We start from the raw sequence: 41669 nt of genomic DNA, 5'->3' as shown, positions 1-41669 counted from the left end.
CGACTATCTCCGATGCCAGCCTATTCACCAGGAGTGATGAACCGGCATGCCCTCCTGGTAGCCGGCGGCGGACTGGACGCCGACCTGGGCGCGCTCGGCGAACTCCGTGAGTGTTCGCGCACCCGCGTACGTACATGAGGAGCGGACTCCCGAGGTGATCTCATCGAGCAGGTCCTCGACACCCGGCCGGGCTGGGTCGACGAACATCTTGCCTGAGGAGATGCCCTCTTCGAACAGGCCCTTGCGGGCGCGGTCGAAGGCCGAGTCGCTCTGCGTGCGGGCAGCCACGGCGCGGGCCGAGGCCATCCCGAAGCTCTCCTTGTACTGGCGGCCATCGGGGTCGACGAGCAGATCGCCGGGGCTCTCAAGGGTGCCGGCGAACCACGAGCCGATCATCACCTGGGAGGCACCGGCGACCAGCGCCAGGGCGACATCGCGCGGATGCTTGACCCCGCCGTCTGCCCACACGTGGGCGCCGAGCTCGCGGGCGGCGGCTGCACATTCGGCCACCGCGGAGAACTGCGGCCGGCCGACGGCGGTCATCATGCGGGTGGTGCACATCGCGCCCGGGCCCACACCGACCTTGACGATGGTGGCACCGGCCTCGACGAGGTCGCGGGTGCCGTCAGCGGTGACGGTGTTGCCGGCGACGATCGGCACGCCGAGCTCCAGACCGCTGATGGTGGCCAGCACCTCGAGCATCTTCTCCTGGTGTCCGTGGGCGGTATCGACGACGAGGACGTCGGCGCCGGCCTCGACGAGCGCATGGGCGCGGGAGGCGACATCGCCGTTGACGCCGACGGCGGCGGCCACGCGCAGATGGCCCTGCTCGTCGAGGGCCGGGGTGTAGATCGAGCAGCGCAGAATCGACTGCGCGGTCACCGCGCCGACGAGGGTCTGACCGTCGACGACGGGCACGAAGTCCCGCCGCTGGGAGGTGAGCTCCTCGTAGACGCCGGCGAGCACCTCGCGGGTGGGGTCGTCGAGGCGGGAGGCCTGCACCGGTTCCTCGATCGGCTCCATCACTCGGTGCACGGAGGTGAACTGGTCGACGCCGGTGAGAGAGGAGTGGGAGACGGTGCCGAGCACGCGGCTGTCATCGTCGACCACGACGGCGTGGCCGTGGGCGCGCTTGGGCAGCAGGTGCAGGGCTGAGAGCACCGTGTCGTCGACCGACACGCGCACCGGGGTCTCGTAGACGGTGTGGCGCTCCTTGATCCACCGGATCGTGGCGGCGGCCACCGGCAGCGGGATGTCCTGCGGCAGCACGGCCATGCCGCCGCGCCGGGCAATGGTCTCAGCCATCCGGCGGCCGGACACGGCCGTCATATTGCTCGCGATCAGCGGGATCGTCGTGCCGGTGCCGTCCGAGGTGGAGAGATCCACTTCGAAACGCGATGCCACCGACGACCGGCGCGGGACGAGGAAGACATCGGAGTACGTCAGGTCATGTGGAGGATGTTCCGTGAGAAAACGCATAACACCAGTGTCCCTTTCAGACGCGAGATTGTCGCGCGGAAGCGCTAGTATTGTGGCAAACCGTCTAATATCCAGATGAGGAAGAGGGCGATTCCCGCCGTGTCGGAACAGACCAGCACCCGCAGCGTCGAAGACTTCGGGTCAAACGAATGGCTTGTCGAAGAGCTGTATGAGCAGTACCAGGCGGACAAGAGCTCAGTGGACAAGTCATGGTGGCCGTTCTTCGAGAAGTTCGAGAACGGCGACGGATCGGCCGACTCCGGCTCCGGCGGCGGTTCCAAGCCCTCTGCGCAGAAGCCATCTGAGAAGAAGAGCCAGAAGACGTCCGCCGACGACGTCAGCGCCCACCAGGACACCGGTGCCGCGAAGGACGCCCCAGCCAAGGAGAAGCAGACCAGCTCCACAGAGCAGAAGGGTGTCACGCCCTCGGTGACGGAGTCGGAGACCCAGAAGGCGGAGTCGAAGTCGGCAGCTGCGGCCCGCAAGCGCTCGACGACGTCGGCAGCGAAGCCGGCGAACAACGAGACCAGTGAAGACGAGATCGTCAAACTGCGCGGACCGGCCAAGCTCATCGCCCAGAACATGGACGAGTCGCTGTCGGTCCCGACTGCCACCTCAGTGCGGTCGCTGCCGGCCAAGGCGCTCATCGACAACCGCATCGTCATCAACTCCCACCTCAAGCGCACGCGCGGCGGCAAGGTGTCGTTCACGCACCTCATCGGCTACGCCGTCATCCGCGCCCTCAAGGCAAACCCGAACCAGAACGTCTACTACGACATCCAGGACGACAAGCCGGTGATGGTCAAGCCCGGCCACATCAACTTCGGCCTGGCCATCGACGTGCCCAAGAAGGACGGCACCCGCTCGCTGCTTGTGCCCAACGTCAAGAAGGCCGAATCCCTGTCGTTCAAGGAGTTCGTCGACGCCTACGACGACCTCGTCGACCGTGCCCGCCAGGGCAAGCTCACCGCCGATGACTTCGCCGGCACCACCGTGTCGCTGACGAACCCCGGCGGCATCGGCACTGTCCACTCGGTTCCGCGCCTGACGAAGGGACAGGGCTGCATCATCGGTGTCGGCGCACTCACGTACCCGGCCGAGTACCAGGGCGCCAGCCAGGAGACGATCAACCGACTGGCGATCTCGAAGGTCCTGACGCTGACCTCGACCTATGATCACCGCGTCATCCAGGGTGCCGGCTCCGGAGAGTTCCTGCGCACCGTGCATGAGTACCTGCTGGGCAAGGACGGCTTCTACGACGACGTCTTCGCCTCCCTGCGCCTGCCCTACGAGCCGGTGCGCTGGGTGCCCGATGTCGACACCGGTGACCAGGACGACGTCAATAAGACCGCCCGGGTCATCGAGCTCATCGATGCCTACCGCAACCGCGGGCATCTCATGGCCAACACCGATCCGCTCGTCTACCGGCAGCGCTCCCACCCGGATCTCGACATCAACCAGCACGGTCTGACGCTGTGGGATCTGGAGCGGATGTTCCCGACCGGCGGATTCGGCGGCAAGCCGATCATGCCGCTGCGCGACATCCTCGGTCTGCTGCGTGACTCGTACTGCCGCACCACCGGCATTGAGTACATGTACATCTCCGACCCGGCGCAGCGCCGCTGGTTCCAGGAGCGCCTGGAGGTTCCGCATGAGGAGCTGACCCGCGCTGAGCAGGGTCACATCCTCGGGCGTCTCAACGCCGCAGAGGCCTTCGAGACCTTCCTGCAGACGAAGTACATCGGCCAGAAGCGCTTCTCGCTCGAAGGCGGCGAATCGGCGATCGTACTGCTCGACGAGGTCCTCAACCAGGCCGCTGACGTCGGCATGGACGAGGTCACCATCGGCATGGCCCATCGCGGCCGCCTCAACGTGCTGGCCAATATTGCCGGCAAGAGCTACACGCAGATCTTCCGCGAGTTCGACGGCACGATGGCCCCGGACAGCTTCCAGGGCTCCGGCGACGTGAAGTACCACCTCGGTGCCGAAGGCTCCTTCACCTCCCCGTCGGGCAACTCGACGAAGGTGCAGGTCGCCGCCAACCCGAGCCACCTGGAGACTGTCAACCCCGTGCTCGAGGGCATCACGCGCGCCAAGCAGGACGTCATCGACCAGGGTGAGCGCGGCTTCACGGTGCTGCCGGTCCTCGTGCACGGCGATGCCGCCTTCGCCGGCCAGGGCGTCGTCGCTGAGACGCTACACCTGTCCGAGTTGCGCGGCTACCGCACCGGCGGCACGATCCACGTCGTCATCAACAACCAGGTCGGCTTCACCACCCCGCCGGCTTCGGCCCGCTCGTCGTACTACTGCACCGATGTCGCCAAGATCATCAGCGCCCCGGTGCTGCACGTCAACGGCGACGACCCGGAGGCTATCTACCGTGCCGCCCAGCTGGCGTTCGCATACCGGCAGGAGTTCAACCGCGACATCGTCATCGACCTCGTGTGCTACCGCCTCCGCGGTCACAACGAGGGTGACGATCCGTCGATGACCCAGCCGGTGATGTACTCCCTCATCGAGAAGAAGGGCTCGGTGCGCAAGCTCTACACCGAGTCGCTGGTCGGCCGGGGATGCATCACCGAGGACGAGGCGAAGGAGGCGCTCAAGGACTACCAGTCCAAGCTGGAATCCGCCTTCGCCGAGACGAAGGAAGCTGAGAAGGACAGCTCGGAGAAGGACACCACCTTCACCAAGGACTACCAGCGCCCCGACGACCTCGAGACCGACAACACCGTCAAGACGGCTGTGTCGAAGGAAGTCGTCGAACGGATCGGCTCGGCTCACACCGAGGTTCCCGAGGACTTCGAGGTGCACAAGAAGCTCAAGAGCCTGCTGGAGAAGCGCGAGGAGATGTCGCGCTCCGGCGGCATCGACTGGGGCTTTGCCGAACTGCTGGCCTTCGGCTCGCTGCTCATGGAGGGTGTGCCGGTCCGGCTCGCCGGTCAGGACTCGCGCCGCGGCACCTTCACGCAGCGCCACTCGGTCATCATCGACCACCAGAACAGCAACGAATGGACGCCGCTGTCGAACCTCAGCGACGACCAGGCGAAGTTCTGGGTCTACGACTCGCTGCTGAGCGAATACGCTGCGATGGGCTTCGAGTACGGGTACTCCGTCGAGCGCAAGGATGCCCTGGTGTGCTGGGAGGCGCAGTTCGGCGACTTCGCCCAGGGCGCCCAGTCGGTCATCGACGAGTACATCTCGTCCTCAGAGCAGAAGTGGGCGCAGACCGGCGGTATCGTGCTGCTGCTCCCCCACGGCTTCGAAGGCCAGGGACCGGATCACTCCTCAGCCCGTATCGAGCGCTACCTGCAGCTGTGCGCGGAGAACAACATGACGGTGGCGATGCCCTCGAACGGCGCATCGTACTTCCACCTCATCCGCCGCCACGCACTGACAGACAACAAGCGCCCGCTCATTGTCTTCACCCCGAAGTCGATGCTGCGCCTCAAGGCCGCCGCCACGCAGGTCGAGCAGTTCACCTCGGGCCGGTTCGAGCCGGTCATCGCCGATGATTCCGTCGACGCCGAGCAGGTCGACCGCGTCATCATGGTCTCCGGCAAGCTCTACTGGGACCTGGTCGCCAAGCGCAAGAAGGCCGGTGACGACAAGACCGCGATCGTGCGCGTCGAGCAGCTCTACCCGCTCGGGGCCGACGCCATCGCCGAGGTGCTCGATCAGTACGGCGACGCCGAGCTCATCTGGGCGCAGGAGGAGCCGGAGAACCAGGGAGCCTGGCCGTTCATGGCGCTCAACCTCGTGCCGGTGCTCGGCCGGGACGTCCGCGTCGTCGCCCGGGCCTCCTCCGCGTCGCCTGCGACGGGCCTCAAACTCGTCCACGATGCCGAGCAAGCGGAGCTCATCGAGCGCGTCTTCGAGCGCTGAAGCGTGAGCACCCCGAAGTCCACTTCGATCGTCGTGGCCGGCAGCGAACTCGTTGCCGGCCACGGTGATGGTCGCGGTCTCGGATGGGTCGGCCGTGTCGCCGTCCGCACGCATCCCGCGCTGCCGGGCGCGAACTTCTACACCCTGGCAGCGCCGGATGAGACCTCAGCTGACCTGCACGATCGGTGCATCGCAGAGGCGATGCGCCGGTTCTCCTCCGAGACCGACAACCGCCTCGTCATCGCCCCGGGCATCGCAGACATCGAAGCGGGGCTCTCAACCGCCCGGTCGCGGCTCAACCTCGCCAATATCCTCGACGCGGCACTGGCTGCCGAGGTCTCGACGTTCGTCGTCGGCCCGCCTCCGGCTATCGGGGAGCTGACGAACCGGTCGATCGCCGATCTCAACGCAGGCTTTTCCGATGTCGCTCATCGCCGAGGTGTGCCCTACGTCGACACCTTCACTCCCCTGCGCGGCCATGCCGTGTGGCAGCGGGAGATCGCGTCGTCGTCGACGGGACTGCCGAGCCAGGAGGGCTACGGTCTGCTCGCCTGGCTCGTCATCCACCGCGGATGGTTCGACTGGCTCGGCGTGCCCGACGTGCTCGCCGGGCGCTGAGCACCCGCACCGCCCGTCTGACGGCATGGACTGTTTTGCTCAGCTGGCACGGGTGTGGAAAAATGGACTGGATTCAAAAGAAGGAGTGAACCGAGATGGCAAGCAAGCGCGCTCGCAAGCGTAAGGATCGCAAGAAGCGTGGGGCCAACCACGGCAAGCGTCCCAACACCTGATCTATTCAGACATTGGCAAAGGCGGGGCGGAGATCACATCTCCGCCCCGCCTTTCGCATGCGGTCTCTCTCAGCCGAATGTGCGTCGCACGTAGGCGCGGCGCTCGACGACGATCCGTGCCCGGATCCGCTCGGCCAGCCCGGCTGGAGCCTGGTCCTGGCAGCAGGAGCGTCGCACGAGCTCCTTGAGCAGCGCCTCGACGGTGTAATCGTCCTGACACTGTGAGCAGTTGGCCAGGTGGTCTTTGATGACGCCGATCTCCTCGCGCGTCAGTTCTCCGTCGAGGTAGTTGTAGATCCGCATGAGGCTCTTCTGGCGGTTCTGCTCATCGCAGCAGCCGATGTGGCTGAGGGGCTCTTCGCTCATGAGGACACCTCCTCGGTCGTCTTCTTCGCAGTCGTGGCCTGTTGCGCAGTCGTGGCCTGCTTCGCGGCCTTCTTATCAGCTGCTGCCGTGCCGCCGTTCTTCTCGACGCCGAAGCCGCGCTCGCGTGCGTAGTCGGAGAGCATCTCACGCAACTGGCGCCGGCCGCGGTGCAGACGCGACATCACGGTGCCGATCGGCGTGTCCATGATCTCGGCGATCTCTTTGTACGGCAGCCCCTCGACGTCGGCGTAGTACACGACCATCCGGAAGTCGTCGGGCAGCTGCGAAAGCGCTTCCTTGATGTCGGAATCCGGCAGGTGATCAAGGGCTTCGAGCTCGGCTGAGCGGCCACCGGATGAGGTGTGGCTGGCCGCTCGCGCGATCTGCCAGTCCTCGATCCCCTCACCGCTGGACTCCTGCGGCTGGCGCTGCTTCTTGCGGTAGGAGTTGATGAAGGTGTTCGTCAGGATCCGGTACAGCCAGGCCTTGAGGTTCGTGCCCTTCTTGTACTGGTGGAATGCCGCGTAGGCCTTGACATAGGTTTCCTGCACGAGGTCCTCGGCATCAGCCGGGTTGCGCGTCATGCGCAGGGCAGCCGCATACAGCTGGTTGACGTACTCGAGCGCATCGCGCTCGAAACGCGCATGCTGCTCTTCGGGCGTCTCGGTGTTCTCGCTGCCGTGGGCGGCGTCGAGATTCTCGTCCGGCGGTGAGGACTCGGGTGCATCTGGAGCAAGAGGTTTCGTCATCACCGTCCATGGTACGCGCTTATGCGTCTGCGCTTCTATGACTGGCATCGCATCGCCCCTTCCTGCCTGGTCGTAACGGCTGTGTGCGGCTGGCTGTTCATGAGTCACAACGCATGAGGGCCTGCGATCATTCCGAGCCCCAGGCGGTGGCCGCGTTCCATTCCTCGCGTCGCCTCAGCACAGCAAGTCCCAGGACTGCGCCCGAGACTGCTCCCAGGACTGGTCTCGACCCTGGCCCCGGACCCTGGTCAGATGTGCATCGTTCATCCCGATTTCACGCCCACCTCAACGAGCGAATTCGCGTGAGCCGAAATTGCTGATACAGTTGAATGTGTCCAAGGCGGATGACTCCCGGAATTCGGGATATTCGCTGCGGCACATCCGATTTCGTCAAGGATTATGAATCGGTTTGCTGTTGTTCATCTCGGCACCTGCGATCAGCTCGCAGAGGTGCCACTGACGATTCGGTTGGTTTATCTCAGTCTCCCCCATTCTCCGCGCGGCACCTTCGCCGCATTCTCATGCCGCACACCTGCACGCGCTCGCATCCATGCTGACAGTTGAGAGTCTCTGACTCGCGGAAGCCGGACAGCATCACTCTCAGTTCATCTCATTTGCATCCACCCGGGCAGAACTCTGCCGTGTTGTGCAATCCACAGATTTCCATGTCACATCTATCGGCATGGAGCAAGAGGTCATGAATATGGCCATATCTACACAAAGAGGAAAAACAATGGCTACAGGCAACGTCAAGTGGTTCAACGCTGAAAAGGGCTTCGGTTTCATCGAGCCTTCCGACGGCTCGGCTGACGTGTTCGCGCACTTCAGCGCCATCGAAGGCTCGGGTTACCGCAGCCTCGAGGAGAACCAGACGGTGGAGTACACCTCCGAGAGCACCCCGAAGGGCCCGCAGGCCACCTCGGTGCGCGTCCTCTGAGACTCCTGACATCAGCGGGGCAGCGGTCTGACGACCCTGCCCCGCTGATGCATATTCACCTGCCATCACCGCATTGACCGCATGCTGCGGGCACCCCTCTCCCGCCGGCTGCCCTGTGCACTGATGGATCCCCGCATCCCTGACGGCAGGATTCATTCTGCTCGGCGCGTCATGGTTCCAGCTGCTCATCGCTGTCGGCCTGGCCGTCGTCTTCGTCCAGATGGCCGTTCTCTCCCATGAGGCCGCCCACCGCCGGATCCCCTCGTCCGGCCCAGCCAACGACCGGCTCGCCCGCCATCCCGCTGCACACCTTCGAGGGCATCGACCTGCACTTCCAGGGACTCAAACACGTGAGCAACCGCGGACCGGTCAAGCAGCGTTGGACCGAACTCTGCCTCATCACCGTCCGGTTCTGCCTCCTGCTCACCGCCGTCTACGCCCTCCTGCCGATCGGCATGGCCTTGGCCTTCTTCGGCGTGCAGCTGGCGGTCTTCGGCGTCTGCATGGACGCTTCCTTCGTTCGACTGCCCGCTCATGAGCCAGCTGGGCCGCAGCTGAGCCTTCTGCGCAGGAACAAGGCGCCTTGACTCTGACTGTCTGCCGGAGCGCTCGCGGCAGCAGCGGTCACCGGCCGGCCGCTCATGTTCATGCCCGCGCATGGCATGGCCCTGATCTTCGACTATGCTTGAGCCAGGCTCGACTCAACGACGTCAATCGGAAGGAAGCCACCGTGTCCCTGGTTCGCCTCATCGCCCGTCCTATGCTCGCTTCGGCCTACATCGCCAACGGCGTCTCGCGGATCAAGCATCCGCAGGCCGCAACCGATTCGATCACCCCGGTCGTCAACGCCGTGAAGAAGCAGGTCGACATCCCGATCGACGCCGAGCTCGCCGCCCGCGCGACCGGTGTCGCCCAGGTCGCCGCTGGCTCCCTGCTGGCGATCGGCAAGTTCCCGCGCTTCTCCGCCACGGTGCTCGTCGGCACCTACCTCATCGACGTCATCGGCGAGCAGCTGCTGACCCCCAAGGAGGAGCGTTCGCAGGTCTCGCTGCTGACGAAGACCTCGATGATCGGCGGCGCACTCATCGCCGCTGTCGACACCGCCGGAAAGCCGGGCCTGGCCTGGCGCGTCCAGCACGCGGCGCAGGACCTGCGCAAGAACGTCGAGAAGACCTCCGCCAAGGCGATGGACGCCGTCAACTTCGGCTGACCTCGATGACCCAGCGCGACGTCTCGCTGTGGCCCGCCCCGCGTGCAACCGCACCGGTGCGGGCCACAGTCGCAGTACCCGGTTCCAAGTCCCTGACCAACCGCTACATTGCCTTAGCCGCGGTCGCAGCCGAGCCCTCGACGATCATCAACCCGCTCATCAGCCGCGACACCGAGCTCATGTTCGCAGCGATCACCGCACTCGGCGCTGAGGTCGACCGCTCAACCGACGGCCAGGTGACGATCACCCCGCTGCCGACCACCGCCTCGGGCGCGGACGCCGCCACCGTCGACTGCGGGCTGGCCGGCACCGTCATGCGCTTCATCCCGCCGCTGGCCGCTGCCACCGGCCGCAGCGTGCGCATCGACGGCGACGCACAGGCCTACGTGCGGCCGATGGACACGATGATCGAGGCGCTGCGCGACCTCGGCGTCGAGATCACAGCTGGCGCCACCTCCCTGCCGTTCGATCTGCGTTCTCCCGGCGGGGTGCCCGGCGGGCGGGTCGCGATCGACGCCTCTGCCTCCAGCCAATTCGTCTCCGGGCTGCTGCTGGCCGGCTGCCTGTTCGACGACGGGCTCACCCTCGTGCACACCGGTCAGTCCGTGCCCTCGCGCCCGCACATCGAGATGACGCTGGAGACGATGCGCCTGGCCGGGATCGATGCCCGCGCCACCGGAGCGGACGAGTGGACGGTCGCTCCCGGCCGGCCGCGCGGCTTCACCGTCACCGTCGAACCGGACCTGTCGAACGCCGCGACCTTCCTCGCCGCGGCGATCGTCACCGGCGGGCAGGTGTGCGTACCGCACTGGCCTGCCGAGACGACGCAGGCCGGTGACGCCTTCCGCGGCCTGGCAGCGGAGTTCGGCGCCCAGGTCGCGTTCGCTGACGGCACCCTGTGCGTCACCGGGCCCGAGGCGGTGGCTGCGATCGATGTCGATCTCTCAGCGGTCGGCGAGCTCACCCCGGTCACTGCCGCTGTCGCGGCGTGTGCACCTGGTGAGAGCCGGCTGCGCGGCATCGGGCATCTGCGCGGTCACGAGACCGACCGGTTGGCCGCCCTGGCCGCTGAGCTCGGCAGACTCGGCGCTGAGGTGACCGAACATGCCGATGCGCTCACGATCCACGCCCCGGCAGGCACCGGCGGGCGGTTCGAGACCTATCACGACCACCGAATGGTGATGGCCGCAGCCGTGCTCGGCCTGCGCGTCGACGGAGTCGAGATCCTCGATGTGGGCACCGTGGCCAAGACGATGCCCGACTTCACGCAGCTGTGGTCAGGCATGCTGGCAGGCGAGCGCTGAGCATGGGCAGACGGTTCGACAACTTCACCGAAGACGACTACCGGCCCAGGCCCAACCGCAAGGGCTCGCGGCCGCGGACCAAGGAGCGCCCGGAGTACTCGGATGCCCCGACGGCGATGGTCACGGCCGTCGACCGCGGCCGCTACCGCGTCGTCGTCCACGGCGATGACGGGCAGGCACCGGTCGACGGGCCGACCGTCACCTGCGTGCGCTCCTCTCGGCTGCGCCGCCGCTCCATCGTCCCCGGTGACCGCGTCCGGGTCGTCGGCGACACCTCGGGAGCGGACGGCACGATGGCCCGGATCGTCGAGATCCTCGACCGCCGGACGCTTCTGCGCCGCAGCGCAGATGACACCGATCCGACCGAACGGGTGCTGGTGGCCAACGCCGACCAGCTCGTCATCGTCACAGCCGCCGCCGACCCCGAACCGTCGTGGGGGCTCATCGATCGGGCGCTCGTCGCCGCCTTCGATGCTGACATGGAGCCGCTCATCGCGGTCACCAAGCTCGACCTGGCACGGATCGACGCGATCCGCGACTACTATGCCGCAGCCGGTGTGCGGGTGGTGGCCAGCGGCTTCGACGCCACCGGCCGCCCGCAGATCGGGCAGCTGCTGCCGGAGCTGACCGGACGGCTGTCGGTGCTCGTCGGGCACTCCGGGGTGGGCAAGTCGACGCTCATGAACGCGATCATCCCGGCAGCCGACCGGGCGATCGGCGACGTCAACGCCGTCACCGGCCGCGGACGCCACACCTCGTCCTCAGCGCTGTGCCTGCCGCTGCCGGACTCCGGCTGGCTCATCGACACACCCGGAGTGCGCAGCTTCGGGCTCGCCCACGTCGACATCGACAGCGTGCTCACCGCCTTCGACGAACTCGTCGAGGCCACCGCCGCCTGCCCGCGCGGATGCACACACCTCGACGACGCCCCCGACTGCGCACTCGACGCATGGGTCGCCGAGGGGAAGGCCGGGGAAGCCGGGCCGCAGCGGCTGGCCTCCCTGCGCCGGCTGCTCAGCGGCCTGCAGCCGCTCATCAGCTGACGCGCGTCTGCTCACATCGGCGGCTTCCACATGCCGACCAAACCGCAGGCACACCCAGCGGCACCGCTACAGTGTCACCATGGACGATCTCGCACTCGCACTGCGCCTGGCCGATGAGGCCGACGCCATCAGCCTCCCGCGCTTCCGGACCCATGACTTCCACGTCTCGACGAAGCCGGACCTGACACCGGTCACCGATGCCGATCAGGCAGTCGAGGAGATGCTGCGCAAAGCGATCGGCGACGAACGTCCAGAGGACGCGTTCTACGGCGAGGAGTTCGGCAGCCGCGGGCAGGCATCGCGGCGCTGGATCGTCGACCCGATCGACGGGACGAAGAACTTCGTGCGCGGCGTGCCCGTCTACTCCACCCTCATCGCCCTCTACGACAGTGCGCAGCCGGTGGTCGGCGTTGTGAGCGCCCCCGCGCTCGGGATGCGCTGGTATGCCGCAGCAGGCAGCGGTGCATTCCGCACTCTGGCGCCGGAACTCGGCGGCGGTGAGCCCGAGCGGCTGCGGGTCTCGACCGTCGGCACGCTCGGTGATGCGTCGCTGTCGTACTCGTCGCTGACCGGCTGGGCGTCCCACCGGGATCGGGAGCGGTTCATCGCGCTGACCGATCAGGTCTGGCGCACACGGGCCTACGGCGACTTCTGGTCGTACATGATGGTCGCCGAAGGAACCGTCGACATCGCCTGCGAACCCGAGCTCGAGCTCTACGATATGGCCGCGCTCGTGCCGATCATCACCGAAGCCGGCGGCAGCTTCACCGATCTCGACGGCCAGCCCGGGCCCTTCGGCGCCAACGGCCTGGCCACCAACGGACGACTGCACACGGAGGTTCTCACCTATGTCTGATACCACCCGATCCGGCAGCCGCAGCGCTGTCCACCCCGACCTGCACGCGGCCCCGACATGGCACCAGATGGCCACCGCGGCCGGGCTGGTGAATGCCGATGGGTCGATCGGTGAGACGATCTTCGGGCAGATGACCGCCCTGGCCGGCCGTCACGACGCGATCAACCTCGGGCAGGGATCACCGGGCGATCCGACACCGGACTTCCTCATCGACGCCGCGACCGAGGCGATGCGCGCCGGGGTGAACCAGTACGCCCCCGGCCAGGGCCACCGCGTCCTCATCGACGCTGTCGCCGAGCAGCGACGCCGCTGCTACGGACAGGAGGTCTCGGCTGACGAGGTGCTCATCACCATCGGAGCCACCGAGGGGCTCAGCGCTGCCATCGTCGCCCTCGTCCCCCGCGGCGGCGAGGTCATCGTCTTCGAGCCGTTCTACGACTCCTATGCCGCAGCCACCGCCCTGGCCGGTGGGAAGCTGCGCACCGTCGGTCTCATCGAGGACGGCGCGGGCGGCTTCGCACCTGACTGGGAGGCTTTCGAAAGCACCCTCGGCCCGCAGACGGCAGCGATCATCGTCAACACGCCGCACAACCCCACCGGCCTCGTGTTCACCGCCGAGATGCTCACCCGCATCTACGAGGCAGCCGTCGACAGCGACGCTTGGATTCTCACCGACGAGGTCTACGAGTACCTCGTCTTCGGCGACCGGCAGCATGTGGCACTGGCCAGCATCGTCGACGATCCCTCTCGCGTCGTGTCGATCTCGTCTGCGGGCAAGAGCTTCAACATCACCGGCTGGAAGATCGGCTGGACGGTCGCCGCTCCCCCGGTGCGCGAGGCCATCCAGGCGGTCAAGCAGTACTTCTGCTTCACCGGCGGAGCGCCCTTCCAGCCGGCGGTCGCCGCGGCACTTTACGAGCATGAGGACTTCGCCCACACCTCAGCGCGCAGCCTCGCTGCCCGTTCGGAGATCCTCGTTCCGGCCTTCGAGCAGCTGCCCGGCGTGCGTGTCTCCCAGCCGCAGGGCGGCTACTTCACTCTCGTCGACTTCGCCGGTGCCACCGATGAGGACGCCTATGCGCTCAACGAGCGGCTGACCCGCGAGTTCGGATTCACCGGAATCCCCGGCCCGTCGCTGTGCGCAGCCGGCACCCCGGTCAGTGAGGCCTTCGCACAGACGATCCGCTACTCCTTCTGCAAGAGCGAGGACGAAACGGCTGAGGCTGCACGCCGCGTGCGAAAGGCTGCCGAGAAGCTCAGCTGATCGCACCGGGCTGGCAGGCCCGTGCAGCGACGAATGCCTTGACCACGACCGAACCGAGGACGAGCGCGAAGGCCGGCCAGATGGTTGTGGACTGGACGAGGAATCCGAAGATGAGCGGGCCGGTGGCGGCCAAGCAGTAGCCGAGGCCCTGGACGAATCCGGACAGGGCCGCAGCTGACTCAGTGCTCGAGGAGCGCAGGCTGATGAGGGTCAGGGCCAGCGGGAACGTCGAGATGCCCAACCCCAGCAGCACCGTCCACAGCACCGGCGCGGCTGCCGGTGCCAGCCACAGCCCGAGGTAGCCGGCAGCCAGACAGGCGGAGAAGGCCAGCACCACGGCCACCGGGCTGCGCACGCGTTCGGCGAACATCGGCAGCACGAGCCCGAGGACGAACGGGATCGCGGTGACCAGTGAGAGCATCGCCCCGCCGAAGCTCTCGGACTGGCCGGCGCGCACGAAGATCAGCGGCAGCCACGTGAAGAGGATGAAGTTGTTGAACGAGGTGATGCCGGTCATGAGCATTAGCGCCCACGCCCGGCTGCTGCGGAAGAGCTCCAGGTAGCGGCCAGAGGACACCACAGTTGTGCTCGGGGCGGCTTCCGGGCTCACGCGCCTGATCCACAGCAGCAGCCAGATTGCGGCGGGGACGGCAGCGGCGAGCGACCACACGGCCAGTGAGCCCCGCCATCCCAGTCCCTGCGCCAGCGGAACCGCCAGAACCGGTGGGATGAACGTCCCGAACTGCAGGGCTGCGACGTGGATGGTCGAGAACAGGCCGATCCGGGTGGGGAAGAATCCCTTCACCAGCGGTGGGATGACGACGTTGCCGATGCCCATGCCGATGAGCGCGAACGCTGAGAGCAGCAGGAAGACCACCGGTGAGCCGGTGGCGCTCCGGATGGCCAGACCGGCAGCGATGACGATCATCGCCAGGCTGATGACGCTCACAGCACCCCATCGGATCGTCAGGCGCGGAGTGAGGAATCCTGCGATGCCGAAGATGAGCGGTGGCAGCATCCCGATCACGGCGAGGAATGCGGCGGTCACGCCCAGCGGCTGCGCCATCATGTCAAGCAGCGGCGAGAGCCCGGTGACGCCGGGCCGCAGGTTGAAACCGGCGGCGACGATGCCGATGACGACGAGTACGTAGGCGGCGGAGGATTTCACCACGTCATTCTTGCATCCAGGGGCCAGCGGTGTGCAATCGGTTCGCCCTGAGAGCCGATGCGCACAGCACACCCCGTGATGTCCGTCCCTTGCCTGACGGTCGAGGTACGGCACCGCTGCTGTGCCGGAACCATCCACACTTTATGAGCGGACCGCGTTGCGACTATCAACCCGCAAGCAGTGACGGTTCAGCGTTCGGCCACCGATGGATGACTGACGGGTGAAAAGACCCAGACCACCGCAGTCGGTCTTCTTCTGAGGTGAGCAGAAAGCCCGCTGACCAGCATTTCTGCTGGCCAGCGGGCCTATTCTCGTGGCGGGGGGAGGATTTGAACCTCCGACCTCCGGGTTATGAGCCCGGCGAGCTACCGAACTGCTCCACCCCGCGGCGCACGTTCTACTATACGGCAGTCCTGACGTGCGTCCAAATCCCTGACGGTGACCTTGTTAACACTGCCTGAATCGCCGAGGCGGCGGTCACCGCAGTGGGGGCCCCCCCCCCGGGGGGGGGGGGCCACTGCCGGGGGCGGGTCCCCTCGGGCCCCCGGGCCGCTGTCGCTGTCACCGCTGGTCCGGCCAGCCGGGCGGCTGCTGACCTGGCTGCTGGCCACGATGCTGACCTGTCTGCCCGGGGGCGGGCTGGCTGGGTCCGGGCTGGCCGGCGTTCCCGTCCTGCCAGCCGGTGCCGAAGTGCTGTGGCGGCGCCGCCTCGGGAGCGGGCGGCTGTCCGGCATCGGCCAGCGCGTAGTGATCGTACGGCAGCGGGGCTGGCGCCTCGGCACCCCACTGCTGCACCGGAGCTCCGGTGGTCGCGGCGCCGCGGCGCGGAATCTCCTCGGCCACACCGTACATCTGGACGCTGCGCACTCGGGCGAGGATGATCGCTGCGGCGGAGACGACGAGGATCGCAGCGACCGGGATGAGCATGAACGGCCCGCCGGCACCGGCCGAGCGGTCGATCTCCTGGGCGATCTCACCGCTGAAGGTCGCGGTGACGAACAGGGCGACGTTGTTGATCGCGTGGATGACGATCGGTGCCTCCAGACCGCCGCTGTAGTGGGCGAGGAGGGAGAGGAAGACGCCGAAGAGCCAGTAGTACAGGATCAGCCACGGGTCGCCGGCCATGTGGGCTGCGGCGAAGAGCACGGAGCTGACGGCGGTGCCGAGGATGAGCGAGGGGATGGGCCCGCGCACCCAGGAGCCGGCGATGCGCTGGATGACGCCGCGGAAGACGTACTCCTCAGCTGCAGCCTGGAACGGGGTGGTGAGCAGGACGACGACGAGGTAGAAGATCGTCATGCCGGCCGGCAGCGGGGCGTAGGCATCCCAGTCGCTGCTGACGACGAGCAGTGTGATGTAGATGGCGAAGCCGATGCCGATGGGGATGAGGCTCCACAGAAGCCACGTCCAGCGGAACCGTCCGACCACCGAGTTGAGGAAGCCGATGCGCTGCCGGAACAGGAAGCGGTGGAAGATGAGCGCGACGACGGCGAGTGCGATGAGTGAGAGGTTGGTGGCCAGCAGCATGAGCGGCGACATACCGATCTCGCCCTCCATTGCCGCTTCGATATCGAGCTGACCGGTGGCCAGGTCGATGATGCCGGCGATGAGGGTGAAGACGAAAGAGGCGACCAGCATCGTGATGAGCAGCGCGATGATCGTGATGACGCCCTTCCACCAGCGGTTGCTCGGCAAACGGTAGAACTCCGAATGCGTCTGACCGCGCTCCGCGGCGGAGGGAGCGGTCGAGGGGTCAGCTGCGGGCAGATCCGCTGCGGCGTACGGAGCGCTGGCTGGCGTGGGCTGGCCGACCGAAGCTGCCGGTGCCATGGGCGCCGCGTGGTGGTCTGGGCTGCGGCCGGTCTCAGGGCCGGGGGCAGTGTGCGGCTGGGGATGTGGGGAACGCGTGGGGTCCGGGTGTCCCGGCTGGTCATCATGCATGGCATCAAAACTACCAGCGCGAGACCACCTGCGGCGCGCGTTCGAGGCGGCTGCGGCGCTTAAGAGATGAAGAATCGCCGCAGCGCGGCGAGGAACTCCTGGGGCTTCTCCGAGTGGATCCAGTGCCCGGCTCCCTTGATGGTGATCTTGAGCATGCGCGGGAACAGGGCGCGCATCGCCGGGGTGTACTCGGGCTTGATGTAGTCGGACTTCTCTCCGGCGGCCCAGAGGACGAGCCGGTCGTAGGTCCTGCCGTCTGTGTCGGGGAAGTCGCCGATTCTCGACAGGGAGCGGCACAGCAGGTCGAGATTCGGTTCCCAGTAGTAACCGTCGTCGCCGGGTCGCAGGTTCTGCAGCAGGAAGCCGCGCACTCGGTCATCGGGGATGTCTTTGGCGAGTTTCTCATCAGCCTCACTGCGGGAGTCGACGGTGGAGAGGTCGAGGGCGCGCAGGGTGTTGAGCAGGTGGGAGAAGCCGCTGCCGGCATCGTGTGAGGAGTCTGCGCTGCTGACCGGCGAGATGTCCTCGACGACGAGGCGGTCGACCAGCTGGGGGTGACGTAGGGCGAGCATCATCGCGACTTTGCCGCCCATCGAATGCCCGACCACACCGACAGGCGACTCCTCGGCACCGAAGGCGACGAGCTCCTCGGCGACGGCATCGGCCATCTCGACGTAGTCGAACTCCTCGGTCCACGGGGACTGCCCGTGGTTGGGCAGGTCGACGAGCAGGCTCGTGCATTCAGGCTCGAGGCCCTTGGCGATCGAGGTGAAGTTCTTGCCGCGGCCGAACAGGCCGTGGAGGAAGACGATCTTCTCGGTGTCACCGCTGCCGCTGCCGATCTGCGTGGTGTGCAGCTTCGTCTGCGCTCGGGTCTCACCGGTGCCGGTCGTCTGGGTCTGTGAACTCATGGCGTACAGTCTAGTGACGAGCCAGCCCCCACGCGCACACAGACATTATTCAGAGAAAGCGGCGTCTCTGTGATTGACCTGACAGTGACATTTATATAACGTGAACCATGTCTCGTATGAATATATACCTAACTGAGTGAGAGAACATGACACCACCCACCCGTTCACGTGGCTTCCGCAGCCTCTTTGCCGCAACCGCGGCTGGATCCCTGGTCGCCGCCACGGCGTTCATCGGGGCTTCCCCTGCTGCTGCGCAGTCCATCGAACCAGCTCCGAACCCATCCCTGCCTGATCGCTGCGGCCTCAACCTCGGCATCGTGCTCGACCTGTCCAACTCCCTGACCGATGCCGATGTCGAAAAGTCCAAGGAAGCCGCCAAGGGCGTCGTCGACACCCTCACCGGCACTCCGAGCTCCGTGGGCGTGCAGACCTTCGCCACCTTCGCCCCGGCCGGCGACAACGCCGATATCCCGGTCACGAGCATCGCCGAATCCGGCAATGCCGCCGGCGTCAAGGACGGCATCGACGGACTCACACGCCCTGCCAGCAGCGACGGCGGCACCAACTGGGACCGCGGCATCGCCCAGGCCCAGGGCAAGAGCTACGACGCCGTGCTCTTCGTCACCGACGGCAAGCCGACCGCCTACGGCACCCCCGGTGAGGGTGACAACACCGACCGCGGAACCCGGTTCGACCAGATCGACCTCGACACCGCCATCACCTCGGCCAACGGCGTTAAGGGCGAAGGCACGAAGATGGTCGGCATCGCCGTGGGCAGCGAGCCGACGATCGAGAACATCGTGCAGATCTCAGGCCCGAATGAGAACTCCGACTACTTCTCCGCCGATGACTACAACCAGCTCGGCGAGCGTCTGCGGCAGATCGCTGCCGCCACCTGCGAAGGCAGCGTGACGGTGCTGAAGAAGACGCAGATCGGCGAGGCTGAGCCGGAGCCGGCCGAAGGCTGGGACTTCACAGCCACCAACGCCGACCCCGCGCAGGCCACCACCGATGAGAACGGCGTGGCGAACTTCTCCTATGAGGATCTCGTCTCCAACCCGACAGTGGACACGACGATCACCGAAACGCTCAAGGACGACTTCACGCTGCTGCAGCAGGACGGCAAGAACGCTGTGTGCCGGGAGACCAGCGGTGAGGAGCCGGTCGATGTGCCGGTTGAGAACGCCGGTGAGACCGGCTTCAGCCTGACAGTCGAGCGCGAACAGGTCGTCACCTGCACCGTCGTCAACTGGAAGGCTGGTGACGATCCCACCGAGGAGCCGACCGAGGATCCCACGGATGATCCGACGGAGACCCCGACCGATGACCCGACGGACGACCCGAGCGATGATCCGACGGACACGCCTTCGGATGATCCGACCGATCAGCCCAGCGACCAGCCCTCGGACGAGCCCTCGGACGAGCCATCTGACAAGCCCTCTGACAAGCCCGGTGACGACGACGGCAAGGATGACGACGGCCGCGATGACGATGGCTCGGGCCGCGACGACGACCGCGACCTGCCGCGCACCGGCGCCGAGGTCGGTATGTCCGTCGGATTCGGACTCGCACTGCTCGCAACGGGTGCCGCAGCTGTCGCGCTTACCCGCCGCAATCGGGCCTGATGACACGCGTGATCACGTGCCGGTGAGCAGGTGATCCATTGGACCCGCTGAGAGGGCGGAGCAGCAGACGATGCTGCTCCGCCCTTGTGCTGCCCGGGTTCAGTCGACCGGAACCTGCTTCGGAGTTCTCCTGCGTAGACTGGGATGGTGGAGAACCGCACTGTCGCCGTCGTCCTGTTCGAGGGGTTCGAACTGCTCGATGTCTTCGGGCCCGTCGAGCTGCTCAGCGTGCTGCCCGATCACTTCACCATCGTCATGCTCGGGCCCACCGGTGAGCCGGTCGTCAGCCATCAGGGCACCCGGATCGTGCCCGACACCGCCTGCACCGCAGCCCCGGCAGCCGATATCGTGCTTGTCCCCGGCGGCTTCGGCACGCGCCGGCTCGTCACCGAGGACGGGTTCCTCACTTGGCTGCGGGAGTACTGTGCCGGCGCCGCGGTGGTGGCATCATTGTGCACCGGATCAGCGCTGCTGGCAGCGGCCGGGCTGCTCGACGGGCACCGGGCGACGACGAACAAGCGCGCCTACGCGTGGGCGACAGGCTTCGGAAGCGATGTCGACTGGCAGCCGGTCGCCCGCTGGGTCGAAGACGGCAGCCGCTGGACATCCTCGGGTGTGGCTGCCGGGATGGACATGACCGCTGCCCTCATCGCATCGCTTACGAGCCCGGAGCAGGCCCGTGAGGCCTGCGACTTCGTCGAACTCGACGTCCATGCCGACCCGGGCTGGGACCCCTTCGCTGCACGCAACGGACTCGTCCCCGGCACCGGTGCCCACCGCCTCGGCGACGGCAGCTGACAGAACAGGGAGTGAGGACACCGACGTGGACATTGATCTCCTTCCCGCCGACCTGGGCACCCAGGCCGTGCTGCTGGTGGCCGCCTTCGTGCTCTCGGCGATCATCGGCGTCGAACGCGAGCTGCGGCACAAGAGCGCCGGGGCACGCACGCACATCCTCGTCGGCCTGGGCGCTGCCCTCTTCACACTCGTGTCGGTCTACGGCTTCGCCTCAGCTGAGGACGTCACCCGCGATCCCGCCCGGATCGCCGCGCAGATCGTCACCGGCATCGGCTTCCTCGGTGCTGGTGTCATCTTCGTGCGCCAGAACATCGTCTCCGGGCTCACGACGGCGGCCAGCATCTGGGTGACCGCTTCGGTCGGGATGGCCTGCGGTGCGGGCATGCCGACTGTTGCGGCGCTGACGGTCGGACTGTACCTGCTGACCGTGTTCGTCGTGACCTTCGCAGTCAAGCGGATGCGGGATCCGCGCCATTCGCGCTACATCACGATCCGCTACGCTGACGGCCACGGTGTGCTGCGCGACATCCTCGCCACCGCCTCGGAGCTGGGATACGAGGCGGCGCTGACCCACACGCAGCGCCTGCACGGCCGGAAGGGCGAGATCATCCAGGCCTCGCTGCGCTTCACTCCGGGCAAGGACATCCGCAACGGCGGGCTCGTCGAAGCGCTCACCGCACTGCCCGGCGTCTACCGGGTCTCTGCCGCGACAGAGGAGAACGACTGAGGGTCAGCTGCCCTGGGCGGCCGGTGGCCTGCCGGTGCGCTCGCGGTGCTTGCAGCCGGGCCAGCAGCACGGACGGCGCATCCCATCCTCAAGCTCCTCGCGGGTCCGCCGGATGCGGCGCTCGCGGGTCTTGGCCTGTTTGGCGTCTTCGACCCAGCAGATGAACTCGTTGCGCGCCAGTGTGGTGATGTCCAGCCACGCCTCACCGGCCTTCGCGTGAGCGATGAGCTCAGCGCGCAGGTCCTCGGGCAGCGGGTGGACGGCTCCGCCGGGCAGTTGTGCGGTCATGGCGTGATTGTACTCCCGGCCGGCACGACCTGGGTGCCGGCGAGCATGTCACCGAGATGCCGGCCGTCGGCGCGCAGCAGCCCCATGCCGAGCAGCAGGAAAAGCAGCGCCATGCCCGCCCACATGAAGATGTGGGAGACCGGCCGGTTGAACTCGGTGTAGACGCCGTCGATGACCCCGATGTGGGCCAGCTGCCAGGGCGTGAACTTCACAGCATTGCGCACGAGTGCCCGCCACGGTTCGCGGGTGCGGTAGGCGACCTGCAGACCGACGCGCCGCTTGCCGACCGTCCCGCAGGGCCGGTGGTAGTCCAGGGCTGAGAAGATCAGCACAATCGGCACGACGGAGGTCAGTGTGGCGATGAGCTGGGCGTGGACGGGGCTGAACTCGGGCACTCCGCCGAGCACACCGGCATAGAACCCGGCGAAGACCAGGGTGAGGACGGCGAGGTAGCCGAGGATGACGACGTAGTCGGTGAACAGCTCCTTGATCCGCTGCGCTGGCCGGACCACCTGACTGGCCATCCCCGGCTCCTCTCAGGAGTCCTCGCGCTGGGAGGCGGCGTGGGCGCCGTCCTCGCCGTCCGCCTCGGCCGCGGTGTCGTCGGTGGTCTCCCCCGCCTCGGCGTCAGGCTCGTCATCGGGGTACGGGTCGCCGTTGTGGTCTTTGCCGTCGAGGTAGCGGCCGGTGGCGTAGTCATAGGGCACCGGGTTGCCGTCCTCATCGGTGCGGGCGTACCAGTTCGTCAGCTCCTCAGCGTGGGAGTCGACGCCGGCGCCGGTGGCGTATTCGCTGCGCGGATCGGTCGGCTCGATGGTGATGGTGAAGTCATCGCCGTAGGTGTCGATGCCGCGCCGGATCGCCTTCTGCAGCGCCCACCGCTCATAGCTCTTGCGGATCGTCTGCGGATCGCTGCGCAGCTCCTTGACCAGGGCTATGCACATGAGCACGAGCACCACGGAGAACGGCAGCGCAGTGACGGTGATGAGGTTCTGCAGGCCGGTGAGCGCGTCCTCACCGCCGACGAGCAGCATGACGACGGCGATGCCGGCCATGCAGACCGCCCAGAACGCGGTGATGAGCTTGTTCGGTTCGGGTTTGCCGCCCTGGGACAGCTGCGAGTTGACCAGGGAGGCCGAGTCCGCGGTGGTGATGAAGAAGACGGCGAGCATGACGATGACGATCGGGGCCATGATGTGCGCGCCGGGCAGCTGGTCGAGGACGACGAAGAAGATCTCCTCGGGTGCCGGCAGCGACGCTGCCGTGCCGTCGGCGGCAATCGAGCCGCGGGTGCGCTGCAGCCAGATCGCGGTGCCGCCGAGGATCGTGAACGCCAGCACGATGATCGTCGAGGGAATGAGCAGCACGCCGAGGATGAACTGGCGGATGGTGCGCCCGCGGGAGATCTTGGCGGTGAACACGCCGACGAACGGCGACCAGCTGACCCACCATGCCCAGTAGAACGTCGTCCACGACGACAGGAACTCCTGCATCTCAGGGCTGTCGGCCATTGAGGCTGAGAGCATCTGGGGCATCGTGTCGAAGTACTGCACGATCATGCCGGGGATGATGTTGATGAGGAAGATCGTCGGTCCGACGACGAAGAAGAACAGCGCCAAGCCTATAGCGAGGAACATGTTGAAGTTCGACAGCCGGCGGATGCCCTTGGCGATGCCGGCGACGGCGGAGATGATCGTGCCGATGGTGAGCACGACGATGATGATGAGCGCCATCCGATTGCCCGTCGGGCCCCAGCCGGTGACGACCTCGACGCCGCGGGCGATCTGCAGGGCGCCGATGCCGAGGCTGGCAGCAGTGCCGAAGAGGGTGGCGATGATCGCCAGGCCGTCGATGATGCGGGCCGGCGCGCTGCGCGAGTCGCCGCCGATGAGCGGCATGAGGATCGAGGACATCAGCGGCACCCGGCCGCGCCGGTAGGACACATAGCCCACGGCCAGGCCGACGATCGCATAGATCGCCCAGGCGCTCACACCCCAGTGCAGGGCGGCCTGGGCCATCGCGCCCTTGATCGCCTCGACGGTGGCCGGGTCATAGGCGCCGGGCCGCGGTGAGAGGTAGTAGGTCATCGGCTCGTAGGGGCCGAAGAAGATGATGCCGATGCCGATGCCGGCGCCGAACAGCATCGCCGCCCACGAGGCGGTCGAGTATTCCGGCTTCTCACCGTCGAGCCCGAGCGGGATGCGCCCGTATGAGGAGAACGCGATGACGAGCAGGAACAGGATCATGCCCACGGCCAGGGTGTTGAAGATCCAGCCGAGGTTGAGCATCGTCCAGTTCAGTGCCGCGGTCGAGACCGCGGTGACCTGTCCGGGGTTGATCATGCCCCAGATGATGAACCCGACGATGAGCGCGCCGACGACGGTGAGGATGACCTTGTCGACCCGGTAGCGGATGCGCTGGTCTTCGACCGACACACCGGGCACCAGCGCCGGGTGGATGTTATGCGGATACGTCAACTCGTGGAAGAACCGCTGGGCGGCCTTGCGCCGCCCAGTGAGGAAGGAGTCATCGGGCTGATGGGCCAGGTCCGGCCTGTGGGAGGTGACTGCGGGCTTGTGCCGATCGGGCCGGGTGCTGCTGCCGGTTCGCTGTTCGTGGTGTTGGTCGTCCATCGGATCTCCTCTCCACGCAGCGTCACTGCGCCCTCATCTGCAGTTGGTCAATGTCCTCCAGCCTAGCCCACCGGTGACGCCGGTCACCTGGCCGGCATCCGGTGTTCCCGGTGTGCTCAGCGGTCCGCGCCCGAGGCGGTGGCCGCTGCGGGACGGGCAGCACCCGTAGGCTGATGGTATGGACACGGCGGCGATCATCCTCACCGGTGGGCGTTCGAGCCGCTTCGGCGGCCGGCACACCCCGGGCATCGAGATCGCCGGGAGTCCGGTCATTGCCTCGCTTCTCACCACTGTCGAAGCCGTCGGGGCGGGCGAGATCGTCGTGTGCGGATCGTCTGCCGGGATCGATGCCGGGACGCTCACCCGACTGCTCCTCGTCGACGAGGAGCCGGCTTTCGGCGGACCGCTGCACGGCATCAGCTGCGCCCTTGCCGCACTGCCGACAGGTGAGAGAATCATCCTGGTGCTGGCCGGTGATATGCCGGCGATCACCGCGTCTCTGCTCGCCCGGCTGCGCGAGTCTTCCGCGGCCGGGTCTCCGGCTGCTGCCGTCGATCCGAGTGGGCGGGTGCAGTTTCTGTGCGCCGCCTGGCCCGAGGCGGTCCTCCGGGATGCTGTGGCCGGCCTAGGGTCTGCTGTCGGCCTTCCGGTCAAGGCGCTCTACCGCGACCGGGAGATCACCCTCATCCCGGCCACCGAGGCCGAGCTCATCGACATCGACACGCCTGCCGATCTCGACCGCGCTGAACAGATCACTGACGCTGAACAGGACTCAGGCGCCGACTGAACCGGCGCGGTTCAGGGCAGCAGCGCGTCAAGCCCGAGAATCTCGATGCGCTCTCGGCAGCGCGCAAGTGCCGCCTCGACGAAGCCGGGGCGCTGACAGAACGCCACCTGCTCGGCAGCCACCTGGTCTTCGCTGACCGGCGCATCCCAGTCACGTGACTGCCACGCGTCTTCCCGAGCGCCCTCGCGGAGCCCTGCGGCCAGCACCGCTGCCGCCTCCATCCGCACGGGCGCCTCCAGCCCGCCGAGCAGCTCCCGGCCCGGTTGCACCACGGTGAGCCCCGCCTCGGCTCCGGTGGCCGCAGCTGCACGGTCGAGCGTGCGCTGGGCCAGGGTCATGAGCGTCGCGGTATCAGGATGGTTGATCGTCGGCCAGTGCGGGGCGGCGGCGAGCACATCATCCATCACCACGGTGTCGTGGGCGGCCTGCCGGCGACGCAGCTGGGAGACCGACTCCTCGGCAGCCGCTGTGATCGCCTGCGGGCTCAGCGGCGGTGCGCCGGCCAGCCAGTCGGCCGCATCGGCAGGGTCGCGGCCGGCGGCAGCGGCGATGATGGTGCGCAGATCCGAGTACGGCACCACCGGCGGGTCGAGGCTCGAATCCTGCGGATCGCGCACAATCGCGTGATATGGGTGCAGGCCGTTGTAGCGCAGGGAGGGGATCCGCACGCTCACCGCCTGCGGTCGCAAAAGGGCTTCGAGCTGCTCGGTGCCGCAGGGCAAGCCGCGGTAGTCGGCGTGCACCGGCTGGATGACGAGCACATCGATGCCCTCGATGAGCTCCCGGGCCCGGGCGGTGTCCTCGGCAGTCCATTCGAAGATCGGCGGGATCCGCATGGTGGTGAGCCAGCCGCTGGATTCCAGCAGGATGCGCATCGATTCCGCCTGACAGTTGCCCACCACGATCGTCTTCGGCCGGTCACCTTCCCACGGCGCTGGGGCGAGTCCGTAGAACCCGGCGTAGTGCTGTCGTCTGCCCATAGTGTCTCCTCAGGTCAGCTCATCGTCGCCGCAGTCGCACCCGTGCCGTGATGCGCAGTCGCACCCGTGCCGTGATGAGAATGAGCAGGTAGGATCACAGTACAAGGTTCCTTGACTCCCTGGGAATGGCCCGCCCGCTCCTGGGAGAACAGTGGCAGGAGGGATGGACAGGTGACGGATTCCGCACAGCTGCACGTCGTCGTCCCCGCCCACAACGAAGAAGCGCTCCTGCCCCGCGCGCTCGACGCGCTCAACACCTCGGCGGCCGAAGCTGGCTGCCAGCTCGGCGTCCTCGTTGTCGCCGACTCCTGCACCGATGCCACCGAAGCCACCGCCCGCGCCCACGGCGCAGACGTGCTGCCGGTCCGTCTCGGTCGGGTGGGTGCGGCCCGGCACGCCGGGTTCGCCCACCTGCGCGCCACCGCACCGGAGGCCGCCTGGCTGGCGACCACCGACGCCGACAGCGCGGTGCCCGCCGATTGGTGCCGCCGCCTGCTTCAGCTCAGCGCTGAGGGCGCCGAGCTCATCGCCGGCACCGTCTGCCTCGAACCCCCAGCGCAGCCCCACGGTGCCGATGCGCTCGGCACGCGCTGGTCTGCGCTTTACGCCGCCGGCATCACCTCGGCCGGCCACCGCCACATCCACGGCGCCAACCTGTCCTTCCACCCGCGCGCCTATGATGCCCTCGGCGGATTCGCGGCACTGGCCGTGCATGAGGACGTCGACCTCGTCACCCGCGCTCAAGCCGCCGGCCTCGATGTGCGCTGGCCGCTCGACATCCCCGTCACCACCTCCCGCCGCACCCACGGCCGCTCGCCGGGCGGCCTGTCCGACGATCTCAAGGAGCTCATCTCATGACCGAGACCCGCGGCCGGCTTGCCGCGCAGCTCACCGGCCACGCACTCCCCCACCCCGCGAAAGGAGACACCCTCACCCGGTTCGCCACGCTGGCGCGCCTCGCCCGCGCGGACCTCGTCACCGCCCGCTTCATCGAAGCCCACGCCGATGCCCAGGCGATCACCACCGACCTCGGCGCACCCGACCTCGTCGAACCGGGCACCCATTGGGGCGTCTGGGCGGCTGAGCCGCCGCAGCCGCAGCTCACCGCCGCCGAGGCGGCCGGTGCCTGGTCGCTGACCGGCACCAAACCGTGGTGCTCAGGGGCCGGCATGTGCACCCACGCGCTCGTGACCGCCCGGGAGGAAACCGGGCAGGTGGGGTTCTTCGCCGTCGACCTGCGCCAGGCCGGTGTGCGCGCGGTGCCGGACACGTGGCCGGCGGTCGGAATGGCCGCCAGCGACTCCGGCTGGGTCGCGTTCGACACGGTGCCGGCCCGCCGGCTCGGCAGCCACCGCGACTATCTCGATCGGCCCGGCTTCTGGCACGGCGGCGCCGGGGTCGCTGCCTGCTGGTTCGGTGGCGCCCGCGCCGTGGCCGAACCGCTGCTGGCCAAGGCGCTGCGCGATGGCGTCTCCCCGCTCATCGCCGCGCAGGCCGGTGCGGTGGCCACCGAGCTTGCCGCTGGCTGGGCGCTGCTGGAGTCGACTGCCGCGTTCATCGACGCCGACCCCGACAACTCCTCGGGCCTCATGATGGCTCGCGCGCTGGCGGTGCGCACCCGCATCGACCGGATGGCAGCCGATGTCATCGAACGCGTCGGCCGGGCACTGGGCGCCGGGCCGCTGTGCGGCGACGGCGAGCACGCGCAGCTCGTGGCCGACCTCAGCGTCTATATCCGCCAGACCCACGCCGAAGCCGATGAGGCCGCGATCGCCGACCAGGTCGCCGAACACTCCGTCGCCGCAGATCCGGCCGCAGTCTGGGATCGGCTCATCGGGCTCACCCCAGCCCACACTCCAGCGCATGACTGAGCCTGATCCCGCAGCCGAGCCCAACGGCGAGCGCACGTTCTCCGGCGCCCAGGTGCCTGCCGTCTCGGGCACGGACCTCGACGCGTTCGCCGCCGCCCTGCCCGCCTGGCCGGGAGCCGAGGCGCTGCCGGGGCTGCTCATCGTCGCCCCGCACCCCGATGACGAGATCGCCGGCGCCGGCGGGCTGCTCGCCGCAGCCCTTGAGGCCGGGATCCCGGTCCGCCTGGTCGCGGTCACCGACGGTGAGGGTTCGCACCCGCCGGAGGCCATCGACCCGGCCGAGCTCGCCGCCGTGCGCCGGAGCGAGACCGCCGCGGCCCTGCAGGTGATCGCCGCTGCCGCCGGCCGCCCCGTCCCGCCGGTCACCCGCCTGTCGATCCCCGATGGCGCGGTCGCCGATCATGAGGAGATGCTGGCCGGCCGGCTGGCTGAGCTGCTCGATGAGCTGCCGACCGGCACGTGGATCGCCGCTCCCCTGCGCACCGACGGCCACACCGATCACGACGCGACCGGCCGGGCCGCCTTCGCCGCCGCCGCGACGCGGCCGACCTGCCCGGTCGTCGAGTATCCGGTGTGGCTGTGGCAGCACACACCGCCGACGGCCCTGCCCGATGACCTCGCGGCCGCCGCGGTGCGCCTCGATGTGCCGGAGCGGATGCGCGCGGTGCTGCCGGGCGCGCTCGCCTGCTTCCGCTCCCAGGTCAGCCTCGACTGCGGGGTCGCGGTCGACCGGGATCCGGCCGCCGGGCCCGAGGCGGTGGTGCTGCCGGCGAGGGTGCGTGAGCGGATGTGCCGGGACAGGCAGGTGCTCTTCGTCCATCCAGCGGCCGGCTTCGATGACCTCTACCGGCACGCCGACGACCCGTGGTCGGTCGGCCAGCGGTGGTACGAGCGCAGACGCGCTGCGCTCATCATGGCGATGCTGCCGAAGCCGCGATTCGACCGGGTCTTCGAGCCCGGCTGCTCGATCGGGATGCTGAGCGAGCAGCTCGCTGGCCGCTGTGAGGAGCTCATCTGCGCTGATGTCGTGCCCGCTGCCGTCGACGCCACCCGTCAGCGACTGGCTGCCAGCGGGACCGGCGCCTCGGTCGCGGTGCGCTGTGCCGGGATCGAGGACTGGCCTGCCGGCAGCTTCGACCTCATCGTGATCAGCGAACTGGCCTACTACCTCAGCGACGCGTCATTCCACGGATTCCTCGCCTCGGCGGCGGCGAGCCTGCGCCCGGGCGGGGTGGTGCTCGCCGCGCACTGGCGGCACCCGGTCCCTGGTGGCTTCCGCAGCGCTGAAAGCGCCCATGCGGCACTGGCCGGCATCGACGGGTGGACCCGGCACGCCTCCTACCGGGATGCTGATGTGCTCATCGACGTCATCGGCCCCGATGCCCCGAGCGTGGCGAGCCAGGAGTTCTTCGCCTGAACTGCGTGCTGCCCCGACTGCCGGCTGTCTGACGGCCGGCTGCGGCGATGCAGCCGCAGCTCAGCTCTTCGTGCCGCGTGAGGAGAGGATCTTCTTCATCACGCTCAGGTGGCTTTGCTCGGGGTCCTTCGACGCGGTCAGCAGCACGATGTTCTTCTGCTCGGCCAGCGTGGCGGCGAAGTCGTCGAATGCCTCGTTGTCCTTGAGCTCGGCGCGGTAGCGCTTTGCGAATTCGCTGTAGTCTCCGCCGTTGTGGAACCACGTGCGCAGATCATCACTCGGGGCAACGTCCTTGGCCCACCGATCCAGATCCGCGTCCTCCTTGCTGATGCCGCGCGGCCAGAGCCGGTCGAGCAGCACGCGATAGCCACCTGCGTTGTCGTCATAGATGCGTGCAATGGTGATCTCACTCATACATCCATGATGCCCCACACGGAGGCTGTCAGTCGGGCAGACCCTGGATGAGGCGGACAGCCCGGGGCATGACAGCGATCTCCACTTCGGCCCCGTCGTGGCTGCTGGGGAGGATCTCCTCGCCGTCTGTGTAGACCGGCACGCCGCTGGGGACTGTGACCCGGACGCGTTCGACCCGATGCTGCCGTAGCGGTGCCAACAGTCGGTGGGCGCGCAGATAGATGAGCGGGAAGAGGCCTGCCAGCACGAGGCGGGGAATCCTGTCGACTGTGCTCATGACGGCGGTCCCGGACCTGGGGTCGGCTGCGGGGGCCAGTGGGATGCCGCCGCCGATCCAGGGCCCGTTCTGCACGCAGATGAGCGTGGCCGTCAGATTCTGAGGCGGCTGGTCGTCGCGCGAGATGCGGAATCGTGCCGGGCGGAATGCTGGGAGTTCGCGCAGGAGCGCCACGAGGTAGCGTCCGGTGACAGGCAGCCGGCGGTAGGTGTTGGCGCGTGCGTTGACGAGCGCGTCGAAGCCGACGTTAGCGGAGTTCGCTACCCATACGTGCGACTGGCCTGAGTCCGGAGTCGTGACCGTCATGTGCAGCGCATCTACCGTGCAGCTGCGCAGCGCACCGTCCCGCAGCGCACCGTCCCGCAGCCCATCGAGCAGCCGGGGACAGGCTGCCGACCGGGTCGCCGCGTTCGATCCAGGCGGCGCGGGCGAAATCATTGCCGGTGCCTGCCGGCACGATGCCCAGCGGGATGCCGGTGCCAGCAGTCAGGGCGAAACCGGCGGCCACTGTGCCGTCACCGCCGCAAACGACCACCGCATCGACACCGGCCTCAACCGCCTCGGCCGCGGCATTGAACTGGAGCTGGGCGTCAGCACCGGTCGGCACGAACAGCTCAAGGTCCGCCGCAGCTGCGGCGAGCGCGGTCGCACACCCGGGGTGCCGGTCAGCGGCCAGAGGATTCAGGAGCACGAGGACGCGCCTTGGCGACCTGATGCTGCCCGCTTCTCGGGCATGTGTCCCAGTCTCCACAGAACAGTCTCCTCGCCAGCCTGATCGTCATCGTCGACGGGCGCACATGTGCCCTCAGACTGCCTCCATGATGCCCCAGTGCTCGACAGCCTGCCGGACAGACTGATCTCGTCGCACCCATCCGGCACGACGGCCGCCGAGCCTTCCACCGCCGACTGAGAGAGCTGTTCAGGCTTCCCACGGATTGATCGTGGAGACACCAGTTCCCTGGAAGTCCTTGACGTCGCGCGTTGCGCACGTTGCGAGATGAGTGCGGCAGATCGCCGCGATCTCCGCGTCAGCCATGCTGATGGGAGATCCCGAAGCTTTACGATTGGCGACGAGCTCTGCGTAATGAGATGCAGCGGCGACGTCGAAGGGCAGCACAGCATTGAGCCGCCGGTATTGGTCCAGGACAGCTTCGACACTCTGTGCAAGCTGCGTCTGACGTCTGCCGCCGGGCAGACGGCGAACACCGACCAACAGCTCGGCAGCCGTGATCGCAGTGATCGCAACCTCACCAGACAGCGATTCGAGCCACGCCACCACACGCGGGTTCGGCAGCGGACGGAACAGCTCCGAGATGACGTTCGTGTCTAAGACGATCACGCGAAGTCCACCGAGCGTGCGCGCTCGTCCCTGCTGGGAACGGGAAGCTCATCAACGCCTCCAGCTTCCCGAGCGGCCTGCATCAGTGCCATTCCGATATTCGGTCTGCTGGCCGCCTGCGTCAGAATCTCGCGCACTTCAGCTTCCATGGAGCGCCCGTGCTTCCGCGCCCGCGCAGCCAGGGCGGATTTGACCGATTCCTCGAGTCCTCGCACCACTATCGCAGCCATCACGCATCACCTCCGTTTGATATCACTCATGATATCACCTGTCTGCAGCTGAGAACCAGAGTCAACCAGGCAAGAACCAGAGCCAACGCAGACTCCCGGCCCACGCAGAGAGAACCGCATGGTGTGCTCCTACCGGCCCCTGAAGCGATCGCCGCTGCTGCGCGCGCCTGCTGTGCTTGAATGACCTCATGAGCGACACGCAGGCCCTTGAGACGATCCGCGCCGGTTACACCTTCGACGAACCCGCCATCGACCTCGGCTCCGCCCTTGACGGCGACACCCCCGCCCCTGATGTGCGCGTGCGCATCCCGCTGGCGATGTTCAACCGCCACGGACTCATCGCCGGTGCCACAGGCACCGGCAAGACCATCACCCTGCAGGTGCTCGCCGAGGCACTCTCGGCAGCCGGCGTTCCGGTCTTCGCAGCCGACCTCAAAGGCGACCTGTCCGGCATGGCGAGCCCCGGTGAGCCGTCCGAGAAGCTCACCGCCCGCACCCAAGCCAACGGCCAGGACTGGCAGCCCGAAGCCTCCCCGGTGACCTTCTACTCCCTTGGCGGAGAGGGCACCGGCATCCCGATGCGTGCGAGCGTCAGCTCCTTCGGACCACTCCTGCTGTCGAAAGTCCTGGGCCTCAACGACACCCAGGAGTCCGTCCTCGGCCTCATCTTCCACTACGCCGATTCCGCAGGCCTGGCGCTGCTCGACCTCTCCGACCTCAAGGCGGTGCTGTCCTTCCTCACCTCCCCGGAGGGCAAGGCGGACCTGAAGGACATCGGCGGAGTCTCCACCGCCTCGGCTGGGGTGATCCTGCGCGCGATCGCGAACCTGGAGATCCAGGGTGCCGACGCGTTCTTCGGCGAACCCGAATACGACATCTCCGATCTGCTGCGCACCCAAGGGGCTGCCGGCACGATCTCGATGCTCGAGCTGCTGGCCGTGCAGAACCGCCCGGCCCTGTTCTCGACCTTCCTCATGTGGCTGCTCGCCGAACTGTTCGAGACCCTGCCCGAGGTCGGCGACGCCGAGAAGCCGAAACTCGTGTTCTTCTTCGACGAAGCCCACCTGCTGTTCGCCAACGCGTCGAAGGCGTTCCTCGACTCGGTCGCCCAGACGGTGCGTCTCATCCGCTCGAAGGGTGTGGGCGTCTTCTTCGTCACCCAGCAGCCCACCGACGTTCCCGAGGCGGTGCTCGCCCAGCTCGGCTCGCGCATCCAGCATCAGCTGCGCGCCCACACTCCCAAGGAGGCCAAAGCGCTCAAGGAGACGGTGTCGACCTTCCCGACGACTGATGTCGACCTCGGTGAGCTGCTCACCACGCTGGGCACCGGCGAGGCGATCGTGACCGTCATGGATCCCGATGGGGCACCGACCCCGGTCGCTGCGACGAAGATCTTCGCCCCGCGCTCGAAGATGGGTCCCAGCGACCCGGCCCTGATGGAGCAGCTCGTCGCCGATTCTGTCCAGCAGGCGACCTACGGTGAGCGCATCGACCGGGAATCGGCCCGCGAGATCCTCACCCAGCGCCTGGAAGCCGGTGCTGCCGCCGCCGAGGCGGAGGGCACCTCGGGCCCGGAGCCGGCGCCAGGCAGCGGGCCGGATGCCGAACACGGTGAGGCTCGGATCCCGCTGGCGGGCACCGCAGGGGCGGGCAGAACCAGCCGCAGCCGGCCGACGACGCCCGGCAGACAGGATCGGACGATGCTCGAGCAGGTGGTGAATTCCCGCGAGTTCCGGCAGTTCACCCGCACCGCTGCCCGCGAGATCGCCTGCGGGATCTTCGGCACCGGCCGGCGCCGTCGGCGCTGAGGCGCACCAGCCGGGGTCAGCCGCACAGACCTCGGGCATCTTCTGAAAGAACAGCCGCCGGCCTGTGTCGGCAAGTTCCACGAACCGGCGGGCCACTGGCTGCTCATGCACGAGTCCGAAGGCAACGAGTTGTGCATCGTGTGAACCACCTCGGGAGCGGTGACCGACGTTGCGCGCCTGGCTGCACGCCGGATGGACCGGTGCGCTTCGGGGCTCGAGAGTGCTCTAAGGTTAAGCTATGCTCCGACGACTCGCCGCCCGCGCCTTCTGGCGCTTCAGCCGCTGGACGCTGCGCACCCAGCCGGCACCGACTCAGCCGACGATCCTCATCGGCGCACCCCACACCTCGAACTGGGACTTCATACTCATGCTCTGCATCGCCTGGGAGCTGGGCATCGATGTGCGCTGGATGGGAAAGAAGAGCCTGTTCCGCTCCTGGCGGGGGCCGTTCATGCGCGCCACCGGCGGCATCACGGTCGACCGGGACAATCCCAGCCGCGTCGTCGCCGAGGTCGTCGAGGCCGCCCGCGCTGGGGAGATCTTCGGGCTCGTCATCACCCCGGACGGCACCCGCAGCGGGCACACCCACTGGAAATCCGGGTTCTACCGCATCGCTCGCGAGACCGGCATGCCGGTGACCCTGGGCTACGTCGATTCGACGACGCACACGACCGGGCTCGGCCCGACCCTGGAGATGACCGGTGATATCGCATCCGATATGGATCGGATCCGCGCCTTCTACGCTGATAAGACCGGCATCCGCCCGCACCGGCAGGTGACACCACGGCTGCGCGATGAGTCCGGCGGGCAGCTCGGTGGGCGCACGGTCGCCTGACCCCGGATCCGAGAAAGCTCTCGACACCGGCGCCGAGCTGGTCCACCCGCTGTGATCAGATGAGTGTGGCGTGCGCCGTTACTTCTGGCGTGACTCCTCGGGACGTGTCGTCAACGCCGGCACTCACATCTGAGGTTCGATGACGATCGCCCAGCGCACCGACGGCGTTCTCATGGGCAGTCTGGACCGCCGGGGTTCTTGGTGCAGTCCTCGTCGACGAGGTAGCGCACGTACCGGTAGATCTCGACTGGCACCGGTGTCGAGGCGATCTCAGCGGTACCGGGGATGTCCTCCCATGCTCCGCCGTCGACACGGAACTGACCGACGTAACTGGTCGTCAGATTGATCGTGTACTCACCGCTTTCCGTGTAGGAATGGCTGATATCGGCGTCGTGTGCGTATCTGGGCTTGCGGCCGGCTGAGGTCGTGGTGGTTGTGTCGCCGTCACCGAAGTTCCATTTGTATTGCGCTGGCGTCACCCGGATCTCGACCGTGTATCCGGCGAGCTCCATCGTCTCTGTCCGCGAGGAATTGTTGCCGGCCCATACGGCTACAGGCTTGTTCACCACACCCCACCCTTCGGGCATGACGAAGATGTCAGACGGTGGGATCGAGGTCTCCCCGACGTCTTCCCATGTCACATCCGGTGGAGGCTCCACATAGAAGTCTGTGTCAGGCGGGCTGTTGCTGTCACGATCCGGCGCCGGCGGCCGCCGGCGCTCACACTGCCTGGCCCGGCTCCCCGGGTCGCCCTCAAGCAACTGGCAGGCCCGAGGCCCGGAATCAGCGTTGTTGTCCCGGCGATCACGATCGGAATTGTCGCCGTTGCGGTTGCCGCCACCCCGGCCCGAACCGTCGCGGTCCTTCTTCGGTGGTGTCCGATCGCGTTTTGGTCCCGTCTTGCTGTCTTTGCATTTCGATCGAAACTTCTGGCCAAGGAGGTCAGAGGAGCAAGGTCCGGCAGAAGCCACAGTGGCCTGCAAACTCGCCATAGCCATTATTGCCGCTACCAAAGAAACGACCAAGAGCCCTAGTAGTCCACGGAACGTTAGTCGCATGTAAATTCCGGAAATTCGATATCGACGTTCTTCCAATCGCGCCCTACCAGTTGAAGCGTGTATATGGTAAAAGTTGGGCCTGTGTCCACTCCAGCAAGCGAATTTCCGTCGCGATCTCGAATGTCAAAGTGACTGAAATCCACACACGACTCGAAAATTGCTTCACTCGGCTCGTTGTTACGTAGGTCAAGTTGCTCGAGACGATGGTAGGTGTGGGTAACTCCACCGACCCCCACTTCACTCTTCTCGGTCATTGACTCGTATTCTTCGGCCTGTTTGTCACGCAGCTCTCCGCTTGTGTACTGGAGCGCTCGGTCAGGAACCCCTCCCGAGTCAGCCAATACCTCGTTGTTCGACTTGATGTAATTGACCAAAACGTCGTAAGCCTCGTCCGCCGCCTTCTTCTCATCCGGCGTTAGGTTCAACTCTGTCTCGTACGGAGGCTCGGTGAGCTCAGGGTTCGGCTCTGCATCGGCGGTGGATGAAGCAAACGACGGAGTCGGTTCCTCTTCCGGGGCCCCGGTGCACCCACTAGCGACCAGCACCAGCGCGCTCAGCGACGCACCCATCACTACGCCTCGTCCTGTGAACCGCATCCTGTCGACTCCTCTTCGGGTTAAACTAAAACTAGGTCACTCATACCTGCGAAGGAATAGCCGAAACGGAACTGTGGACAAGGACCAGACAGAGCCGCGCCGTCCCGCAGACCCTGACTGAGACTTCAGAACAGAGGCACGCATCACCATCCGCATGTGACTTTCATCACGGTAGCAAAATGTTCGGCGACGTGGAACCAGAGGCACGAGTACCCAACGGCACCATCGACCAACCCTCCGGGACTGAAACTCGCTCGTGACACTGCGGTGCCGTACATGCACCACTCACACGGCCACCGTGCCAAACGGAACGTGGATCCACCCCTCTGTCAGGGCATCTTTCTGCTCCGCTGCTGTCGGCACGCGCGTGCGCCCCTCTGCCGCCTCGACGGCCACCAAAGCAGAGATGACCGCATCGAGAGCGTCATCCGAAGACATGCAGACCGAATCGTATCCGTTCCAGTCAACTGCACACCGCTCGATCAGCCCCGTCACGATGTCCTCCCGCAACCGCCCGTCCCGCTTGTAGCCGCGAAATGGAAGCCGCCACACCTTCAACGCTGCTGCCGGGTACACCTCACATACCCGCCCAGCGCCATCGCGCTGGCAATCCATGCCGCGATCGCGCAGGCGCGCCTCGACTGCAGCCCAGCGCAGCGCCGGGTACGCAATACGATCGGCAGCCACGCTCAAAGGCGTGAGACCGCACCACTGGTGCACCAGCTGATCCGTCCGGCGCAGGACCATCCCCCGGCGCCACCGCACATCTGCTGCCATAGGCGCCGCGTGCTGCTGCAGTGCATGATCTGCGACGAATTCAACGAACCCCGCCGGCCAGCCGAAGGGCACATCAATGCCGGCCTTCGAGACCCCACTGAGCATCTCGATAAGCTCCTCATCATCGAGCCCGCAGCCGGCGTCTTCCACGACGACCCGGCCCTGCGGCGTGCGCTGCAGTCGGGCGAATCCGGTCCTGCCCGATTCGGCAGCGAGATCGACACCGGCGAAGACTGCAGCTTCCCACGGCTCCGTCACGACGCGTCACACCTCCCACCGCACCTCGTCAGGATCCTTGTCATCGCGCCAACCGCGCCAGGCGGCCTGCCGGGCCCGGCCCTGCCGCGTCCGCCCGGCAAGCGCCACCTCGGCGACGAGCGTCGGCCTCACCCACCACGCATCAGCTTGGTCTTCGGCCGGCACATCGTCGACTGGCGGGCTCTTGCGCTGAAGTTTCCGCAGCGTCGCCTCGATCTCAGCCAGCTGCCGGTCGGTGAATCCTGTGCCGACCCGGCCGGCGTAGCGCAGCTCGCTGTCACCATCAGGCACGGCGACAAGCAGCGAACCGATCCCACCAGCCCTGGCACCCTTCCCGTCGCGGGCGCCGATGACGACGACCTCCTGATGCAGCTGCGTTTTGAGTTTGACCCACGCTGAGCCGCGCTGACCGGTCAGGTAGACCGAATCGGCGCGCTTGGCGACGACCCCTTCGAGCCCGAGCGCCCGGCTGGCCTTGACCGCCGCCTCAAGCGACCCGTCGTGAGCAGGCGGCACGGTGACGTACTCACCTTCATCAAGCACCTCGGCGAGAATCTTCCGGCGGGCCCGGTAGGTTTCGCGGATGAGCGAGCGACCGTTGTGGGCGAGGATGTCGAAGACCATGTAACGCAGCTCGGCGTCATCGGGCACGTCGTCCTCGCCGCTGAGCATCGCCTGCAGCAGACTGAAATTCGGCCGCCCGTCCTCATCGAGGGCCACAAGCTCTCCGTCGAGGATTCCAGTTCCCTCCAGCAGCTCAGTGAACTCACCTGCCTGCGGGAACTGCGCGCTCATGTCCTTGCCGTTGCGGCTGGCGAGCACCACTCCCCCGGTGCCCACACCGGCGAGCATCCGATAGCCGTCCCATTTCATCTCCGCGACCCACGTCTCGCCGTTGCCCTTCCCGAGGCGGATATCAGCCTCCGAGCCTGCGCGGGCGAGCATCGGGGCGGGGATGTCGCTGAGCTTAGGAACGTCGCCGGAGTCCTTGCCACCTGTAGAAGGAGACCCCTTCTCGCCGGTCTTCCCCGCCTCGGGCGCGGGAGCGTTCCCGTCGCCGGGCTGGTCCTTCATCAGCTGCAGCAGCCACGTGTTCTTCCCGTTCATTCCCTTCGTGCGGATGAGCGCGAACCGGCGCGGCACACCTTTGAGCCCGCCGTCCTTGCGGCCGTGCAGCACGGCGATGATCTCCGTGTCCTCACGCCACTTCTCGAGCTCATAGGTGCCGGCATCCCAGATGGAGACCTCTCCGGCGCCGTACTCGCCCTTGGCGATCGTGCCCTCAAAGCTGCCGTATTCGAGCGGGTGGTCCTCGGTCTGGACGGCCAGTCGGTTGACGTTGTGCTTCAGCGGCACGCCTTTGGGCACCGCCCAGCTGACGAGCACTCCGGAGTGCTCCAGCCGGAAGTCCCAGTGCAGGCTGCTGGCGTGGTGCTCCTGGATGACGAAGCTCAGGTCATCCGTTCCCGAGGTGCCGGCTGGCCTGTGTGCCGGGACCGGCTCGCTGGTCTTGGCGGCGTCGCGCATCGACCGGTAGGTCTCCAGGCGGTCAGCACCGAGGTCCGCAATTGGGTCAAGCCCCTCCTCGACGCGGGCGATGACGTCGTCGAACTCCAACTGAGCAAGCTCTGGGTCGGCCAGTTCCTCCCAGGTGCGCGGGGCGGCGACGGTGGGGCGCAGACGGCCGCGCAGGGAGTAGGGGCTCACGGTGGTCTTCGAGGCGCTGTTCTGACTCCAGTCGAGAAAGACCTTGCCGGTGCGGTCGGTCTTCTTCATCGTCGAGACGACCTCATCGCGGTGGTCGGCTTCGAGTGCGCGGGCGAGTTCGTGGGCGACGCCGGAGATCTGCTCGGCGTTGTGCCGACCATCGAGAGCGGCGTAGAGGTGGATGCCCTTCGAGCCGGAGGTCACCGGGTAGGTCGGCATACCCATGTCCTCGAGGATCTCCCGGCACCAGGTGGCGACGGTGGCGCAGTCGGTGAGGTCGGTTCCCGGGCCGGGGTCGAGGTCGAGGACGAGGCGGTCGGGGTTGCGCGGCTGGCCGTTGCGGCCGAAGCGCCACTGTGGGGTGTGCAGTTCGAGAGCTGCGACCTGGCCGAACCACGCAAGTACGGCCGGTTCCTCGGCCACCGGATAGGTGTTGGTGCCGCTCTTGTGCTTGATCGTGCCGGTGGGGATCCAGTCCGGGGCCGAGTCCTCCAGGTCTTTGCGGAAGAAGGCGTCCCCCGCCTCGCCGGCGGTGCCGACCCCGTCGACCCAGCGTTTGCGGGTGACCGGCCGGCCGCTGACCTGCGGGATGAGGACGTCAGCGACAGTGAGGTAGTAGCGGATGACGTCGGCCTTCGTAGTGCCGGTCTCCGGGTAGAGGACCTTGTCGAGATTGGAGACGGTGAGCGTGCGGTCTCCGACCTGGAACTTCTTGCGAGCTGACGCCATCGTGGTCCCTTTCTGCGTAGAATCCATGCTATGCGAGCGATATGGACCGGCGCCATCACCTTCGGGCTCGTGAATGTTCCCGTCAAGGCCTACAGCGCCACGGAGAATCACGACGTGTCCTTCCACCAGGTCCACGACGCCGATGGCGGGCGGATCCGCTATGAGCGGCGCTGTGAGGTGTGCGGTGAGAAGGTCGAGTACAAGGACATCGACAAAGCCTACGAGTCCGATGACGACACCGTCATCGTCACCGATGATGACTTCGAGGCGCTGCCGGAGAGCGACAACGACGAGATCGAGGTCGTGCAGTTCGTCCCGACTGAGCAGATCGATCCGATCATGCTCGACCGCACGTACTATCTGGAGCCTGCGGCGAAGTCGCCGAAGTCGTATCTGCTGCTGCGCCAGGCGCTGGAGGACAGCGATCGGACCGCGGTGGTGACGTATTCGCTGCGGCAGAAGACCCGGCTGGGTGTGCTGCGGGTGCGCGGGAAGGTGCTCGTGCTGCAGGGCATGCTATGGGCCGATGAGGTCCGCAGCGTCGACTTCAAGGGCGTGAAGTCGAAGGCGAAGATCAGCAGCAAGGAGAAGGAGCTCGCCGGCGCGCTGGTCGAGCAGTTCGCCTCGGATTTCACCCCCGAGGAGTTCGAGGATGATTACCAGGTCGAGCTGCGCAAGCTCATCGACGCCAAGCTGGAAGCTGGTGACACTCTCGATACCGAGGCGACCTTCGGTGAGACGCCTGACGAGGCCGACGGTGATGATGACGCTGATGTCGTCGACCTGATGGAGGCGCTGAAGTCCTCACTGGATCGCAAGCGCAGTGGGTCGAAGCAGAAATCGGGCGGGTCCTCGGGCGGCAAGAAGTCCGGTGGCGACAAGTCCGATGGAAAGAAGTCAGGCGGGAAGAAGTCCGATGGAAAGAAGTCTTCGACGAAGAAGTCTGACTCGTCGAAGAGCGCATGAGCTTCCGATTCGGCGCGACCGCCCTTCCGCGCCAGCAGAGATCCCGTTAATGGGATCATGACGGGCTTTGCACTGCAGCCACACGGTCGGCGCTGTCGACCGGATTCGGTGTCGGTGAGATCCATGTCCCACCGCATTTTCGACAGCACGTGCGCCGGAGTCAAAAACAGACCCTTCCTTACAGCGACGGTGCGGCGTTCGTGTAATCCGAGCTCGAGATTGCTGTGCTCCAGCCGACGGTAATCGCGAGGGCAGTCGCGGCGGGAGTCAGCGCATGGTGAGCCCTCACACCGGCGCGGCGGGCGAGTGAAATCCCGCCCCGCAACCGCGGTGATAGAGCTCTTAGGCGTTGAGCACGTAGCGCAGGATCTCGACGACCTGATCGGTCGTTTGGCACCATGCCTGAGCTGCGGCGTCCACTTCCTTGAGTGGGTGGACGATGTCCTCATCGTGCAGGGTGATGTACGGGGTGCCCAGCGCCGCACAGTACCCGGCATCGAAGGCGGCGTTCCATTGCTTGTACTTGTCGCCGAAGCGCACAACGACCATATCGCTGTTCTCGATGAGGGTGCGGGTGCGGATGGCGTTGACCTTGGCTGACTGGTGATCGCGCCAGAACTGGCTGGGCGTCTCCCCCAGATGGTCGCCGGCTGCATCGCTTGCGGGGTGGTTGGTCACCGGTGCGGTGAACATGACGTCCAAACCGGCGGCCTCGGCACCGCGTTTGATCTCGTCCCGCCAGGCAGTGTGGATTTCACCTGAAAGATAGACATTGAAGCTCATCGCTGCCTCCTGTAGAGAAATGCAGTACCCGTCAGCATCGTCAACCCTATCCCAGCGATGCGGTGGCCGGGTGGCTGAGAGCACCGGTCACGGGGCTGATGCAGGGGTAGGTGACAGTTGGTCTGGCTAGCCGATGGTTGGCCTGGAAGGATTGTCATCATGCCCCAGCCCTACCCCAGAGAGTTCCGTGACGATGTCATCCGGCTCGCGCAGAACCGGGATGAGAACACCACGATCGGTCAGATCGCCGCTGATTTCGGCATCCACGAAGGCATCCTGCATAAGTGGCTGCGCCAGGCTGACCTCGATGCCGGCAAGTCCGCTGATCGCAAGCCTGGTGCCACCACTGATGAGCGCGAAGAACTCCGCCGGCTGCGTCGGCGTAACCGGGCACTGGAACAGGAGCTGGAGGTGATGCGCCGGGCTGCTGCCTACTTCGGCCAGGCCCGGATCCCGTCAAAATGAAGTACTCGCTCGTCAGCGATCTTGCCGAAGACGGTGTTCCCGTATCGGTGACGTGCCGGGTGCTGAAGATCGCCCGCCAGCCCTATTACCGGTGGCTGGCCAACCCCGTGACGGACCAGGAATGGGAAGAGGCTCACCGGCTCAACGCCCTGATCGATGCCCACCGTGATGACCCAGAGTTCGGATACCGCTATCTGGCCGACACTGCTGAGGAGGACGCCGGGGTGAAGATGGCCCACCGCACCGCCTGGCGGCTCTGCCGCCCTCAGGGGGTGTTCTCGGTGATCAGCAAGCGCAAGAAGGGCAAAGGCACCCACCCCGGGCCACCGGTCCACGATGACCTGGTGGCCCGGCAGTTCAGCACGGTGAAGACCCTCAACCAGGTCTGGCTGACCGA

At 66.8% G+C, this 41669-nt stretch carries 41 protein-coding genes, 1 tRNA gene and 1 pseudogene; 22 read left to right on the top strand and 21 right to left on the bottom strand.

Going from position 1 to position 41669, the window contains the following annotated elements; all coding sequences use genetic code 11:
- Positions 1-24 precede the first annotated feature (24 nt).
- Entirely contained in the window at positions 25-1479 is a 1455-nt protein-coding gene (locus M3B11_RS09510; RefSeq protein WP_259877253.1) for a GuaB1 family IMP dehydrogenase-related protein, read from the bottom strand.
- A 75-nt stretch (positions 1480-1554) separates the two neighbouring features.
- On the opposite strand from M3B11_RS09510, the gene M3B11_RS09505 reads away from it, so the two are divergent.
- From M3B11_RS09505 to M3B11_RS13405, 3 genes are all read left to right on the top strand, one after another.
- On the top strand, positions 1555-5364 hold the full coding sequence (locus M3B11_RS09505; protein WP_396121556.1) for a multifunctional oxoglutarate decarboxylase/oxoglutarate dehydrogenase thiamine pyrophosphate-binding subunit/dihydrolipoyllysine-residue succinyltransferase subunit: 3810 nt from the start codon (positions 1555-1557) through the stop codon (positions 5362-5364).
- A 3-nt stretch (positions 5365-5367) separates the two neighbouring features.
- Positions 5368-5982: a GDSL-type esterase/lipase family protein gene (locus tag M3B11_RS09500; protein WP_259877251.1), complete on the top strand. Its 615-nt coding sequence runs from the start codon at positions 5368-5370 to the stop codon at positions 5980-5982.
- A 95-nt stretch (positions 5983-6077) separates the two neighbouring features.
- A complete protein-coding gene (locus tag M3B11_RS13405) occupies positions 6078-6155 on the top strand; it encodes a 50S ribosomal protein bL37 (RefSeq protein ID WP_375544706.1) in 78 nt (25 codons plus the stop codon).
- A 69-nt stretch (positions 6156-6224) separates the two neighbouring features.
- On the opposite strand, the gene rsrA is transcribed toward M3B11_RS13405, so the two are convergent.
- Together rsrA and M3B11_RS09490 are read right to left on the bottom strand one after the other, a co-directional pair.
- The gene (rsrA, locus tag M3B11_RS09495; protein WP_259877250.1) at positions 6225-6521 is read right to left on the bottom strand and encodes a mycothiol system anti-sigma-R factor; all 297 of its coding nucleotides are present in this window, start codon (positions 6519-6521) and stop codon (positions 6225-6227) included.
- Positions 6518-7270 (bottom strand): sigma-70 family RNA polymerase sigma factor, encoded by a 753-nt coding sequence (locus tag M3B11_RS09490; protein WP_311197788.1) that lies wholly within the window; start codon positions 7268-7270, stop codon positions 6518-6520. The genes rsrA and M3B11_RS09490 overlap by 4 nt, the downstream gene beginning before the upstream one ends.
- A 733-nt stretch (positions 7271-8003) precedes the next feature.
- Here M3B11_RS09490 and M3B11_RS09485 point away from each other — a divergent pair.
- The 7 genes from M3B11_RS09485 (at position 8004) to M3B11_RS09455 (ending at position 13884) form a co-directional block, all read left to right on the top strand.
- Complete coding sequence (locus M3B11_RS09485) at positions 8004-8207, top strand: cold-shock protein (RefSeq protein WP_102159650.1); 204 nt, start codon at positions 8004-8006, stop codon at positions 8205-8207.
- Positions 8208-8443: 236 nt separating this feature from the next.
- Complete coding sequence (locus M3B11_RS09480; protein ID WP_396121555.1) at positions 8444-8794, top strand: hypothetical protein; 351 nt, start codon at positions 8444-8446, stop codon at positions 8792-8794.
- Between the two features lie 143 nt (positions 8795-8937).
- Entirely contained in the window at positions 8938-9417 is a 480-nt protein-coding gene (locus tag M3B11_RS09475; RefSeq protein ID WP_259877248.1) for a DoxX family protein, read from the top strand.
- A gap of 5 nt (positions 9418-9422) precedes the next feature.
- The gene (aroA, locus tag M3B11_RS09470; protein ID WP_259877247.1) at positions 9423-10721 is read left to right on the top strand and encodes a 3-phosphoshikimate 1-carboxyvinyltransferase; all 1299 of its coding nucleotides are present in this window, start codon (positions 9423-9425) and stop codon (positions 10719-10721) included.
- A 2-nt stretch (positions 10722-10723) separates the two neighbouring features.
- Complete coding sequence (gene rsgA / locus M3B11_RS09465) at positions 10724-11764, top strand: ribosome small subunit-dependent GTPase A (RefSeq protein ID WP_259877246.1); 1041 nt, start codon at positions 10724-10726, stop codon at positions 11762-11764.
- A gap of 79 nt (positions 11765-11843) precedes the next feature.
- Complete coding sequence (hisN, locus tag M3B11_RS09460) at positions 11844-12620, top strand: histidinol-phosphatase (protein WP_259877245.1); 777 nt, start codon at positions 11844-11846, stop codon at positions 12618-12620.
- On the top strand, positions 12613-13884 hold the full coding sequence (locus M3B11_RS09455) for an aminotransferase class I/II-fold pyridoxal phosphate-dependent enzyme (RefSeq protein ID WP_259877244.1): 1272 nt from the start codon (positions 12613-12615) through the stop codon (positions 13882-13884). Before hisN ends, M3B11_RS09455 begins: the two co-directional genes overlap by 8 nt.
- Here M3B11_RS09455 and M3B11_RS09450 read toward each other — a convergent pair.
- The 4 genes from M3B11_RS09450 to M3B11_RS09435 all read right to left on the bottom strand — a co-directional run bounded on the left by M3B11_RS09450 (position 13877) and on the right by M3B11_RS09435 (position 17904).
- Positions 13877-15052 carry an MFS transporter gene (locus tag M3B11_RS09450; RefSeq protein ID WP_259877243.1) on the bottom strand — a complete coding sequence of 392 codons (1176 nt, stop codon included), beginning with the start codon at positions 15050-15052 and terminating at the stop codon, positions 13877-13879. The genes M3B11_RS09455 and M3B11_RS09450 overlap by 8 nt on opposite strands.
- Before the next feature lie 314 nt (positions 15053-15366).
- Positions 15367-15440, bottom strand: a tRNA-Met gene (locus M3B11_RS09445).
- A gap of 173 nt (positions 15441-15613) precedes the next feature.
- Positions 15614-16882, bottom strand: a complete 1269-nt coding sequence (locus M3B11_RS09440; RefSeq protein ID WP_259877242.1) for a CPBP family intramembrane glutamic endopeptidase — start codon at positions 16880-16882, stop codon at positions 15614-15616.
- 170 nt (positions 16883-17052) lie between these two features.
- Positions 17053-17904, bottom strand: a complete 852-nt coding sequence (locus M3B11_RS09435; RefSeq protein ID WP_259877241.1) for an alpha/beta fold hydrolase — start codon at positions 17902-17904, stop codon at positions 17053-17055.
- 146 nt (positions 17905-18050) lie between these two features.
- On the opposite strand from M3B11_RS09435, the gene M3B11_RS09430 reads away from it, so the two are divergent.
- The 3 genes from M3B11_RS09430 to M3B11_RS09420 all read left to right on the top strand — a co-directional run bounded on the left by M3B11_RS09430 (position 18051) and on the right by M3B11_RS09420 (position 21054).
- Positions 18051-19529, top strand: coding sequence for a vWA domain-containing protein (locus M3B11_RS09430; protein WP_259877240.1), 1479 nt, complete (start codon positions 18051-18053; stop codon positions 19527-19529).
- Positions 19530-19676: 147 nt separating this feature from the next.
- Positions 19677-20327 carry a DJ-1/PfpI family protein gene (locus tag M3B11_RS09425; RefSeq protein ID WP_259877239.1) on the top strand — a complete coding sequence of 217 codons (651 nt, stop codon included), beginning with the start codon at positions 19677-19679 and terminating at the stop codon, positions 20325-20327.
- A gap of 25 nt (positions 20328-20352) precedes the next feature.
- Complete coding sequence (locus M3B11_RS09420; protein WP_259877238.1) at positions 20353-21054, top strand: MgtC/SapB family protein; 702 nt, start codon at positions 20353-20355, stop codon at positions 21052-21054.
- A gap of 3 nt (positions 21055-21057) precedes the next feature.
- Here M3B11_RS09420 and M3B11_RS09415 read toward each other — a convergent pair whose 3' ends face one another.
- The 3 genes from M3B11_RS09415 to M3B11_RS09405 are packed head-to-tail and all read right to left on the bottom strand — an operon-like array spanning position 21058 to position 23975.
- A complete protein-coding gene (locus M3B11_RS09415) occupies positions 21058-21342 on the bottom strand; it encodes a YdeI/OmpD-associated family protein (RefSeq protein ID WP_259798085.1) in 285 nt (94 codons plus the stop codon).
- Entirely contained in the window at positions 21339-21866 is a 528-nt protein-coding gene (locus M3B11_RS09410) for an RDD family protein (RefSeq protein ID WP_259798087.1), read from the bottom strand. Before M3B11_RS09410 ends, M3B11_RS09415 begins: the two co-directional genes overlap by 4 nt.
- Before the next feature lie 12 nt (positions 21867-21878).
- Positions 21879-23975 (bottom strand): BCCT family transporter, encoded by a 2097-nt coding sequence (locus M3B11_RS09405; RefSeq protein ID WP_259877237.1) that lies wholly within the window; start codon positions 23973-23975, stop codon positions 21879-21881.
- A 178-nt stretch (positions 23976-24153) separates the two neighbouring features.
- On the opposite strand from M3B11_RS09405, the gene M3B11_RS09400 reads away from it, so the two are divergent.
- Positions 24154-24762 (top strand): molybdenum cofactor guanylyltransferase, encoded by a 609-nt coding sequence (locus M3B11_RS09400; RefSeq protein WP_259877236.1) that lies wholly within the window; start codon positions 24154-24156, stop codon positions 24760-24762.
- Positions 24763-24773: 11 nt separating this feature from the next.
- Here the strand turns inward: M3B11_RS09400 and M3B11_RS09395 are convergent, their stop codons facing one another.
- Positions 24774-25742, bottom strand: a complete 969-nt coding sequence (locus M3B11_RS09395) for a WcbI family polysaccharide biosynthesis putative acetyltransferase (RefSeq protein WP_259877235.1) — start codon at positions 25740-25742, stop codon at positions 24774-24776.
- A 171-nt stretch (positions 25743-25913) separates the two neighbouring features.
- Between M3B11_RS09395 and M3B11_RS09390 the strand changes: the two genes are divergently transcribed.
- The 3 genes from M3B11_RS09390 to M3B11_RS09380 are packed head-to-tail and all read left to right on the top strand — an operon-like array spanning position 25914 to position 29030.
- Positions 25914-26600 carry a glycosyltransferase family 2 protein gene (locus M3B11_RS09390; protein WP_259877234.1) on the top strand — a complete coding sequence of 229 codons (687 nt, stop codon included), beginning with the start codon at positions 25914-25916 and terminating at the stop codon, positions 26598-26600.
- Positions 26597-27613, top strand: a complete 1017-nt coding sequence (locus M3B11_RS09385) for an acyl-CoA dehydrogenase family protein (RefSeq protein ID WP_259877233.1) — start codon at positions 26597-26599, stop codon at positions 27611-27613. The genes M3B11_RS09390 and M3B11_RS09385 overlap by 4 nt, the downstream gene beginning before the upstream one ends.
- Entirely contained in the window at positions 27606-29030 is a 1425-nt protein-coding gene (locus M3B11_RS09380) for a PIG-L family deacetylase (RefSeq protein ID WP_259877232.1), read from the top strand. Before M3B11_RS09385 ends, M3B11_RS09380 begins: the two co-directional genes overlap by 8 nt.
- Before the next feature lie 60 nt (positions 29031-29090).
- Here the strand turns inward: M3B11_RS09380 and M3B11_RS09375 are convergent, their stop codons facing one another.
- From M3B11_RS09375 to M3B11_RS09355, 5 genes are all read right to left on the bottom strand, one after another.
- On the bottom strand, positions 29091-29444 hold the full coding sequence (locus M3B11_RS09375; protein ID WP_259877231.1) for a DUF488 domain-containing protein: 354 nt from the start codon (positions 29442-29444) through the stop codon (positions 29091-29093).
- Positions 29445-29472: 28 nt separating this feature from the next.
- Positions 29473-30027 carry a diacylglycerol kinase family protein gene (locus tag M3B11_RS09370; protein WP_259877230.1) on the bottom strand — a complete coding sequence of 185 codons (555 nt, stop codon included), beginning with the start codon at positions 30025-30027 and terminating at the stop codon, positions 29473-29475.
- A complete protein-coding gene (locus M3B11_RS09365) occupies positions 29969-30412 on the bottom strand; it encodes an acylglycerol kinase family protein (protein ID WP_259877229.1) in 444 nt (147 codons plus the stop codon). The genes M3B11_RS09370 and M3B11_RS09365 overlap by 59 nt, the downstream gene beginning before the upstream one ends.
- Positions 30413-30640: 228 nt before the next feature.
- Entirely contained in the window at positions 30641-31060 is a 420-nt protein-coding gene (locus M3B11_RS09360; RefSeq protein WP_259877228.1) for a type II toxin-antitoxin system VapC family toxin, read from the bottom strand.
- Positions 31057-31290: a FitA-like ribbon-helix-helix domain-containing protein gene (locus M3B11_RS09355; protein ID WP_170274957.1), complete on the bottom strand. Its 234-nt coding sequence runs from the start codon at positions 31288-31290 to the stop codon at positions 31057-31059. Before M3B11_RS09355 ends, M3B11_RS09360 begins: the two co-directional genes overlap by 4 nt.
- Before the next feature lie 188 nt (positions 31291-31478).
- Between M3B11_RS09355 and M3B11_RS09350 the strand changes: the two genes are divergently transcribed.
- Together M3B11_RS09350 and M3B11_RS09345 are read left to right on the top strand one after the other, a co-directional pair.
- Complete coding sequence (locus M3B11_RS09350; protein ID WP_259877227.1) at positions 31479-33098, top strand: DUF853 domain-containing protein; 1620 nt, start codon at positions 31479-31481, stop codon at positions 33096-33098.
- 238 nt (positions 33099-33336) lie between these two features.
- Positions 33337-33933 (top strand): 1-acyl-sn-glycerol-3-phosphate acyltransferase, encoded by a 597-nt coding sequence (locus M3B11_RS09345; RefSeq protein ID WP_259877226.1) that lies wholly within the window; start codon positions 33337-33339, stop codon positions 33931-33933.
- Positions 33934-34103: 170 nt separating this feature from the next.
- Here the strand turns inward: M3B11_RS09345 and M3B11_RS09340 are convergent, their stop codons facing one another.
- The 4 genes from M3B11_RS09340 to M3B11_RS09325 all read right to left on the bottom strand — a co-directional run bounded on the left by M3B11_RS09340 (position 34104) and on the right by M3B11_RS09325 (position 39058).
- Positions 34104-34574, bottom strand: a complete 471-nt coding sequence (locus M3B11_RS09340) for a PKD domain-containing protein (protein WP_259846776.1) — start codon at positions 34572-34574, stop codon at positions 34104-34106.
- 407 nt (positions 34575-34981) lie between these two features.
- Entirely contained in the window at positions 34982-35587 is a 606-nt protein-coding gene (locus M3B11_RS09335; RefSeq protein ID WP_259877225.1) for a hypothetical protein, read from the bottom strand.
- Positions 35588-35872: 285 nt separating this feature from the next.
- The gene (locus M3B11_RS09330) at positions 35873-36622 is read right to left on the bottom strand and encodes a DUF429 domain-containing protein (RefSeq protein WP_259877224.1); all 750 of its coding nucleotides are present in this window, start codon (positions 36620-36622) and stop codon (positions 35873-35875) included.
- A 6-nt stretch (positions 36623-36628) separates the two neighbouring features.
- Positions 36629-39058, bottom strand: coding sequence for an ATP-dependent DNA ligase (locus M3B11_RS09325; RefSeq protein ID WP_259877223.1), 2430 nt, complete (start codon positions 39056-39058; stop codon positions 36629-36631).
- Positions 39059-39088: 30 nt separating this feature from the next.
- Here M3B11_RS09325 and M3B11_RS09320 point away from each other — a divergent pair, with 30 nt between their 5' ends.
- The gene (locus M3B11_RS09320) at positions 39089-40024 is read left to right on the top strand and encodes a Ku protein (protein WP_259877222.1); all 936 of its coding nucleotides are present in this window, start codon (positions 39089-39091) and stop codon (positions 40022-40024) included.
- Positions 40025-40366: 342 nt separating this feature from the next.
- On the opposite strand, the gene M3B11_RS09315 is transcribed toward M3B11_RS09320, so the two are convergent.
- Positions 40367-40807 carry a YtoQ family protein gene (locus tag M3B11_RS09315; protein WP_259877221.1) on the bottom strand — a complete coding sequence of 147 codons (441 nt, stop codon included), beginning with the start codon at positions 40805-40807 and terminating at the stop codon, positions 40367-40369.
- A gap of 159 nt (positions 40808-40966) precedes the next feature.
- Here M3B11_RS09315 and M3B11_RS09310 point away from each other — a divergent pair, with 159 nt between their 5' ends.
- Together M3B11_RS09310 and M3B11_RS09305 are read left to right on the top strand one after the other, a co-directional pair.
- Positions 40967-41272 (top strand): transposase, encoded by a 306-nt coding sequence (locus tag M3B11_RS09310; RefSeq protein ID WP_259877220.1) that lies wholly within the window; start codon positions 40967-40969, stop codon positions 41270-41272.
- 59 nt (positions 41273-41331) lie between these two features.
- Positions 41332-41669 (top strand): annotated as a pseudogene (locus M3B11_RS09305) (IS3 family transposase); the annotation flags it as partial.

The organism is Brevibacterium sp. p3-SID960 (assembly GCF_025144725.1).
Lineage (GTDB): Bacteria > Actinomycetota > Actinomycetes > Actinomycetales > Brevibacteriaceae > Brevibacterium.
The sequence above is the reverse complement of the archived record's forward strand: the minus strand, read 5'-3'. Positions and strand labels throughout refer to the sequence as shown.

Coding starts and splice junctions, on each gene's coding strand:
- M3B11_RS09345 (WP_259877226.1), top strand. CDS start 33,337: ATGCTCCGACGACTCGCCGCCCGCGCCTTCTGGCGCTTCAGCCGCTGG.
- M3B11_RS09410 (WP_259798087.1), bottom strand. CDS start 21,866: ATGGCCAGTCAGGTGGTCCGGCCAGCGCAGCGGATCAAGGAGCTGTTC.
- M3B11_RS09355 (WP_170274957.1), bottom strand. CDS start 31,290: ATGGCTGCGATAGTGGTGCGAGGACTCGAGGAATCGGTCAAATCCGCC.
- M3B11_RS09455 (WP_259877244.1), top strand. CDS start 12,613: ATGTCTGATACCACCCGATCCGGCAGCCGCAGCGCTGTCCACCCCGAC.
- M3B11_RS09400 (WP_259877236.1), top strand. CDS start 24,154: ATGGACACGGCGGCGATCATCCTCACCGGTGGGCGTTCGAGCCGCTTC.
- M3B11_RS09325 (WP_259877223.1), bottom strand. CDS start 39,058: ATGGCGTCAGCTCGCAAGAAGTTCCAGGTCGGAGACCGCACGCTCACC.
- M3B11_RS09335 (WP_259877225.1), bottom strand. CDS start 35,587: ATGCGGTTCACAGGACGAGGCGTAGTGATGGGTGCGTCGCTGAGCGCG.
- rsrA (WP_259877250.1), bottom strand. CDS start 6,521: ATGAGCGAAGAGCCCCTCAGCCACATCGGCTGCTGCGATGAGCAGAAC.
- M3B11_RS09510 (WP_259877253.1), bottom strand. CDS start 1,479: ATGCGTTTTCTCACGGAACATCCTCCACATGACCTGACGTACTCCGAT.
- hisN (WP_259877245.1), top strand. CDS start 11,844: ATGGACGATCTCGCACTCGCACTGCGCCTGGCCGATGAGGCCGACGCC.
- M3B11_RS09415 (WP_259798085.1), bottom strand. CDS start 21,342: ATGACCGCACAACTGCCCGGCGGAGCCGTCCACCCGCTGCCCGAGGAC.
- M3B11_RS09380 (WP_259877232.1), top strand. CDS start 27,606: ATGACTGAGCCTGATCCCGCAGCCGAGCCCAACGGCGAGCGCACGTTC.
- M3B11_RS09350 (WP_259877227.1), top strand. CDS start 31,479: ATGAGCGACACGCAGGCCCTTGAGACGATCCGCGCCGGTTACACCTTC.
- M3B11_RS09485 (WP_102159650.1), top strand. CDS start 8,004: ATGGCTACAGGCAACGTCAAGTGGTTCAACGCTGAAAAGGGCTTCGGT.
- M3B11_RS09505 (WP_396121556.1), top strand. CDS start 1,555: ATGAGGAAGAGGGCGATTCCCGCCGTGTCGGAACAGACCAGCACCCGC.
- M3B11_RS09430 (WP_259877240.1), top strand. CDS start 18,051: ATGACACCACCCACCCGTTCACGTGGCTTCCGCAGCCTCTTTGCCGCA.
- M3B11_RS09435 (WP_259877241.1), bottom strand. CDS start 17,904: ATGAGTTCACAGACCCAGACGACCGGCACCGGTGAGACCCGAGCGCAG.
- M3B11_RS09490 (WP_311197788.1), bottom strand. CDS start 7,270: ATGACGAAACCTCTTGCTCCAGATGCACCCGAGTCCTCACCGCCGGAC.
- M3B11_RS09370 (WP_259877230.1), bottom strand. CDS start 30,027: ATGACGGTCACGACTCCGGACTCAGGCCAGTCGCACGTATGGGTAGCG.
- rsgA (WP_259877246.1), top strand. CDS start 10,724: ATGGGCAGACGGTTCGACAACTTCACCGAAGACGACTACCGGCCCAGG.
- M3B11_RS09395 (WP_259877235.1), bottom strand. CDS start 25,742: ATGGGCAGACGACAGCACTACGCCGGGTTCTACGGACTCGCCCCAGCG.
- M3B11_RS09320 (WP_259877222.1), top strand. CDS start 39,089: ATGCGAGCGATATGGACCGGCGCCATCACCTTCGGGCTCGTGAATGTT.
- M3B11_RS09385 (WP_259877233.1), top strand. CDS start 26,597: ATGACCGAGACCCGCGGCCGGCTTGCCGCGCAGCTCACCGGCCACGCA.
- M3B11_RS13405 (WP_375544706.1), top strand. CDS start 6,078: ATGGCAAGCAAGCGCGCTCGCAAGCGTAAGGATCGCAAGAAGCGTGGG.
- M3B11_RS09315 (WP_259877221.1), bottom strand. CDS start 40,807: ATGAGCTTCAATGTCTATCTTTCAGGTGAAATCCACACTGCCTGGCGG.
- M3B11_RS09375 (WP_259877231.1), bottom strand. CDS start 29,444: ATGAGTGAGATCACCATTGCACGCATCTATGACGACAACGCAGGTGGC.
- M3B11_RS09440 (WP_259877242.1), bottom strand. CDS start 16,882: ATGGCACCGGCAGCTTCGGTCGGCCAGCCCACGCCAGCCAGCGCTCCG.
- M3B11_RS09480 (WP_396121555.1), top strand. CDS start 8,444: ATGAGGCCGCCCACCGCCGGATCCCCTCGTCCGGCCCAGCCAACGACC.
- M3B11_RS09405 (WP_259877237.1), bottom strand. CDS start 23,975: ATGGACGACCAACACCACGAACAGCGAACCGGCAGCAGCACCCGGCCC.
- aroA (WP_259877247.1), top strand. CDS start 9,423: ATGACCCAGCGCGACGTCTCGCTGTGGCCCGCCCCGCGTGCAACCGCA.
- M3B11_RS09310 (WP_259877220.1), top strand. CDS start 40,967: ATGCCCCAGCCCTACCCCAGAGAGTTCCGTGACGATGTCATCCGGCTC.